This is a genomic window from Streptomyces sp. NPDC045967 (genome assembly GCF_056430495.1).
On the sequence record NZ_JBWKLE010000003.1, the window covers coordinates 596,582 to 653,769 of the forward strand.

Sequence of the window (57,188 nt, forward strand, 5' to 3'; positions counted from 1 at the left end):
CGCATCAAGCACGTGATGACCTCCCTCGACGGCTGACCGACCGCAGCGGTCAGAGCACGCCGCCCACGGGGCGGGCGGTGGACACCCGTCCACCGCCCGCCCCTTCGCGTTCCGCAGGTGGAACGCGGTCGCCGGGCTCTGACCTAGGTCCTGTCGTCAAAGTGGGGCCAGGCGCGACTTTGACGACAGGGCCTAGGGCGCCGGGGCTCCGGTGGCGGGCGGCCCGGCCGTGCCGCGCGGGCCGGGGTCACATGCCGAGTTCGGCGGTCCGTACGGCGCTCAGTGCGTCGACCCGGTTGGTGGTGACGGAGTCGACCCCGGCGCGCACGAGCGCCCGCATCGTCCGCTTCGTGTCCGCGGTCCAGGCCGACACCAGCAGGCCGTCCCGGTGCAGGGCGTCCGTCAGCTCGCGGCTGACCAGGCCGAAGCGGTAGTTGAGCCAGCGCGGGACGACCGCGTCGAGGAGCACCCGGCGCGGCGGCGACAGCGTGGTCCAGGTCAGCGCGATCTCCGCCCCCGGATCGGCGGCGCGGACGGCCAGCATCGTCCGCGGCCCGGCGCAGTAGTAGGTGCGCTCGCGCGCCCCGCACTCGCGGATCTGGCCCACGACCGTCCGCACGGTCTCGTAGGAGGCACCCGGCAGGTCGAGCATCAGCCGTCCCGCCCCCGCCGCCAGCACCGCCTCGCGCAGCGTCGGAACCCCACCCTGCGTCAGTTCCTCGAGCTGGGGGGCGGTGACGGCGTCGAGCCGCACGTCATGGCCCCACAACCGCCGCAGCGTCTCGTCGTGGAGCAGGACCGGCACCCCGTCCCGGGTCAGCCGTACGTCGATCTCGACGGCGTCCGCCCCGCGCGCGAAGGCGGAGCGGATCGAGGGCAGGGTGTTCTCACGGACACGGTAGGGATCGCCGCGGTGGCCGACGGCAGTCAGGGTGCGCATGGCCCCATTCTCGGGGCCGGCGCCGCGGGTGGCCGTGTCAGCGCGCGAGCCATTGCGCCGTGTACGCGTCGATCTCCGCGCCGAGCCGCGCCTTGCCGGCCTCGTCCAGGAAGGAGGCCGCCACGGCGTTCTTCGCGAGCCCGGCCAGGCCGCGCTCGTCGAGGTCGAGCAGGCGCGCCGCCACCGCGTACTCGTTGTTCAGGTCGGAGCCGAACATCGGCGGGTCGTCGCTGTTGATGGTGACGAGCACGCCCGCGGCCACCATCTCCCTGACGGGGTGCAGCTCGAGGTCGCTCACCGCGCGGGTGGCGATGTTGGAGGTGGGGCAGACCTCCAGCGCGATCCGGTGCTCGGCCAGGTAGGCGAGCAGCTCGGGGTCCCGGGTGGAGCTGGTGCCGTGGCCGATGCGCTCGGCGCCCAGCTCGCGGATGGCGTCCCACACGGTCTCGGGGCCGGTGGTCTCGCCCGCGTGCGGCACGCTGTGCAGGCCGGCGGCGCGGGCCCGGTCGAAGTACGGCTTGAACTGCGGGCGCGGGACGCCGACTTCGGGGCCGCCCAGACCGAAGGAGACCAGGCCCTCGGGGCGCAGGTCGACGGCGAGGCGGGCGGTTTCGGCCGCGGCCTCCAGGCCGGCCTCGCCCGGGATGTCGAAGCACCAGCGCAGGATGACGCCGAGCTCGGTCTCGGCGGCCTTGCGGGCGTCTTCGATGGCCTCCATGAAGGCCTTCTCCTCGATGCCGCGGCGGGTGGAGGAATAGGGGGTGATGGTCAGCTCGGCGTAGCGGATGTTCTGCCGGGCCATGTCGCGGGCCACCTCGAAGGTGAGGTGGCGTACGTCGTCGGGGGTGCGCACGAGGTCCACGACCGACAGGTAGACCTCGATGAAGTGCGCGAAGTCGGTGAAGGTGAAGTAGTCCGCGAGCGCCTCGGGATCGGTCGGGACCTTGGAGTCGGGGTGCCGGGCGGCGAGTTCCGCCACGATCCGCGGGGACGCCGAACCGACGTGGTGGACGTGGAGTTCCGCCTTGGGCAGCCCCGCGATGAAGGGATGCAGGTCGGTCATGAGGTGCCTCCGGGAGGACGCGCGCGCGGTCAGGTCGGCCCTCATCGTAGGCACGCCGGTGACCGTCGGTGGCAGCGCATAGCATGGCTGTACGAGAGGGGGGTGCCGCATGAACGACCAGAGCGCTCAGCCGGGGGATCCGTGGGCGCCGCCGGAGCGGCCGGCGGGGGAATTCGGCAGGCAGCAGGCCGCGCCGGGTGCCGGGGGAGCACCGGGCGTGCACGACCAGCCGACCATCGCCGGAATGCCGGGAGCCGATGCCCCGCAGCCCTTTCCCCAGCCTTTCCCGCAGCCCCCCGTCCCGCAACCCGGTCCGGTGCGGACGCCGGCGCCGGGGCCCGCCGCGCCGCCCGCCTACGGATATCCCGCCCAGCCCGACCCGGCGGGTTACGGCTATCCCGCCCCGCCGGTGTACGGGTACCCGGGCGACATGGGCTACCAGGCAGCGCCGCCCGCCTACCCCGGCCCTTCCGGCTATCCGGCCCCGTCGGGCTACCCGCCGTACGCGACGCCGCCGAGCAACGGCTTCGGCGTCACCGCCCTCGTCCTCGGCATCCTCTCCGTCGTGGGCTGCATCACCAGCTTCCTGGCCGTCGGAATCGGGATCGGGGCGGTCGTCTTCGGGGCCCTGGGCAAGGGCAAGGCGAATCGCGGCGAGGCCGACAACGGCGGGATGGCGCTGGCCGGCATCATCCTCGGTGCGGTCGGCATCGTGCTGGGCGCGCTGATGCTGCTCGCCCTGTTCGTGCCGTTCCTGGAGGGGGACTGGGGCGACGGACCGCCCTATGACAGCCCGTACTCCGACTCCCAGGAGCGCGAGAGGATATGAGCCCCGGTCCGACCGTTCCCCTTCCGCGTATCCGGCCCTTCCTGTTCTTCGTGGCCGCGCCGGTGAGCCCGCGGAAGGTGCGCCGGTGCGCGGAACCGGACGGCGCCCGGCCCGCCCGCTAGCCCGCAGCCCCCTGCCCGCCGCCCGCTCAGTCCTGCCGCAGCCGTGCGCGGGCTTCCATCAGGGCGAAGCCCAGCAGGTTCAGGCCCTGCCAGCTGGCCGGGTCCAGGGCGCGCCGGTCGTCGGCCGGCAGGCCGATGCCCCAGACGCGGTCCAGGGGGCTCGCCTCCACCAGCACCCGGTCGCCGGTGGCCAGCAGGTAGGACCGCAGCGCGGGGTCGGAGCCGAACTTGTGCACACTGCCCTCGACGACCAGGGCGAACCGCTCCCGCTCCCACACGGCGTCGTCGAAGCCGCGCACCAGCCGGCCGGCCTTCTTCGCCTCGGCCGGGGTCCGCGCCGACAGGGCCGCGCGCTCCGCCTCGGCGTCGTGGAACAGCCGGGCCTTCCCGGCCATCATCCAGTGCTCCGCCGTCGCGTACCGGACATCACCCACGGTGAACTCGGACGGCCACCACTGGCTCAGGCAGCTCGGCCCCAGGCGGCCGTCGGACCTCGGACGGTGTCCCCAGAACGGCAGGAACTTCACCCGCTCACCACGGCTGACCTGCTCGATCAGCTCCTCGATCATCTCCATGCACGCGAGTGTGGCAGTCGCCACGGACAACTCGTACGGGATTTCGGGCGTGCCTGGACACTTGGTCGACCGAATCCGTCGCGTAATCAAAAGGCAACAACGGAATCACTTGGACGGGGGAGTCTCCTCTGTCAGGATCGGCACTCAATTCGAGCTGTAGCTCGAACTGTAGCTACGGAGAGCGTGAGAGCGTGATGGGCAACCGCTTCCAGGTCAAGGACCGCTTCGCAGACGGCGCGCAGTACATCGACGGACGGCTGAGGGCCGGCACCTCGGGCCGGTCACACACCGTGGTCGACCCGGCCACGGGGGACGAGGTCCTCACCTACGCACTGGCGAGCACGGCGGACGTGGACGAGGCCGTGGCCGCCGCCAAGAGGGCCTTCCCCGCCTGGGCCGGCGCCACCCCGGGGGAGCGCTCGGACGCCCTGCACCGACTGGCCGCCGTCCTGGCCGAGCAGGCCGAGGACTTCGCCCGCGCCGAGTCCCTCCAGTGCGGCAAGCCGATCAAGCTGACCACGGAGTTCGACGTCCCGGGCACCATCGACAACACGGCCTTCTTCGCGGGGGCCGCCCGCCACCTCCAGGGGCAGGCGGCGGCCGAGTACTCCGGCGACCACACCTCCTACGTGCGCCGCGAGGCCCTCGGCGTGGTCGGCTCCATCGCCCCTTGGAACTACCCGCTCCAGATGGCCGCCTGGAAGATCCTCCCGGCCGTCGCCGCCGGCAACACGATCGTCCTGAAGCCGGCCGAGCTGACCCCGCTGACCTCCCTGATGTTCGCGCAGGCCGCCAAGGAAGCGGGCCTGCCCGACGGCGTGATCAACATCGTCACCGGCGCCGGCCCCGAGGCCGGCGAGCATCTGGTCGGCCACCCCGACGTGGTGATGACCTCCTTCACCGGCTCCACCGCCGTCGGGAAGCGGGTCGCCGAGGTCGCCACCGCCACCGTCAAGCGGCTCCACCTGGAACTCGGCGGCAAGGCGCCGTTCCTCGTCTTCGACGACGCCGACCTGGAGGCCGCCGCGCACGGCGCCGTCGCCGCCTCCCTCATCAACACCGGCCAGGACTGCACCGCCGCCACCCGCGCCTACGTCCAGCGCCCCCTGCACGACGCCTTCGTCGCCCGCGTCGCCGAGCTGATGGAGAGCGTCCGCCTGGGCGACCCCTTCGCGCCCACCACCGACCTCGGCCCGCTCGTCTCGCACGCCCAGCGCGACCGGGTCGCCGGCTTCGTGGAGCGGGCCCGGGGCTACGCCACCGTCGTCACCGGCGGCGAGATCCCGGGCGGCGAGCTCGCGCAGGGCGCCTACTACCGGCCCACCCTCATCACCGGCGCCGCCCAGGACAGCGAGGTGGTCCAGTCCGAGATCTTCGGCCCGGTCCTGGCCGTCCTGCCCTTCGACACCGATGACGAAGGCATCGCACTGGCCAACGACACCCCCTACGGACTGGCCGCGTCCGCCTGGAGCCGTGACCTCTACCGGGCGAACCGCGCCACCCGGGAGATCAAGGCCGGCTGCGTCTGGGTCAACGACCACATCCCGATCATCAGCGAGATGCCCCACGGCGGCTACAAGGCCAGCGGCTACGGCAAGGACATGTCGGCCTATTCCTTCGAGGAGTACACCCAGGTCAAGCACGTGATGTACGACAACACCGCGGTGGCCGCCAAGGACTGGCACCGCACGATCTTCGGGGACCGTCCGTAAACCATTCGCGGCCATCGCCGCGTGGGAACCCACCGCCCGACCAGCGGTACACCTCCGAAAGGGCACAGCGCATGGAGCAGTTCGAGCCCGACCGCCTCTCGGCGGCGCAACTCGCCGCGATGCGGCGCAGCCTCACCAGCGGGCGCGGGGCCCTCACCCGCCGCTCGCTGCTGCGTGGCTCCGGAGTCGGAGCGCTCACCCTCGCCGGCCTGGCCGCCCTCTCCGGGTGCGGCATCCCGCCCGCCCAGCGCGCGGGCGACGCGGCGGCGGCCTCCGACGACCACTCGGCACAGGAGAAGGAGATCAACTTCTCCAACTGGACCGAGTACATGGACACCAGCGACGACGAGAAGACCAGGCCCACCCTGGAGGAGTTCACCCAGCGGACCGGGATCGAGGTCAAGTACACCGAGGACATCAACGACAACGTCGAGTTCTTCGGCAAGATCCGCCCCCAGCTCGCCGCCGGCCAGGACACCGGCCGCGACCTGATCGTCGTCACCGATTGGCTCGCCGCGCGCATCATCCGCCTCGGCTGGGCGCAGAAGCTGGACCCCTCCCACCTGCCCCACGCCTACGCCAACCTGATCCCGCAGTTCCGCACCCCCGACTGGGACCCGGGCCGCGCCTACAGCTACCCGTGGACCGGCATCGACACGGTCATCGCCTACAACACCAAGGCCACCGGCGGCAGGAAGGTCGACTCCGTCACCCAGATGCTGGACGACCCCACCCTCAAGGGCCGGGTCGGCTTCCTCACCGAGATGCGCGACAGCGTGGGCATGACCCTGCTCGACCAGGGCAAGGACCCGGCGCGGTTCACCACCGCCGACTTCGACGGTGCGCTCGGCCGGCTGCAGAAGGGCGTGGACTCCCGGCAGATCCGCCGCTTCACCGGAAACGACTACACCGCCGACCTCGACAAGGGCGACCTCGCCGCCTGTCTGGCCTGGGCGGGCGACGTCATCCAGCTCCAGGCGGGCAACCCCGACATCCAGTACGCCATCCCCGCCCCCGGCTACATCACCTCCAGCGACAACCTGCTGGTCCCGGCGAAGGCCCGGCACAAGGCCAACGCGGAGAAGCTCATCGACTACTACTACGAGCCCCCGGTCGCCGCCCAGCTGGCCGCGTTCATCAGCTACGTCTGCCCGGTCGAGGGCGTCAAGGACGAACTCGCCAAGATCGACCCCGCGCTCGCGGACAACCCGCTGATCGTCCCGGACAAGGCCATGGCCGCCAAGGCCCACGCCTTCCGCTCCCTGACCAGCGAAGAAGAGACGGCGTACGAGGAGAAGTTCGCCAAGCTCATCGGGGCCTGACGCCCCCCGGCCCAGCCCCTCGAACCCTCCCCACCCAACCCCGGGACCCACCCATGACTGAGCAGACCGCGGGCGGCGACGTCCGCCTCGCCGGGATCAGCAAGCACTACGGCACCTTCACCGCCGTGCACCCGCTGGACCTCACCATCCCCCAGGGCTCCTTCTTCGCCCTGCTCGGCGCCTCGGGCTGCGGGAAGACCACCACCCTGCGCATGATCGCCGGCCTGGAGGAGCCCTCCACCGGCACGGTCAGCCTCGGCGACCGGGAGGTCACCGACCTGCCGCCCTACAAGCGCCCGGTCAACACGGTCTTCCAGAGCTACGCCCTCTTCCCGCACCTGAACATCTTCGAGAACGTCGCCTTCGGCCTGCGCCGCCGCGGCGTCAAGTCGGTCAAGAAGCAGGTCGACGAGATGCTGGAGCTGGTCCAGCTCGGCCAGTTCGCCCAGCGCAAGCCCCACCAGCTCTCCGGCGGCCAGCAGCAGCGCGTGGCCGTCGCCCGCGCCCTGATCAACCACCCCCAGGTCCTCCTGCTCGACGAGCCGCTCGGCGCCCTCGACCTCAAGCTGCGCCGCCAGATGCAGCTGGAGCTCAAGCGCATCCAGACCGAGGTCGGCATCACCTTCGTGCACGTCACGCACGACCAGGAGGAGGCCATGACCATGGCCGACACGGTCGCCGTGATGAATGGCGGACGCGTCGAGCAGCTGGGCGCCCCGGCCGAGCTGTACGAGAACCCGGGCACCACCTTCGTCGCCAACTTCCTCGGCACCTCCAACCTCATCGAGGCCGCCGTGGAGTCCGCCGGCCCCGAGGTGGTCGTCTCCGCCGCCGGAACGAAGCTGCGGCTGCCCGCGTCCCGCTGCGCCACCACCCCGCGCAGCGGCGGCACCCTGCTGGTCGGGGTGCGCCCGGAGAAGATCTCCCTGGTCCCCGCGGCCGAGGAGCACACCATCGCGGCCGGCCGCAACAAGGTCTCCGGCCGGATCGCCGACTCCTCCTTCATCGGCGTCTCCACCCAGTACGTCATCGACAGCCCCGTCTGCCCCGAGCTGGAGGTGTACGCGCAGAACATCGAGCGGGACGGCCGGCTCGTACCGGGCGCCGAGGTGATCCTGCACTGGAACCCGGAGCACAGCTTCGGCCTCGACGCCGCCCAGGACATCGACGCGGGCATCGAGACGGTCGAGGAGTCCGCGTGAGCGTGACAGCCGCGCCCCCCGAGGCGCCCGCCCCCGCCGCGCCCCCGGTGCACCGGGCGGCCCTGCGCAAGCGGCTCGTCCCCTACTGGCTGCTGCTCCCGGGCATACTCTGGCTGCTGGTCTTCTTCGTGCTGCCGATGGTCTACCAGGCCTCCACCTCGGTGCAGACCGGCTCCCTCGAAGAGGGCTTCGAGGTCACCTGGCACTTCCGCACCTACTGGGACGCCTTCACCGAGTACTACCCCCAGTTCCTGCGCTCCCTGCTCTACGCGGGCACCGCCACCGCGCTGTGCCTGCTGCTGGGCTACCCGCTGGCCTACCTGATCGCCTTCAAGGCGGGCCGGTGGCGGGGGCTGCTGCTGGTGCTGGTCATCGCGCCGTTCTTCACCAGCTTCCTGATCCGCACCCTCGCCTGGAAGACGATCCTCGCCGACGGCGGCCCGGTCGTCGCGGCCCTGAACGGCATCGGCTTCCTGGACGTCACCAGCTGGCTGGGCCTGACCCAGGGCGACCGGGTGCTCGCCACGCCGCTCGCGGTCGTCTGCGGCCTGACGTACAACTTCCTGCCCTTCATGATCCTGCCGCTGTACTCCTCGCTGGAGCGCATCGACACCCGCCTGCACGAGGCGGCCGGCGACCTCTACGCCCGCCCCGCGACGGTCTTCCGGAAGGTCACCTTCCCGCTGTCCATGCCGGGCGTGGTCTCCGGGACGCTGCTCACCTTCATCCCGGCGAGCGGCGACTACGTGAACGCCGAACTGCTCGGCTCCACGGACACCCGCATGATCGGCAACGTGATCCAGTCGCAGTACCTGCGGATCCTGGACTATCCGACGGCGGCCGCGCTGTCCTTCATCCTCATGGCCATTGTGCTGATCATGGTCACCATCTACATCCGCCGAGCGGGGACGGAGGACCTGGTCTGATGCGTTGGCTTCGCCGCAACCTCGTAGTGATCGCCGGTCTCGGCACGCTCGCCTACATGATCCTGCCGAACGTGGTCGTGACCGTCTTCTCCTTCAACAACCCCACCGGGCGGTTCAACTACGCCTGGCAGGAGTTCTCCCTCGACGCGTGGAAGGACCCCTGCGGGGTCGCCGACCTCTGCGGCTCCCTCTCGCTCTCCCTCCAGATCGCCCTGTGGGCCACCTTGGGCGCGACCGCCCTGGGCACCGCGATCGCCTTCGCGCTCGTCCGCTACCGCTTCCGGGCGCGCGGCGCGGTCAACTCGCTGATCTTCCTGCCCATGGCCATGCCCGAGATCGTGATGGCGGCCTCGCTGCTCGCGCTCTTCCTCAACATGGGCATCCAGCTGGGCTTCTGGACGATCCTGATAGCCCACGTCATGTTCTGCCTCAGCTTCGTCGTCGCCGCCGTCAAGGCGCGGGTCCTGTCCATGGACCCCAGGCTGGAGGAGGCCGCCCGCGACCTCTACGCGGGCCCGGTGCAGACCTTCGTACGGGTCACCCTGCCGATCGCCGCGCCCGGCATCGCGGCGGGGGCGCTGCTGTCCTTCGCCCTCTCCTTCGACGACTTCATCATCACCAACTTCAACTCGGGCAACACCGTCACCTTCCCCATGTTCGTGTGGGGATCGGCCCAGCGCGGAACGCCCGTGCAGATCAACGTCATCGGCACGGCGATGTTCGTCATCGCCGTCCTGGTGGTCCTCGCCGGCCAGCTGGTCGGCAACCGCCGCAAGAAGGCACAACCGAAGTAGACCCCTGTAGGGAGTTGGAAGCCATGGCCCCAGTCGCCATGCGTAGTGTTGCGAAATCCCTTTCGGAAGCGAAGCCGGTCTCGTACTGGCTGGACGACCCCGGCAAGCCCGCCGCGCAGCCGGCGCTCACCACCGACGAGCGCTGCGACCTGCTGGTCGTCGGAGCCGGCTACAGCGGGCTGTGGACCGCGCTGCTCGCCAAGGAGCGCGACCCCGGCCGGGACGTGGTCGTGATCGAGAGCAAGGAGGCGGGCTGGGCCGCCTCCGGCCGCAACGGCGGCTTCTGCGCCGCCTCGCTCACCCACGGACTCGCCAACGGGCTGGCCCGCTGGCCCGGCGAGCTGGCCACGCTGGAGGAGCTGGGCGCCCGCAACCTCGACGCCATCGAGGAGGCCGTCGCCCGCTACGGCATCGACTGCGACTTCGAGCGCACCGGCGAGATCGACGTCGCCACCGAACCCCACCAGGTCGAGGAGCTGCGGGAACTCCACGCCGAGGCGCGGCGGCTCGGCCTCGCGGGCCGCTCCGAATGGCTCGAGGGCGACGCCCTGCGCGCCGAGGTCGACTCCCCGACCTTCCTCGCGGGCCTCTGGGACCGAGACGGCGTCGCCATGCTCAACCCGGCGAAGCTGGCGTGGGGCCTGAAGCGGGCGTGCCTCGATCTCGGGGTGCGGATCTACGAGAACACCCGCGGCCTGAAGATGGCCTCCGCGGGCCGGGGGATGACCGTCCAGACCCCCTACGGCACGATCCTGGCACGCCGGGTCGCCCTCGGCACCAACATCTTCCCGTCCCTGGTCCGCCGCGTCCGCCCGTTCACCGTGCCGGTGTACGACTACGCGCTGATGAGCGAGCCGCTGGACGAGGCGCAGCGCGCCGCCGTCGGCTGGAAGAACCGGCAGGGCCTGGGCGACAGCGCGAACCAGTTCCACTACTTCCGGATCACCAAGGACCACCGGATCCTGTGGGGCGGCTACGACGCGATCTACCCCTACCGCGGGAAGCTCGACTCCGAGTACGACCACCGCCCCGAGACCTACCTCACGCTCGCGGAGCACTTCTTCACCGCCTTCCCGCAGCTGGAGGGCCTGAAGTTCAGCCACGCCTGGGGCGGGGCGATCGACACCTGCTCGCGCTTCTCGGCCTTCTTCGGCACCGCGCACGCCGGGAAGGTCGCCTACGCGGCCGGCTACACGGGGCTGGGGGTGGGCGCCACCCGCTTCGGCGCGGACGTGATGCTGGACCTGCTCGACGGGGCCTCCACCGAGCGCACCCGGCTGGAGATGGTGAAGTCCAAGCCGATGCCGTTCCCGCCCGAGCCCTTCGCCTGGACCGGGATCACCCTCACCAAGTGGTCGCTGGCCCGCGCCGACCGCCACGGCGGGCACCGCAACCTCTGGCTGCGCACCCTCGACCGCCTCGGCCTCGGCTTCGACAGCTGACCCGCGGCGCCCACGCCCGCCTCCCGGGCGCGCCCCCCGGTGCGCACCGCCGGTTCGGCCCGTGACCCGCTTCACCCCCACGGGTCGGCCGAACCCGCGTCATGGCCGCGCCCGGCCCCGCTCTCTCCCGGTGAGGACTTTCACCGACCGAGACGAACGGAGGCCGGGCGATGACGACCCCGGTGGACAAGGCGGCAGTCGAGTGGCTCGTATCCGCGGCGCCGGATCCGGACGCCGGCCGGCGGCAGTGGGAGCGCGATCCCCTCCGGGTGCTCCTGCTGCCCGCCGGCATCCGCTGGGACGTGCTGATCCTGCCCGGGGCGCTGGGGCGGGCCACCCTGGGCGTACTGGACCTCCTCCTCGAACGGCCCGGCCCGGTGCTCGCCGACCTCGGCGGCGCGGGGCCGGGCCGCCGCCCGGTCCACCGGCTGGGCTTCTTCGTGCCTCCGGGCACGGCGTCCCGCTGGATCGGCACGGGGGTACGGGGAGCGGGGCGCGGGAGCTGGATCGTGGTCCCGCGTCCCGGCCGGGCGGCCGGCGGGATGCGCTGGCTCGTGCTCCCCGACGGGGAGGGGACCCTCACCGACCCGGCCGTGCTGGAGCTCGCCATGCACGAGGCGGCCGCGCGCGGGGTGGCGCAGGAGGGCGGGAAGCCTTGACAAGGCCATTGGTCTGGACCATGTTGGGCGCCGCTGAGATCCTCCATCCCCCCATGTCCCGGAGGCAGTTGTGCGCAGAGCCTGGTCCCTCCTCACGGCCGCCGCCCTGGCGGCGGCCGGCTTCCTCGCCGCGGGCCCGCCGGCCGCCGCGGCCGACGCCGACCTCGTACGCAACGGCGGCTTCGAAGCCGGCCTCGACGGCTGGAACTGCTCGGCGGGCAGCGGAGCGGTCGTCACCGGCCCCACCCACAGCGGGAGTTCGGCCCTCAAGGCCACCCCGGCCGGTCAGGACAACGCCCGCTGCGCCCAGAGCGTCACCGTCAAGCCCGACGCGACCTACACCCTGTCCGCCTGGGTGCAGGGCGCGTACGCGTACCTCGGCGCGAGCGGGACCGGCACCACCGACGTGTCCGCCTGGACGCAGAGCCCCGGCGCCTGGAAGCAGCTGACCACGAGCTTCCGCACCGGCCCGTCGACCACCTCCGTGACGGTGTACACCCACGGCTGGTACGGCCAACCCGCCCACTACACCGACAACCTCACCCTGATCGGCCCCGACCCCGGCGGCCCGGGCCAGCCCCTGCCCCCGGCCGCCCCCACCGGCCTGACCGCCGCCGCCTCCTCCTCGACCTCGGTCTCCCTGTCCTGGACCCCGGTGCCCGGTGCCACCTCGTACACGGTCCACCGCGACGGCGCCGCACCCCTGCCCGCCACCTCCGCCCAGGCGACCGTGACCGGCCTCACCGCCTCCACGACCTACACCTTCCGGGTCGGCGCGGTGAACGCGGCGGGCGAGTCGCCGAGGAGCGCGCCCGTCTCCGTCACCACGCCGAGCGGTGGCGGCGGCGGGGGCGGCGGCCTGCCCGCACACGCGCTCGTCGGCTATCTGCACGCCGGCTTCGCCAACGGCTCCGGCTATGTACGGATGGCGGACGTGCCCGCCTCCTGGGACGTCATCAACCTCGCCTTCGGCGAACCGACGTCCGTGACCTCCGGCGACATCCGCTTCCGGCTGTGCCCCGTCGCCGAGTGCCCGAACGTCGAGACCCCGGCGGAGTTCAAGGCGGCCGTGAAGGCCAAGCAGGCCGCGGGCAAGAAGGTGCTCATCTCGATCGGCGGCCAGAACGGCCAGGTCCAGCTCGCGACCACCGCCGCCCGCGACACCTTCGTCTCCTCCGTCGGCAGGATCATCGACGAGTACGGGCTCGACGGCCTCGACATCGACTTCGAGGGGCACTCCCTGTCCCTCGCCGCCGGGGACACCGACTTCCGGGCGCCCACCACCCCGGGAATCGTCAACCTGATCTCGGCCCTGAAGACCCTGAAGGCCAGGTACGGGCCCGACTTCGTGCTGACCATGGCCCCCGAGACCTTCTTCGTCCAGCTCGGCTACCAGTTCTACGGCTCCGGCCCCTGGGGCGGCCAGGACCCGCGCGCCGGCGCCTACCTGCCGGTCATCCACGCCCTGCGCGACGACCTCACCCTGCTCCACGTCCAGGACTACAACTCGGGGCCGATCATGGGCCTCGACAACCAGTACCACTCCATGGGCGGCGCGGACTTCCACATCGCCATGACCGACATGCTGCTCACCGGCTTCCCCGTCGCCGGGAACACCGCCCGCGTCTTCCCGCCGCTGCGCCCCGAGCAGGTCGCCATCGGCCTGCCGGCCACGCCGAACGCGGGCAACGGCCACACGCCGCCCGCCGAGGTGGCCAAGGCGTTGGACTGCCTGACGAAGAAGGTCTCCTGCGGCGGCTACCAGACGCACGGCACCTGGCCCGCCCTGCGCGGTCTGATGACGTGGTCCGTCAACTGGGACCGGTTCGGCGGCTGGGAGTTCAGCCGGAACTTCGACGCGTACTACGGGGGCGCCGGCTGACCCACCGCACGCCCAGCAGCAGGGGCGTGCACATCAGCAGGCTGGCCAGCACGTCCAGCGGCCAGTGCCAGCCCCGCAGGACCAGCCCGACGGCCGTCGCCCCCGTGAGCACGAGGGCGGCGGCCGTCGGCCACGCCCGGCGGGTGTACGGGCGCACGAGCAGGGCCGCGCCGAGGTAGGCGACGGCCGCGGTGGCCGTGTGGCCGGAGGGGAAGTAGCCGGCGGCCCAGGGCTCCAGGGGGCCCGGCCGGGCGGTCCACAGCTTGAGGGGGACGACCAGGGCCGGTACCAGGGCCATCGCCAGCCCGGCCGCCCCGGCCGCCGGGGCCCGGCCGCGCCGGGCGGCGTACGCCATGGCCAGGACGAGTACGGGCACGGCGACGAAGATGCCGCCCAGGTCCGAGAGGCGCTCGGTGACGGGATCGGGGACCGTGCGCACCAGCGTGCGGCTCAGTGCGTGGTCCGGGACCAGCAGGGGGCCGGAGGCCAGCACCTGCCAGGTGACCAGGAGGAAGAGCAGACCGCAGACGGCGGCGGCCAGGAGGGGGATGGCCGGCCGTCCCGGAACAGGGGGGATGGTTCCGGGACGGCCGCCCGGATCGGGTTGCCGCTCGCCCCGGGGGGTTTGGGGCGGTCGGCTGTCCGATCGGTGAGGAGTGTGCGCGAACGCATGTCCGGCACGGTGCTGGGGAAGCCCGGTGCCGAAATCGCCCCCGGTCACCCGGGAACGGGGTGTCTCACTCATCTGCAGAAACCGTACGCCAGCCAGAAGGGGGCCGACAGCGGGAACGCGCACCCGCCATCGGCCCCCCACTCTTTCTTCACAGCGTCCGACCGTTACCGGCGGTAGGGGCCGGCCGCCGCGCGTACGTGTTCGCGCCGCTCGATCAGATGGTCGCGAACGCGGCCTCGAGGATGTCCAGGCCCTCGTTCAGCAGGTCCTCGCCGATGACGATCGGCGGCAGGAAGCGGAGCACGTTGCCGTAGGTGCCGCAGGTGAGGACGAGCAGGCCCTCCGCGTGGCAGGCCTTGGCCAGCGCACCGGCGGCCTCCGGGAACGGGGTCTTGGACGCGGGGTCCTTGACCAGCTCGATCGCGATCATGGCACCGCGGCCGCGGATGTCGCCGATGATCTCGTACTTCTCCTGCATGGCCGACAGGCGGGCCTTCATGACCGACTCGATCCGCTGCGCCGCGGCGTTGAGGTCGAGCTCCTTCATCGTCTCGATGGACCCGAGCGCACCGGCGCAGGCCACCGGGTTGCCGCCGTACGTGCCGCCCAGGCCGCCCGCGTGGGCGGAGTCCATGATCTCGGCGCGGCCGGTCACGGCGGCGAGCGGCAGACCGCCCGCGATGCCCTTGGCGGTGGTGATCAGGTCCGGGACGATGCCCTCGTCCTCGCACGCGAACCACTGGCCGGTGCGGCAGAAGCCGGACTGGATCTCGTCGGCGACGAAGACGATGCCGTTGTCGTTGGCGAACTTCACGATCGCGGGCAGGAAGCCCTTCGCCGGCTCGATGAAGCCGCCCTCGCCGAGCACCGGCTCGATGATGATCGCGGCGACGTTGTCGGCGCCGATCTGCTTGGTGATCTGGTCGATCGCCTGGGCGGCGGCCTCGGGGCCGCAGTTCTCGGCGCCGGTGGGCCAGCGGTAGCCGTAGGCGACCGGGACGCGGTAGACCTCGGGGGCGAACGGGCCGAAGCCCTGCTTGTACGGCATGTTCTTCGCGGTCAGCGCCATCGTGAGGTTCGTACGGCCGTGGTAGCCGTGGTCGAAGACGACGACGGCCTGGCGCTTGGTGTACGAGCGGGCGATCTTGACGGCGTTCTCGACGGCCTCGGCACCGGAGTTGAACAGCGCCGACTTCTTGGCGTGGTCACCCGGGGTCAGCTCGGCGAGGGCCTCGCAGACCTCCACGTAGCCCTCGTAGGGGGTGACCATGAAACAGGTGTGGGTGAAGTCCGCGAGCTGCGCGGAGGCGCGGCGCACGACGGCCTCGGCGGAGGCGCCGACCGAGGTCACGGCGATGCCCGAGCCGAAGTCGATCAGGCGGTTGCCGTCGACGTCCTCGATGATGCCGCCGCCCGCGCGGGCCGTGAAGACCGGGAGCACGGAGCCCACGCCGCCGGCCACCGTCTCGAGGCGGCGGGCCTGCAGCTCCTGCGACTTGGGGCCGGGGATCGCGGTGACGATGCGGCGCTCCTGCGGGACAGCGGTCATGGAGGGCTCCTGGGGGGTGTTTTCGGACGCACTTGTCTCTTTGTCCGCAGGCTAGGCCCGGCGGCGGGTGTCCTGCATGCTCCGTTCGGGAGTGGTGCCCGCGTGTCCTTGTCCGCGACGGCCATAGGGCGGCCCGTCCGGGCTTGCGCGGACCGCGCGGCGAAACCCGGTGCGGGTACGGCCCGCGGCCGCCGCCGGGCCACTACATTGAGCGGCGCAGCGCAGGAACGGCAGGGGGCAGGGGTTTCATGGACACCGACGGCACGCACGAGACGCGCCCGCCCGGTACCGGGCGGATCCCCCGGCCGGCCGGCCCGCCGCCGGGCCTTCCGCCGCGGCCCTCCCACGCGCCCGCCACCGGGCCGACGCTGGGGGAGTGGCTGCGCGTCCCGCGCGTCCAGGACGGGCCGGGGGTCTGGTCGTACGGGCACGTGCCGCGGGCCGCCGAGGAGCCCGAGGAGACCCCGACCCGCCAGCTGGTCAGCGGCGCCCTGATCGCCCTGCTGGCCGGGCTCCTGCTGTGGTCCCTGCTCTGGAACATGTACCTCGGCGGCTTCTGGCTCTGGCCCCTCTACATGTTCACGCCCGACTCCTGGGCGCACACCGACGCGGCGGTCGCGGCCTCCTACGTCTGGTACGCCCTCGTCATCGGCGCCCTGGCCGTCGGCTTCGGCCGTCTGGGCCGCTGGCCCGAGCTGGCCCGCCGGGTCTTCGCGGGGCGGGCCGCCAGGACGCCCGGCCCGGCCGGCCCGGCCCGGCCGGAGGCGGGCGGCGCGCAGGACCCCGAGCGCTGGCCGCAGCTGCGGGCGGCCGGGCTGGACGAGGCCGCCGACCGGCTCCAGGGGGAGGCCGGGGCCGGGCGGATGAACGACGTGGACTACACCCGGATCCGGCGGGCCTGGGACTCCGTGCGCGCCGACCCCGCGCGCCTGCGGGCCTTCGCCGACGCCGTGCGGGACAAGGGCGCCGGAGCGTGCGCGCACCCCTCCGGGGCACGGGACCTGCCCGTCCGCGCCGCCCGCCACGACCTCCTGGCCCGGCAGGTCATGCTCGGCGCCGTCGAGGACGGCCCGCGCAACCCCTACGTCCGGCGCGGCACCGCGCTCGCCCTGGACCCCGGGGTGCTGGGCACCTCGCTGCTCGCCGTCGGCCCCTCGGGATCGGGCAAGACCCGGAGCCTGGTCCGGCCCGTCGTGGAATCCCTCGCCCTCCAGGCGCTCGCGGGACAGGCCGCCGTCGTCGCCGTGGGCGCGGCGGGGAGCCGACTGGGCCCGGACAGCGCCTACGACGTGGTGGTCCGCGTCGGCGACCCGCAATCCGTCTACGACCTCGATCTCTACGGCGGCGCCACCGACCCCGACGAGGCCGCCACCCTCCTGGCCGAGGCCTTCGTGGGAGACGTCCCCGGCATCGAGGTCCGCCGGGCCGCGACCGCGCTCGCCCAGCTCCTCGGCCCCTTCCGCACCGCCTACGGCCGCTTCCCGTCCGTGCCCGAGCTGCGCGAACTGCTCGACCCGCCGCCGGACGCCTTCGGCGCCCTGCGCCGGGAACTGGCCGCGTCCGGACAACAGGCCATGCTCCGCGAGCTCGACGCCCGGGAGCGGCAGCACCGGGCCCCGGGCGACCCCGGCCCGGCCCTCGCCGACCGGGTGGCGCTGCTCGACCGGCCCGCCTTCGCCGCGTTCTTCGACACCACCGGCCAGAACCGGCCGTTCTCCCTGCGCACCCTGGAGCACCCCATCCGCGTCCGCGTCGACCTGCCCGAACGCGGCCACGCGGACGCCTCCCGGATGCTGGCCCGGCTGCTGCTCGCCCAGTTCAACGCCGCCGCTGCCGCCCGCGCCGACCGCTCCCTCTTCGCCTTCCTCGCCCTCGACGACGCCGCGCACACCCTGACCCCGCAGACCGTCCGGGGCGTGCAGCGGCTGCGTTCGGCGAACGCGGGAGTCCTGCTCACGCTGCGCACGCTGGACGACGTACCGGAGGAACTGCGCACGCCGCTGCTCGGCTCGGTCGGCTGCCGGATGGCCTTCTCCGGGGTCACCACCTGGGACGGCAAGCGCTTTGCCGAGGCCTGGGGCACCGAGTGGGTCGAGGCGCGCGACGTCACCCACCGCACCGTCTTCGCCGACCAGCCGCTGACCCGGCTGATCCACGCCTTCCGCAAGCTCGTCACCGGCAAGGCCGTCACCACCGACGCGGTCACCGTCCGGCAGGTGGAGCGCGAGCGGTGGTCCGCCTCCGACCTGGCGCACGCCGTGCCGCCCGGCCACGCGGTGCTGTCGCTGACCTCGGTCCAGGGGGAGCGGGCGGCTCCGCTGCTGGTGCGGCTCGGCACAACGGCCTGAGCCGACCCGTACGAGGTGGCAGAATCGAGAGGAGCCGTTCATACCTCGCGGCGAAAACGGGTGCGGCCCCTCTGATGCGCTTCGGCCGAACCCCTTCCGCCGTCCCCTCCCGCTAAGGCCCCTGGTACCCGATGCCGCTCACCCTCGCCTCGCTTGTCCAGCACTCGGCCCTGAAACTCGGCGTCCGGGCCGGCGAGAGCCGCCTCGACACCCCCGTGCGCTGGGCCCACGTCAGCGAGCTCACCGACCCCGTGCCCTACATGGAGGGCGGGGAGCTGCTCCTGATCACCGCGATGAAACTGGACGCCGAGAACCCGGCCGAGACGGGCCCCTACGTACGCCGCCTGGCCGCTGCCGGGGTCGTCGGCATCGGCTTCGCGGTCGGCGTCAACTACGAGGCGGTCCCCGACGCGCTGGTCGAGGCCGCCCGCGCGGAGGACATGCCGCTGCTGGAGGTACCGCGGCGGACCCCCTTCCTCGCCATCAGCAAGGCCGTCTCCGCCGCGCTCGCGGCCGACCAGTACCGGGCCGTCACCGCCGGTTTCGAGGCGCAGCGCGAGCTGACCCGGGCCGCCCTCTCCGCCGACGGGCCCGCCGAGCTGCTGGCGAAGCTCGCCGCGCACGTGCACGGCTGGGCCGCGCTGTACGACGCCTCCGGCTCGGTCGTGGCGGCCGCCCCCGAGTGGGCGGCCCGGCGCGCCGCCCGGCTGACCGCTGACGTGGAGCGGCTGCGGGAGCGGCCGGCGCCCGCGAGCGCCGTCGTCGGCGGCTCGGAGGACCGGGTCGAACTGCAGTCGCTGGGCACGGGCCGGCGGGCCCGGGGCGCCCTGGCCGTCGGCACCGGGGCCCCGCTGGGCACGGCCGAGCGGTACGCCGTGCACTCCGCGGTCGCGCTGCTCACCCTCACCACCGAGCGCTCCCGCTCGCTGCACGACGCCGAGTCCCGGCTGGGCGCGGCCGTGCTGCGGATGCTGCTGGCCGGGGAGGCGGAGCACGCGCGGGCCGTCGCCGGGGACCTGTACGGGGCCCTGCTCGAGGCGCCGTTCCGGATGATCACGGCCGAGGCCGCGCTGCCGGCCACGGCCCAGCCGGAGGGGCTGGCCTCGCTGGCCGACACGGTGGAGTCGGCCGCGTCCCGCGCCGGCGAACCGCTGCTGGTGGTCCCCGAGCCGGGCCGGCTCGTGGTCCTGGCCGCCGACGGGGGAGCGGCCGTCCAGGCGTGCCTGGACCACGCGGAGGCGCTGGAGGCGCGCCGCGGCCGGGACGCCGCCGGCCCCGAGCCCGACGAACTCGTGGTCGGCCTGTCCGCGCCGGCCGGCCCCGCCACCGTCGCCGCCGCCCTGAAACAGGCCGACCAGGCCCTGGCCGTGGCCCGGCGCCGGGGCCGTCCCATGGTGGAGCACGAGGAGATGGCGGCGGGCTCCGTCCTGCCGCTGCTCGCCGACGACGCCGTACGAGCCTTCGCGGACGGCACCCTGCGCGCCCTGCGGGAGCACGACGCGACCGGGCGCGGCGACCTGGTGGCCTCCTTGCACGCCTGGCTCTCCCGGCACGGCCAGTGGGACGCGGCCGCGGCCGACCTCGGCGTGCACCGGCACACCCTGCGCTACCGGATGAAGCGGGTCGAGGAGATCCTCGGCCGCTCCCTGGACGACCCGGACGTCCGGATGGAGCTGTGGCTCGCCCTCAAGGCGTCCCCGAGCCCCGCCTGAGCCGGCCGACACTGACAAACCGGCGAAGCGGGGACGGCGGGCGCTCCACCCCGGACAAACGCCGAAAGCGCCGCCGAGTCCTACGGTGGAGGGGACAGCCGCCACCGCACACTCGAAGGGCCGGGATTCGCATGACTTCCACCCACGCCTTCTGGCTCGCCGGCCGCCTGGCCACCGGCGAGGACAGCTTCGACGTCCACTCCCCGTGGGACGGACGCCTGGTCGGCACGGTCAGCGTGCCCACCGACGCCCAGGTCGAAGAGGCCGTGGCCGCGGCGCACGCCGTGACGGCGGAGTTCTCCGCGACCCCCGCCCACGTGCGCGCCGCCGCCCTGGACCACGTCTCCAAGCGGCTGGCCGAGCGCACCGAGGAGATCGCCCAGCTGATCTCCGCCGAGAACGGCAAGCCGATCAAGTGGGCGCGCGGCGAGGTCGGCCGCGCGGTGTCCGTGTTCCGCTTCGCCGCGGAAGAGGCCCGCCGCTTCAACGGCGGAGACGCCCAGCGCCTCGACACCGACGCCGGCGGCGTGGGCCGTCTCGCGCTGACCCGCCGCTTCGTCAAGGGCCCGGTCCTCGGCATCGCGCCCTTCAACTTCCCGCTGAACCTGTGCGCCCACAAGGTGGCCCCGGCCATCGCGGTCGGCGCGCCGATCATCCTCAAGCCGGCCCCCGCCACGCCGCTGTCCGGCCTGATCCTCGGTGAGCTGCTGGCCGAGACCGACCTGCCGGCCGGCTCCTGGTCGGTGCTGCCGGTCGCCAACGAGAAGATGCCCGCCCTGGTCAAGGACGAGCGCCTGCCCGTCATCTCCTTCACCGGCTCCGACACCGTCGGCTACGCCATCCAGCAGTCGGTGCCCCACAAGCACTGCACGCTGGAGCTCGGCGGCAACGCCGCGGCCGTGGTCCTCGCCGACTGGTCCTCCGAGGCCGACCTCGACTGGGCCGCGACCCGCATCGCGACCTTCTCGAACTACCAGGCCGGCCAGTCCTGCATCTCCGTCCAGCGCGTGATCGCCGACGCCTCGGTCTACGACCGGCTCGTGGAGAAGGTCGTCGCGAAGGTGCGGGACCAGGTCACCGGCGACCCCTCCGACTCCGCCACCGACGTCGGCCCCCTGGTCTCCGAGGACGCCGCCCGGCGCGTCGAGGCCTGGGTCGATGAGGCGGTGTCCGCCGGGGCCAAGCTGCTCACCGGCGGCGAGCGCGAGGGTGCCTCCTACGAGCCGACCGTGCTCGCGGAGGTCCCGGCGGGCGTCAAGCTCGCCACCGAGGAGGTCTTCGGCCCGGTCCTGACCCTCCAGCGCGTCGAGAACACCGACGAGGCCTTCGCCGCGGTGAACGACTCCAAGTTCGGTCTGCAGACCGGCGTCTTCACCCGCGACATCCAGGTCGCCTTCCGCGCCCACCGCGAGCTCGAGGTCGGCGGCGTGGTCGTCGGCGACGCGCCGTCCTACCGCGCCGACCAGATGCCCTACGGCGGCGTCAAGCAGTCCGGCGTGGGCCGCGAGGGCGTCCGCTACGCGATGGACGACTACACGTACGAGCGGGTCCTGGTCCTGACCGGCCTCGACATCTGATCCCGTACGCCTCACGAACCGACGGCCGGAGCCCACTGTGCGGGGGCTCCGGCCGTCCCCCTTCGCGCGACTGGCCGAGCAGGACCGCGAGCAGGATGACGGCCATGCCGACGATCTGCGGGCCGGACAGCGTCTGGCCCTTCACCAGGTACCCCAGCAGGGCGGCCACGACCGGGCTGCCCAGTGCGAGGAACGAGACGGCCACGGCCGGCAGGCGTTCGATGCCCCGGAACCACACGACGTAGCTCAGGACCGCGCCCAGGGTGACGAGGTGGGCGAACCCGAGGACGTGGGAGCCGGTGAGGCCGTCGGGGAGGTCCTCCAGCGCCGGCCAGAGCGGCAGCAGGAGCAGTCCGCCCGCCGTGAGCTGCCATCCGGTGAACGTGAGCAGGCCGACGCCCTCCGGCCGGCCCCACCGCTTGGTCAGGGTGATGCCCGCGGCCATGCACAGGGCTCCGCCGACCGCGGCGAGGACTCCGACGGTGTCGAGGCATGCCGTGCCCTTGAAGACGAGCAACATCACGCCCCCGGCGCCCATCGCGCAGGCCAGGGCGTGGACTCCTCTGGCCCTTTCGCCGAGGAAGAGGGCGGCGAGGATCACGACGAACATGGGCTGTGCCGACATGATCATGGCGGCGATGCCGCCCGGAAGCCGGTAGGCCGCGACGAAGAGCAGGAAGTTGAAGGCTCCGATGTTGAGGGCGCCGAGGACCAGAGCGCGCCACCACCAGACGCCCACGGGAAGCCTTCGGCCCAGGGCCAGCAGGACGAGGCCGCCCGGCAGGGCCCGCACGGTGGTCGCCAGGAGCGGCCGGTCCGGTGGCAGCAGCTCGGTGGTCACCAGGTAGGTGCTGCCCCAGATGGCCGGGGCCAGAGCGGTCAGGGCCGCGACGGGTCCGTGCCGGCTGCTCTGCATCGTGCCTCACATCCCGTGGGAGCCGTCGTTCGCTCGGCGTCGCGCTCGCGTCAGGGCCGAGGACGTTCCCGCCTGTGCGGGGTCATCAGTCTCGGCGCCGCCCGATCGATGAGTCCAACACATGGTTGTCATGCGATCGATCTGCTCTCACGATGGATCCATGGAGCTCCAGCAGATGCGGTACGTGATCGCCGTGGCCGAGACGAACAGCTTCACCAGGGCTGCCCAACGCTGCCTGGTGGTCCAGTCCGCGCTCAGCCACCAGATCGCGCGCCTGGAGAAGGAACTGGGTGCGAGGCTCTTCGAACGGACCAGCCGCCGGGTCCGGTTGACCCCGGCGGGCGCTGCCTTCCTGCCCGCCGCCCGCCAGTGCCTGGACGCCGCGGAGCGGGCCGCCGCCGAAGTCGCGGCGGCCGTCGGGGAGGTGCGGGGACGCCTCGCGGTGGGGCTGATCCCGACCGTCGCCGCCGTGGACCTTCCCAACGTCCTCAAGGACTTCCACCAGCGTCATCCGAAGGCCCGGATCAGTCTCAGCGTGGGAGCGAGCGACGAGCTCGTCGAGCGGGTCAGGGAGGGCGAGCTCGAGGTGGCCTTCCTCGGCATTCCGGTCACGGCCCGCCCCCGGGGCGTCAAGGCCCGGGAGCTGGCCCGGGAGCGGCTGGTCGCCGTGGTCTCCCCGGACCACCCGCTCGCCGGCGAGCCCTCGGTCGACCTCCGTCGGCTGTCCCGCGAGGTGTTCGTGGAACTCCCGGCGAAGACCGCCGGCCGCGCCCAGTCCGATCTGGCCTTCGCCGCCGCCGGCCTCACCCGCGAGGTCGTCTTCGAGGTGACGAACGCGGACTACCTGGCCCGTCTGGTCGGTGCGGGCCTGGGCGTGGCCCTCCTCCCGCCCGCCTATGTCGCGGGCCTGGCCGGGCTGGTCGTGATCGAGGTCACGGACGCGCCGGCCCGCGCCGAGTACCTGATCTGGGGCCGGGAGGGCCTCACCCCGGCGGCCGCGGCCTTCCTGGAGCTGTTGGGCGTCGGGGCGGAGTGAACCCGGGCCGACGCGGGCGGCGGTTGCGGCCGGACGCGTGAAGATGCGGGGCGGGAAGCCCGGCATCTCGGCGGCCTGCCCTTTCCCGCCGTTCCTTCCCGGCGACATTGGGTACGACTCACTGGTACCACCGGTCGGCAGGCCGGTGGGCCATCCGACTCGGCGGCGAGGTGAGCCCCCTCATGTCCGCAACACAGCCCGTACGGCCCAAGGTGACCGAGCGCGAGGCACGGCAGGTCGCGGAAGCGGCCCGGGAGCAGGACTGGCGCAAGCCCAGCTTCGCCAAGGAGCTCTTCCTCGGCAGGCTGCGCCTGGACCTGATCCACCCGCACCCGCTCCCCCCGGACGAGGACGTCCGGCGCGGCGAGGCCTTCCTCGCCCGGCTGCGGACCTTCTGCGAGAACGAGCTCGCGGCCGGCACGCCGGCCCGCATCGAGCGCGAGGCGAAGATCCCCGACGAGACCGTGCGCGGACTCAAGGAGCTCGGCGCCCTCGGCATGAAGATCGACGTCAAGTACGGCGGCCTCGGCCTCACCCAGGTCTACTACAACAAGGCGCTGGCCCTGGTCGGCTCGATCAGCCCCGCCATCGGCGCCCTGCTCTCCGCCCACCAGTCCATCGGCGTCCCGCAGCCGCTGAAGACCTTCGGCACGCAGGAGCAGAAGGACACCTACCTGCCGCGCTGCGCCACCAGCGCCATCAGCGCCTTCCTGCTGACCGAGCCGGACGTGGGCTCGGACCCGGCGCGGCTGGCGACCACGGCCGTCCCGGACGGCGAGGACGGCTACGTCCTGGACGGGGTCAAGCTGTGGACCACCAACGGGGTGGTCGCCGACCTGCTCGTGGTGATGGCCCGGGTGCCCCGGAGCGAGAACCACCGGGGCGGGATCACCGCCTTCGTCGTCGAGGCCGACTCGCCGGGGATCACCGTCGAGCACCGCAACGCCTTCATGGGCCTGCGCGGGTTGGAGAACGGCGTCACCCGCTTCCACGGGGTACGGGTCCCCGCCGACCAGCGCATCGGCGCCGAGGGCGCCGGCCTCAAGATCGCCCTGACCACGCTGAACACCGGACGGCTGTCGCTGCCCGCGATGTGCGTCGGCGCCGGCAAGTGGTGCCTGAAGATCGCCCGCGAGTGGTCCGGTGTACGCGAGCAGTGGGGCCGGCCGGTCGCCGGTCACGAGGCGGTCGGCGCGAAGATCTCCTTCATCGCCGCGACCACCTTCGCCCTCGAGGCCGTCGTCGACCTCGCCTCCCAGATGGCGGACGAGGACTGCAACGACATCCGCATCGAGGCCGCCCTCGCCAAGCTGTACGGCTCGGAGGTGGCCTGGCTGATGGCCGACGAGCTGGTCCAGATCCGCGGCGGCCGCGGCTTCGAGACCGCCGAGTCCCTCGCCGCCCGCGGCGAGCGCGCCGTCCCCGCCGAGCAGATGCTCCGCGACCTGCGCATCAACCGGATCTTCGAGGGCTCGACCGAGATCATGCACCTGCTGATCGCCCGCGAGGCCGTCGACGCCCACCTGTCGGTGGCGGGCGACCTCATCGACCCCGACAAGGACCTCGGCGACAAGGCCAGGGCGGGCGCCCGCGCCGCCGGGTTCTACGCCCGCTGGCTGCCGAAGCTCGCCGCCGGGGCGGGCCAGGTCCCCGGGACGTACCGCGCCTTCCACCCCGCGGGCCATCCGGACCTCGCCACCCACCTGCGCTATGTCGAGCGCGCCGCCCGCAAACTCGCCCGGTCCACCTTCTACGCCATGTCCCGCTGGCAGGGCCGGATGGAGACCAAGCAGGGATTCCTCGGCCGGATCGTCGACATCGGCGCCGAACTGTTCGCCATGAGCGCGGCCTGCGTCCGCGCCGAGCACCTGCGCGCCACCGGCGACCACGGCCGCGAGGCGTACCAGCTGGCCGACGCCTTCTGCCGGCAGTCCCGGATCAGGACCGAGGAGCTCTTCGGCCGGCTGTGGAGCAACACCGACGCCCTCGACCGCAAGGTCGTCGAAGGGGTCCTGGGCGGCACGTACACCTGGCTGGAGGACGGCGTCATCGACCCCTCGGGCGACGGCCCCTGGATCGCGGACGCCGCCCCCGGCCCCTCGGCCCGGGACAACGTGCACCGCCCCCTGCGCTGACCTGCGATCATCGCCGTACGCCGGACGGGCGTACGAGGATGGGTGCGCGGGCGGGGACACCCGTACGCGCACCGGCACGGGCAGGGCGGAGAGAACGATGCCGACGGCCGAGGAAGACCGCGCCAGTCGACGGCTGGCCTGGTGCGCGGCGCATCTGCTGCGCCACGCACCGGACCACGTCGTCACCGACCTGATAGGCCGGCTCGACGCGCCGACCCGCAAGTACCTGTGCCGCGACGAGTGGCTGTCGGCCTCCACCGTCAGCCTGCTGCTGCGCCACGGCAGCGGAGAGGACCGGACGTACGTCGCCCGCAATCCGCACGTCGTCGGACGCCCCCTGCCCGGGCTGCCGGGCCCGGCCCGGTACGCGGCCCGCCCCGGGCCCTCGCCCGAGCTGCTGCGGCTGACCGGCCCCGGCCCGTTCACCACCGGCGAGCTCGTCGCCCTGCTGCGCCGGCACGGCCGCAGGCCCCGCGTCCCGCTCACCCTGCTGCGGATGCCGCACGAGCCCCTCGACCCGGCCGCCCTGCTGCACGAGCACGCCCGCGAACCCCTGCCGCCCGGCGCGGTGGAGGCGCTGCTGCTGGCCGGCGCACTGCCCGGGGCGGCCGGCCGGGCGCTGCTCGACGCCGGGACCCAGGACACCGCGGGGCACCGGTGGTACCGGCCCGCCGTCCGCGCCGTCCGGATGGGGATGCTCACCTGCGACGAGCTCGTCGCCCACGTCGCCCCCGCGCACCGCACGCTGCTGCTCACCGACCTGCCGGCGGCCGGCGGCCTGCGCTGGTCCCTGCCCGAGCGGGCCGGCATGCGGACCGCCGTCGCCCGGGCCCTGCGACCGCTGCGGGACGACCCGCGGCTGTGGGCGGAGCTGCTGCGGCACGCCCCCGGCTTCCGCGGCACCCTGCCGGTGCTCGTGGCCCGGCTCGTGCGCGGCACCCTGCCGGAGCCCGTCGCCGGACCGGACGTACCGGGGCTGACCGAGGCGGTGCGCTCGCTGGCCCCGGGGACCGCCCCGCCCGCCGGGGGCGTCGACCGCGAACTGGCCCTGGCCAGCCTCGCGGTGCCCATGCCCTCCGTCGAGGAGGACATCCGCTGGGTGCGCGACTGCCTGGCCCGCGGGCTGCTCACCGGCGAGGACGTGATCCGGCACAAGGCGCCCGCCTGCTGGGCGCTGGACGAGGGGCACTGGCTGGGCGACGTGAGCCACCCCGACCGCCACGACTGGGCCGCGCCGGTGCTCGCCGCCCGGGCCGAGGCCGACCGGCTGTTCGCGCTGGCCCTCGGCGCCGACCCCGACGCCTGGTGGCGCGTCGCCGTCACCCTGCCCGACTTCGCCGGAACGCTGCCGCACCTCCTCCTGCGGGTCACGGACGGGGGCTCCGTGTCGGAGCGCCCCTGAGTTGCGGCAACAATGGGGGGCATGAGCGACCGCCCAGTCCCCCTCGCCGATCCGCACCTCCTCTTCGACCCCGCGGCCGGCCGCCGGGACATCGTCATCCTCGGGTCCACCGGTTCCATCGGCACCCAGGCCATCGACCTCGCCCTGCGCAACCCGGACCGCTTCCGGGTGACCGCGCTGTCCGCCGCCGGCGGCCGGGTCGAGCTGCTGGCCGACCAGGCCAGGCGGCTCGGGGTGCGGACGGTGGCCGTCGCCCGCGAGGACGCCGTACCGGCCCTGAAAGAGGCGCTGAGCGCCCGGTACGGCGCCTGCGAGCCGCTGCCCGAGATCCTGGCCGGGCCGGACGCGGCAGCCGACCTCGCGGCCTCCGAGTGCCACACCGTCCTCAACGGCATCACCGGCTCCATCGGCCTCGCGCCGACCCTCGCCGCGCTGCGGGCGGGCCGGACCCTGGCGCTGGCGAACAAGGAGTCGCTGATCGTCGGCGGTCCCCTGGTGAAGGCCCTCGCCCGGCCCGGCCAGATCATCCCCGTCGACTCCGAGCACGCCGCGCTCTTCCAGGCGCTGGCCGCCGGGACCAGGGCCGACGTGCGCAAGCTCGTCGTCACGGCCTCCGGCGGGCCCTTCCGCGGACGCACCCGCGCGCAGCTGGCCGAGGTCACCGTCGAGGACGCCCTCGCGCACCCGACCTGGGCCATGGGCCCGGTGATCACCGTCAACAGCGCGACGCTGGTCAACAAGGGGCTGGAGGTCATCGAGGCGCACCTGCTCTACGACATCCCCTTCGACCGGATCGAGGTCGTGGTCCACCCCCAGTCCTACGTGCACTCGATGGTCGAGTTCACCGACGGCTCCACGCTCGCCCAGGCCACCCCGCCGGACATGCGCGGGCCCATCGCGATCGGGCTGGGCTGGCCCCACCGGATCCCGGACGCCGCCCCCGCCTTCGACTGGACCACAGCCTCCAGCTGGGAGTTCTTCCCGCTCGACACCGAGGCCTTCCCCGCGGTGGGGCTCGCCCGGCACGTGGGCACGCTCGGCGGCACCGCCCCGGCCGTGTTCAACGCGGCCAACGAGGAGTGCGTGGAGGCGTTCCTGGCAGGTCGGCTGCCTTTCACGGCCATCATGGATACCGTCTCTGCCGTGGTCGACGAGCACGGGACGCCGGAGTCGGGAACCTCCCTGACCGTCCGGGACGTCCTTGAAGCAGAGGCCTGGGCCCGGGCCCGGGCCCGGGAGACGGCGGCGCGTGCCGCCCTGGAGGCGAGCGCATGACCCTGCTGATGACGGTGCTCGGAGTGGTGATCTTCGCCGTCGGCCTACTGGTCTCGATCGCCTGGCACGAGCTCGGGCACCTCTCCACGGCCAAGCTCTTCGGCATCCGGGTGCCGCAGTACATGGTGGGCTTCGGCCCGACCCTCTGGTCGCGGAGGAAGGGCGAGACGGAGTACGGGATCAAGGCCATCCCGATGGGCGGCTACATCCGGATGATCGGGATGTTCCCGCCCGGTGAGGACGGCCGGGTCACCGCCCGCTCGACCTCGCCGTTCCGGTCGATGATCGAGGACGCGCGCTCGGCCGCGTACGAGGAGCTCCGGCCCGGGGACGAGACCCGGCTCTTCTACACGCGCAAGCCGTGGAAGCGCGTGATCGTGATGTTCGCCGGCCCCTTCATGAACCTGGTCCTGGCCGTGGCGATCTTCCTCACCACGCTCATGGCCTTCGGCCTGAACACGCAGACCACCACCGTCGCCACCGTCTCCGACTGCGTCATCCAGCAGAGCGAGAAGCGCACCACGTGCGCCCCCGGCGACCCGGCCGCCCCCGCCAAGGCGGCGGGCCTCAAGGCCGGCGACAAGATCGTCGCCTTCAACGGCCGGCCGGTCCGGGACTGGTCCGCCCTCCAGAAGGACATCCGCGCCACCGTCGGCCCCGCCACGATCACCGTCGAACGGGCCGGCGAGAAGGTCGGCCTCACGGCGAACCTCATCGAGAACAAGGTCGCCAGGACCGACGCCGACGGCAAGTACGTCAAGGACCAGTACGTCACCGCCGGCTTCCTCGGCTTCGCCCCGGCCTCCGGCTACGTCCCGCAGTCCTTCGGCCAGTCCGTCGACCGCATGGGCGAGATGATGGCGGCCGGCGTGCAGTCGCTGATCGACCTGCCCTCCAAGGTCCCCGACCTGTGGAACGCGGCCTTCAACGGGGCCGAGCGCGCCCAGGACAGCCCCATGGGCGTGGTCGGAGCGGCGCGGGTCAGCGGTGAGATCTTCACCCTCGACATCCCCGCCCAGCACCAGCTGGTGTTCTTCCTCAACCTGCTGGCCGGTTTCAACCTCTCGCTGTTCCTGTTCAACATGCTGCCGCTGCTCCCGCTCGACGGCGGGCACATCGCGGGCGCCCTGTGGGAGTCGGTGCGGCGGGGCGTGGCCCGGGTCTTCCGGCGCCCCGACCCGGGCCCGTTCGACGTGGCCAAGCTGATGCCGGTGGCGTACGTGGTGGCCGGGCTGTTCATCTGCTTCACGCTGCTGGTGATGGTGGCGGACGTGGTGAACCCCATCAAGATCACCTGAGCGCGGCAGGTCCTGCCCGACGCGGGGGAGAGCCGGGCACGCATCGTGCCCGGCTCCCTACGTTCGAGTGGCACGGGCCCTCGGATGCGAGGGCCGCACCGTGATTGGCGTAATCTCGAAGCCTGGAGCCCGCCGATCTCGGGCCTTGATCCACACCTTGGGGTTGCACAGCAGATGACTGCCATCTCTCTCGGAATGCCGTCCGTGCCGACGAAGCTTGCCGACCGCCGGGTCAGCCGCAAGATCCAGGTCGGCTCCGTGGCCGTCGGCGGCGACGCGCCCATTTCCGTCCAGTCGATGACCACGACCCGGACCTCCGACATCGGCGCCACGCTCCAGCAGATCGCGGAACTGACCGCCTCCGGCTGCAACATCGTCCGCGTCGCCTGCCCGACCCAGGACGACGCCGACGCGCTCGCCGTGATCGCCAAGAAGTCGCAGATCCCGGTCATCGCCGACATCCACTTCCAGCCGAAGTACGTGTTCGCCGCGATCGACGCCGGCTGCGCGGCGGTCCGCGTCAACCCGGGCAACATCAAGCAGTTCGACGACAAGGTCAAGGAGATCGCGAAGGCCGCCAACGACGCGGGCACCCCGATCCGCATCGGCGTCAACGCCGGCTCCCTCGACGCCCGGCTGCTGAAGAAGTACGGCAAGGCCACCCCCGAGGCGCTGGTCGAGTCCGCGCTGTGGGAGGCGTCCCTCTTCGAGGAGCACGGCTTCAGCGACATCAAGATCTCGGTCAAGCACAACGACCCGGTCGTCATGGTCAACGCCTACCGCCAGCTGGCCGCCGCCTGCGACTACCCGCTGCACCTCGGCGTCACCGAGGCCGGCCCCGCCTTCCAGGGCACCATCAAGTCCGCCGTCGCCTTCGGCGCCCTGCTCTCCGAGGGCATCGGCGACACCATCCGCGTCTCCCTCTCCGCGCCGCCCGCCGAAGAGGTCAAGGTCGGCATCCAGATCCTGGAGTCCCTCAACCTCAAGCCGCGCCGCCTGGAGATCGTCTCCTGCCCGTCCTGCGGGCGCGCCCAGGTCGACGTCTACAAGCTGGCCGAGGAGGTCACGGCGGGCCTGGAGGGCATGGAGGTCCCGCTGCGCGTCGCGGTCATGGGCTGCGTCGTCAACGGCCCCGGCGAGGCCCGCGAGGCCGACCTGGGCGTGGCCTCCGGCAACGGCAAGGGCCAGATCTTCGTGAAGGGCGAGGTCATCAAGACCGTCCCCGAGTCGAAGATCGTGGAGACCCTCATCGAAGAGGCGATGAAGATCGCCGAGCAGATGGAGAAGGACGGCGTGATGTCGGGCGAGCCGACGGTCGCCATCGGCGTCTGATCCGCCGCGGGCCCCGCCCGCCTTCCGCACGGCCCCGGTCCCGGCCCCGTACCCGCAGTTCGCGGGCGGGGCCGGGGCTTTTTCGTGACCCCGGCGACCGGGCATCAGCCCGTCGCGGCGGGTACAGTGCGGAGATCAGCAGACTTGCACGGTGAGGCCCCAGTGTTGACGCAGACCACCACCCGGGTCCTTGAGCCCGGTGATCTCGACGCGGCGCTCGACGTCCTCGGACGCCGGCCCGTCGAGAACGCGTTCGTCACCTCCCGGGTCCAGGTCGCCGGGCTCGACCCCTGGCGCCTGGGCGGCGAGATGTGGGGGTGGTACGCCGACGGCGAGCTCCGCTCCCTGTGCTACGCGGGCGCGAACCTGGTCCCCGTCTGCGCCGAGCCCGACGCCGTACGCGCCTTCGCCGACCGCGCCCGCCGCACGGGCCGCCGCTGCTCCTCCATCGTGGGCCCCGCCGAGACCACCCGGCTGCTGTGGCAGCTGCTGGAGCCCAGCTGGGGCCCCGCCCGCGACGTGCGCTCCCACCAGCCGCTCATGGTCATGGAGCGCCCGTCCACCACGGTCGACGCCGACCCGCTGGTCCGCCGCGTCCGCAAGGACGAGATGGACCTGATCATGCCGGCCTGCGTGGCCATGTTCACCGAGGAGGTCGGCATCTCGCCGATGGCCGGTGACGGAGGGCTGCTCTACCAGGCCAGGGTCGCCGAACTCGTCGGCAGCGGCCGCTCCTTCGCCCGCATCGAGGACGGGAAGGTCGTCTTCAAGGCGGAGATCGGCGCCGCCACCGCCGGCGCCTGCCAGATCCAGGGCGTGTGGGTGGCCCCCGAGTTCCGCGGGCGCGGCTACTCGGAGACCGGGATGGCCGCCGTCGTCGCCTACGCCCTGCGCGACGTGGCGCCCGTGGTCAGCCTCTACGTCAACGACTTCAACACCGCGGCCCGGGCCGCCTACCGGCGGGTGGGCTTCCGTGAGGTCGGCGCTTTCATGAGCGTCCTGTTCTGAACCCGCCCGACCCGTTCCGGCCCCTCCCTACCGCGAAGTAAGGTCGCCGCATGCTGCCTTCCGGAGTCCGCATCGGCCCCTTCGACCTCGCCGCCCGGGTGGACGAGGCCCTGCGCGTGCAGGCCGTCGCCTTCGGGCTCAGCGAGGAGGAGGTCGGCATCCGGCGCTACATCGTGCAGCGCCACATGACCTGCCGCGGCGCCCGCGCGCTCGGCGCCTTCACCGACGACGGCGCGCTCACCGGGTTCGTGTACGGGATGCCCAACGACCGCACCCACTGGTGGTCCACGATCGTCGAGCCCTACCTGCGGGCGGGTGGCCACGAGCACTGGCTCGACGGCTCCTTCGTGATCACGGAACTGCACGTCCACCCGGGGTTCCAGGGGCACGGCGTCGGCCGGGCGCTGATCACCGAGATCACCGACAGCGCCGCCGAGCCGCGCTCGATCCTCTCCGCCATCGACACCGACAGCCCGGCCCGCGGCCTCTACCGGGCCCTCGGCTACGCGGACCTCGCCCGCCAGGTCCACTTCCCGAGCGCGAGCCTCCCGTACGCCGTCATGGGCGCCCCGCTGCCCCTGCCGAGGCGCTGAAGGCCCGCGGCTCGGGCGCAGCCCCGGGGGCCGGGCCGCCTCGGCGGGTCCGGAGCCCAGGGCGTGCCTCTCGGATCAGGCCGGGCCCTGGGCGCGGGGGTCCCGGTCCTCGAAGGGCGGCGGCGCGCCGTCCAGGGACAGGTCGAGGTCAGCGGCCGCCGGGGCGGGGGCCCGGACCTCGCGCGGTACCTCGCCCGGGGCCGGGCCCTGCGCCCCGGGTTCGGACAGGGGCGCGGCCGCAGCGGAGGGCGCGGGCGCGGCCGCCGCGGCCGCGGCGCCCGGAGCCGCGGGCGCCGCACGCTCCAGGAACCGCAGGAGTTCCACCGGAAACGGCAGGACCAGCGTCGAGTTCTTCTCCGCGGCCACCGCCACCACGGTCTGCAGCAACCGCAGCTGCAGCGCGGCCGGCTGCTCCGACATCACCCCCGCCGCCTCGGCCAGCTTGTGCGACGCCTGCAGCTCGGCATCGGCGTTGATGACGCGCGCCCGCCGCTCGCGGTCCGCCTCCGCCTGCCGGGCCATCGACCGCTTCATCGTCTCCGGCAGGGACACGTCCTTGATCTCGACCCGGTCGATCTGCACGCCCCACCCCACCGCCGGGCTGTCGATCATCAGCTCCAGCCCCTGGTTGAGCATCTCGCGGTTGGACAGCAGGTCGTCCAGGTCCGACTTGCCGATGATCGACCGCAGGGAGGTCTGCGCCATCTGCGAGACGGCGAACCGGTAGTCCTCCACCGCCACGACCGCGCTCGCCGGATCGACGACCTTGAAGTACACGACGGCGTCCACCCGGACCGTGACGTTGTCCCGCGTGATGCCCTCCTGCGCCGGCACCGGCAGCGTCACGATCTGCATGTTGACCTTCCGCAGCCGGTCGATCACCGGGACGACCACGGTGAAACCGGGCCCCCTGATCTCGTCCCGCAGCCGGCCGAGGCGGAACACCAGGCCCCGCTCGTACTGCTTCACCACGCGCGCGGCGGCCCCCAGGTACACCGCGGCGGCCGTCGCTGCGGCGATCCCCGCCGTCAGCAGTTCTTCGACCATGAGGGCGACCTCCTGCCGGACAGAGCAGGACATGCGTTCTTTCCCACGGTATGCCCTACAGCCAGGCGGCGAACTCCAGCAGCAGCTCCGCCTCCCGGCGCCGCCCCGCGGCCAGCGCCCTGGCGCCGGACTCCACCGCCCGGAACACCGTCCAGCCCCGCAGCCGGTCCCGGTCCACCTCCAGGGCGTCGGCCAGCCGGTTCACCCGGCGCCGGGCACCCGCGGCCCCCGCCGAGGTGGCCACCTGGTCCTCCAGCCGGTCCCGGGCCAGCCGCGCCAGGTCGTACGCCCGCTCGCCGACGACCGGCTCCGGACCCACCGTCAGCCACGGCGCCCGCTCACCGGCGAGGACCTTGCCCTGCCGGAAGTTCCCGTGCAGCAGCAGTTCCTCCGGCGGGAGCACGACGAGCTCCTCGCGGATCGACAGGGCGGCGTCGGCCAGCGCCCGGACCTCCGCCGGGGCCGCCCGCAGGGCCACCGCCTGGCGCTCCGTCCGCTGCGCCACCGTCTCCCAGACGTGCCCGTCCGGCGGCGCCACCCACAGCCTGCGCAGGGTCCCGCCGGCCTCCAGCAGCGCCTTGGCGTCCGGCAGCGACCGCAGCGAGACCTCCGGGTGCAACCGCTCCAGCAGCAGCGCCCCGTCCTCCTCGTGGTAGCGGGAGTCCAGGACCCGTACGGCCCCGAAACCGCCCCAGTGCGCCAGGGCCGCCAGCTCCCGGTCGGGCCGGGCGTGCGGAGGCGCCAGTTTCAGCGCGGCGGGGGTCCCGTCGGGGTACTGGACGAGGACGAGCACGCTGCTGCGGCCGCCCGGGGCCTGCACCCGCTGGGCGCGCACCCCGCGCCGGGACAGCGCCGCCTCGGTGAGCTCGGGCAGCTGCTCCAGCCACTGCTCGTCCTGCGCCGATTGCGGCGTCTCGCCGAGCGCCCGTACGAGCCGCTGCGGCGGTTCGAAAACCATGCGTGCGTGGTCCCTTTCAGCTGCGACGGGCCCGTTTCGCCACTTCAGCGCTTCTCGTTGAGCCCAGGGAAGGCTACGCCGACACCGCGCCAGCGCGCCGCGCGCACGGCCGCCGCGCTCAGCGCGTCGGCCGCCTCCCGGCGCAGCGGACCCTCCGCCGCCCGCACCAGGTCGGAGTACGCGCCCGCCACCCGGTCCTCGATGTCGGCGGCCAGCCGCTCCGCGTCGGCGGGACCGCGCACCTCGAAGGGCAGGGCGTACGCCGCCTCCGCGGGCCGCGGCGCGCCGCCCAGCTCCCGCACGGTCCGGGCCAGCGAGTCCCGCCGCGCGAGGTGGCCGCCGTAGGCCTCCCGGGCCTCGGCCGCGCGGGCCGCCGCGGTCCGGGCGCCGATCACCCCGTAGCCGTACGCGGCCGCGTGCTCGGCGGCGAGTGCGGCCTGGGCGGCCTCCAGGGCTCTTCCGGCGGGCGCGGGCTCGGGCTTCACGGCGTGGCTCCGGGGGTCGAGGTCAGCAGGTAGGCGTGCACGGCTCCGCAGGCGGCCACCGAGGCCAGCATGCGGGCCAGCTCGCCCGGCGCCGCGGCCAGGTCGATGGTCCGGGCCTCCGACAGGCTGCGCTCGGCGTCCGCGAGGGCGGTCAGGGCGTCGGCGGGCGACGCGGCGACGGGCTCCCCGCCCGGCGGCACCGCGGCGGCCGCCCCCGTTCCGCCGGGCGGGGCGGCGGAAGGCGCGGGGGAGGCCGCGTCCGCGGGGTTGAGGGAGAGGGCCTGCGCGTGCGAGGCGACGGCGGCGCGCAGCGGCGCGAGCCGCGCCGCCAGGGCGGGATGGGCCGCGGCCGTGGCGTCGTAACGTTCCAGCAGCCGCGCACTGTCACGGACGGCCGTTTCGCGCATCCGCCGTTCGAGTGGAATCCCGGTGTCCACGGCGGGCGAACCGGCGGCGGAGCACCCCGCGAGCAGCGCGGTTCCGGCCGCTCCGGCGGTACCGGCGAGCAGGCTCCTGCGCGAGGGCCTCGATGGCAGGGTCCAGGGCACGGGCGACGTCCTCGGGGGTGATGGCGGGGCAGGTGTGATCACCGTACCCGGGGCCCCGTCCCGAGGGCGGACGGCAACACCCTCCGCGACCGGATACCCTTTGACCTGACGCACGACGGAAACCACAACAGCACACGCGGCCGAGGAGTCACCCGGATGAGCACCACCCAGAGCGACAGGCTGCGCGGACTGCTGGAGCCGCTCGTCGCCGCCAAGGGCCTGGACCTCGAGGAGATCGAGCTGTCCAAGGCGGGCAAGCGCCGGATGCTGCGGATCATCGTGGACTCCGACGAGGGTGTGGAACTGGACGCGTGCGCAGAGCTGAGCCGTGAGGTCTCCGACCAGCTCGACGCCTCCGACGTGATGGGCGAGGACGAGTACGTCCTCGAGGTCAGCTCCCCGGGCGCGGACCGCCCCCTCAGCGAGCACCGCCACTACGTGCGTGCGACGGGCCGCCTGGTGAAGTTCCAGCTGGCCGAGGGCGGGGAACTGGTCGCCCGCATCCTCGGCGTCGACGACGAGGGACTGGACGTCGAGGTCCCGGGCGTGAAGGGCCGCAAGGCGACCGCCCGCCGCATTGCTTTCACCGACATCGCCAAGGCGCGTGTCGAGATCGAGTTCAGCCGCAAGGACAAGAAGGAAGAGGAGGCGTAGCCGTGGACATCGACATGAGTGCCCTGCGGGGTCTGGTCCGCGAGAAGGAGATCTCCTTCGACCTGCTCGTCGAGGCGATCGAGTCGGCCCTCCTCATCGCGTACCACCGGACCGAAGGGAGCTTCCGCCGCGCCCGCGTCGTGCTGGACCGCACCAACGGTCACGTGGTCGTGTGGGCGACGGAGGACCCGAGGGACCTCGAAGAGGGCCAGGAGCCCAAGGAGTTCGACGACACGCCGTCGGACTTCGGGCGCATCGCCGCGACGACCGCCAAGCAGGTGATCCTGCAGCGTCTGCGCGACGCCGAGGACGACCTGACCTTCGGCGAGTTCGCCGGCCGGGAGGGCGACGTCATCACCGGCGTCGTCCAGCAGGGCAAGGACCCCAAGAACGTCCTCGTCGACATCGGCAAGCTCGAGGCCATCCTGCCGGTGCAGGAGCAGGTGCCCGGCGAGGAGTACACGCACGGGCTGCGCCTGAAGGCGTACGTCGTGCGGGTGGCGAAGGGTGTCCGCGGTCCGTCCGTGACGCTGTCGCGCACCCACCCCAACCTGGTGAAGAAGCTCTTCGCGCTGGAGGTCCCGGAGATCGCGGACGGCAGCGTCGAGATCTCGGCGATCGCCCGCGAGGCCGGCCACCGCACCAAGATCGCCGTCCGATCGACGCGCTCGGGCCTCAACCCCAAGGGCGCCTGCATCGGCCCGATGGGCAGCCGTGTGCGCAACGTCATGGCCGAGCTGCACGGTGAGAAGATCGACATCGTCGACTGGTCGGACGACCCGGCGGAGATGGTCGCGAACGCGCTGTCACCCGCCCGGGTGAGCAAGGTCGAGGTCGTGGACTGGGACACCCGCTCCGCGCGGGTGACCGTCCCCGACTACCAGTTGTCGCTGGCCATCGGCAAGGAGGGCCAGAACGCCCGCCTCGCCGCGCGGCTCACCGGCTGGCGCATCGACATCCGTCCCGACACGGAGACGTCCGAGGACGCCGACGCGGACGGCAACGGGAATAACCGCGGCCGTCCGCGGGAATAAACCGCTATCGCCCGGGGTTGCCCGGGCGGTAGACAGGGTTCTGAGTGAGCGCCGCGCGGCCATACACCGGCCGGGCGGATCACCACAACACAACAGCCGTTCGATTTTCGCCCGGAACATGTCGGGAGAGGGTCGGTGCGGGGAGGTAGACTTAGGCGTGTCTGGCCGGACGCAAGCCCGCGCACGCCCCGAACGCACCTGTGTGGGGTGTCGGGAGCGAGCGGCCAAGAGCGATCTGCTGCGCATCGTGGCGGTCGAGGACGAATGCGTCCCCGATCCACGCGGTACGCTGCCCGGCCGGGGTGCCTACGTGCACCCCGCCGTGGTCTGCCTCGACCAGGCGGTCCGCCGCCGGGCGTTCCCCCGGGCCCTCCGGTCCGCCGGAGCGCTCGACACGGCGGAACTGCGCAAGGCCCTGGCCCCAGAGGCCGAGGCGACACCGTAAGACGTAGAACGGCACGGATACCCCGTGCGGTCAGGTACCTCGCGAGTTGGAAGTAGGTCGAGATTGCGATGAGCACTCGATGAGTACGCGATGAGTACGCCCATGAAGTAGCAACGGTCCGGCGTAACCCGGACCTAAAAGGAGCGAAGTGGCTAAGGTCCGGGTATACGAACTCGCCAAGGAGTTCGGAGTTGAGAGCAAGGTCGTCATGGCCAAGCTCCAGGAACTCGGTGAGTTCGTCCGTTCGGCGTCCTCGACGATCGAGGCGCCGGTTGTACGCAAGTTGACTGACGCACTGCAGGGGCCCGGCGGCAACGCCGGCAAGTCCGCTGCGAAGCCCGGCGCGCCCCGCAAGGCCGCGCCGGCAAAGCCCGCGGCGCCCTCCCCGGCCGCCGCGGCACGTCCCGCCGCCCCGAAGCCCGGCGCACCGGCCCCCAAGCCGGCCGCCGCAGAGGCTCCGGCCGCAGGCGCTCCGGTGACGCCGGCCGCACCCGGCCCGCGTCCCGGCCCGAAGGCCCCGGCCGCCCCGAAGCCCGCTCCGGCGGCTCCCGTGGCGACCGAGTTCTCCGCGCCTCCGGCGGCTCCCGCCGCCCCGGCGCGCACCGAGCGCACCGAGCGCCCCTCGGCCCCCGGTCCCCGTCCGGCGCAGCAGCGTCCGGCCGCCCAGGGCGGTCAGCCCGGCGCCCGTCCCGGCGCCCCGCGTCCGGCCGGCGCCACCCCCGGTGCCCAGGCACCGCGTCCCGGCGGCCAGGCCCCGCGTCCGCAGGGCGCACGTCCGGCCGGTCCCCGTCCGGGCAACAACCCCTTCACCTCCGGCGGCTCCACCGGCATGGCGCGCCCGCAGGCGCCCCGTCCGGCCGGCGCCCCGCGTCCCGGTGCCCCCGGCGCCGGCGGCGGTCAGGGTGCTCCCCGTCCGCAGGGCGGCCCCGGCGGCGCTCCGCGTCCGCAGGGCGCCGGTGCGGGCCGTCCCACCCCGGGCGGCATGCCCCGTCCGCAGGGCGGCGCCCCGCGTCCGGGCGGTGCTCCCGGCGGTAACCGTCCCAACCCGGGCATGATGCCGCAGCGTCCCGCTGCCGGCGGTCCCGGTCCCCGTCCCGGCGGCGGCCCCGGTGGCCGTGGTCCCGGTGCGGGCGGTCCGCGTCCCGGCGGCGCCGGTCGTCCCGCGGGCGGCGGCTTCGCCGGCCGTCCGGCCGGTCCCGGCTCGCGTCCCGGCGGCGGTGGCGGCTTCGGCGGCCCGCGTCCCGGTGGCGGCGGCTTCGGCGGCGGTCCGGCCGGTGCCGGTGGCGGCGGTCGTCCCGGCTTCGGCGGGCGTCCCGGCGGTCCCGGTGCCCGTGGTGGCACGCAGGGTGCGTTCGGCCGTCCCGGCGGTCCGGCCCGTCGTGGCCGCAAGTCCAAGCGTCAGAGGCGCCAGGAGTACGAGGCCATGCAGGCCCCGTCCGTGGGTGGCGTGATGCTGCCCCGCGGCAACGGCGAGACCGTTCGCCTGTCGCGCGGTGCGTCCCTCACCGACTTCGCGGAGAAGATCAACGCCAACCCGGCGTCGCTGGTCGCGGTCATGATGAACCTCGGCGAGATGGTCACTGCCACGCAGTCCGTCTCCGACGAGACGCTCGAGATGCTGGCCGGCGAGATGAACTACACGGTTCAGATCGTCAGCCCGGAGGAAGAGGACCGCGAGCTCCTCGAGGGCTTCGACATCGAGTTCGGCGAGGACGAGGGCGGCGAGGAATACCTCATGCCGCGTCCGCCGGTCGTCACCGTCATGGGTCACGTCGACCACGGTAAGACCCGCCTGCTCGACGCCATCCGCAAGACGAACGTCGTCGCGGGCGAGGCCGGTGGCATCACCCAGCACATCGGTGCCTACCAGGTCTCCACCGAGGTGAACGACGAAGAGCGTCGCATCACCTTCATCGACACCCCCGGTCACGAGGCGTTCACCGCCATGCGTGCCCGCGGTGCCAAGTCGACCGACATCGCGATCCTCGTGGTCGCGGCCAACGACGGCGTCATGCCGCAGACGATCGAGGCGCTCAACCACGCCAAGGCCGCCGGCGTCCCGATCGTCGTCGCGGTCAACAAGATCGACGTCGAGGGTGCCGACCCGGTCAAGGTGCGCGGTCAGCTCACCGAGTTCGGTCTGGTCGCCGAGGAGTACGGCGGCGACACGATGTTCGTCGACATCTCCGCCAAGCAGGGTCTGCACATCGACTCGCTGCTCGAGGCCGTCGTCCTCACCGCCGACGCCTCGCTCGACCTGCGCGCCAACCCGGAGCAGGACGCTCAGGGTATTGCGATCGAGTCCCACCTCGACCGCGGCCGCGGTGCCGTCGCCACCGTCCTCGTCCAGCGCGGTACCCTCCGCGTCGGCGACACGATGGTCGTGGGCGACGCCTACGGCCGTGTGCGCGCCATGCTCGACGACAAGGGCAACAACGTCGAGGAAGCGGGTCCGTCGACCCCCGTCCTGGTCCTGGGTCTCACCAACGTCCCCGGCGCCGGCGACAACTTCCTCGTCGTCGACGAGGACCGCACGGCCCGTCAGATCGCCGAGAAGCGTGCTGCGCGTGAGCGCAACGCCAACTTCGCCAAGCGCGTCCGTCGCGTGTCCCTCGAGGACCTCGACTCCGTGCTCAAGGCCGGTCTGGTCCAGGAACTCAACCTCATCATCAAGGGCGACGCGTCCGGTGCGGTCGAGGCTCTCGAGTCCTCGCTGCTCCAGCTCGACGTCGGTGAAGAGGTCGACATCCGGGTCCTGCACCGCGGTGTGGGTGCGGTCACCGAGTCCGACATCTCGCTGGCGATGGGCTCCGACGCCATCGTCATCGGTTACAACGTCCGTGCGGCCGGCCGTGCCGCGCAGATGGCGGACCGCGAGGGTGTCGACGTCCGCTACTACTCGGTGATCTACCAGGCCATCGAGGAGATCGAGGCGGCGCTCAAGGGCCTCCTCAAGCCGGAGTACGAAGAGGTCGAGCTCGGTACGGCGGAGGTCCGCGAGATCTTCCGCTCGTCCAAGCTGGGCAACATCGCCGGTGTCCTCATCCGGTCCGGCGAGGTCAAGCGCAACACCAAGGCGCGGCTCCTGCGTGACGGCAAGGTCGTCGCCGAGAACCTCACCATCTCCGGTCTGCGCCGCTTCAAGGACGACGTCACCGAGATCCGCGAAGGCTTCGAGGGCGGTATCAACCTCGGCTCCTTCAACGACATCAAGATCGACGACGTCATCGCGACGTACGAGATGCGCGAGAAGCCCCGCGCGTAAGCGCGAGGCGGTTCGCACCGTGTCGTAACCCCGGGGCCGGTCGGCGGAATATCCGTCGATCGGCCCCGGCCGTTGCGTGTACGGTTCTGGTGACCCTGCCGTGCGACGGCCGGCAGGCCACCTAACCCGAACCGGCGGGACATCCGGAACTGCATGTACGTGGGGACTCTGTCCTTCGACCTGCTCCTCGGCGACGTCCACTCGCTGAAGGAGAAACGCTCCGTCGTCCGGCCCATCGTCGCCGAGCTCCAACGCAAGTTCTCGGTGAGCGCGGCCGAAGTGGGCGACCAGGATCTGCACCGCAGGGCCCGCCTGGGGGTCGCGCTGGTGAGTGGGGACGCCGGGTTCCTCTCGGACGTACTGGACCGCTGTGAGCGGCTGGTCGCTGCGCGTCCGGAAGTGGAGCTGCTGTCCGTACGACGGCGCTTCCACGGTGATGAAGACTGAACTTTAGCTTTTCTGCACGACAGAAGAAGGAGACGGACCAGTGGCCGACAATGCGCGGGCGAAGAAGCTGGCGGACCTCATCCGGGAGGTGGTGGCGGAGAAGCTGCAGCGCGGTGTCAAGGACCCCCGCCTGGGTACGCACGTGACCATCACCGACACCCGGGTCACCGGCGACCTGCGGGAGGCCACGGTCTTCTACACGGTCTACGGCGACGACGAGGACCGGGCCAGCGCGGCAGCGGGCCTGGAGAGCGCCAAGGGCGTACTGCGCTCCGCGGTCGGCCGGGCCGCGGGCACCAAGTTCACGCCCACCCTGACCTTCATCGCGGACGCCCTCCCGGAGAACGCGAAGACCATCGAGGACCTCCTCAACAAGGCGCGGGCCTCCGACGCCCAGGTGCGGGAGGTCTCCTCCGGCGCCCAGTACGCCGGCGACGCCGACCCGTACAAGAAGCCCGATGAGGACGACGACTCCGACGAGGACGCAGCCGCGGAATGAGCAGCAACGCAGGAACGCCGGACGGCCTTGTCATCGTCGACAAGCCGTCCGGCTTCACGTCGCACGACGTGGTCGCCAAGATGCGCGGGATCGCCAGGACCCGCCGCGTCGGCCACGCCGGCACGCTCGACCCGATGGCGACGGGCGTGCTGGTCCTGGGCGTCGAGAAGGCCACCAAGCTCCTCGGCCACCTCGCGCTCACGGAGAAGGAGTACCTCGGCACGGTCCGCCTGGGCCAGGTCACCCTGACCGACGACGCCGAGGGCGAGATCACCGCCTCCACGGACGCCACCGGGGTCACCCGGCAGGCCGTGGACGCGGGCATCGCCAAGCTGACCGGCGAGATCATGCAGGTCCCGTCCAAGGTCAGCGCCATCAAGATCAAGGGCGTGCGCTCCTACAAGCGCGCGCGGGACGGCGAGGACTTCGAGATCCCGGCCCGGCCGGTCACCGTCTCCTCCTTCCAGGTGTACGACATGCGCGAGGCGGAGGCCGAGGACGGCACCAAGGTCGTCGACCTCGTCGTCTCGGTCGTCTGCTCCAGCGGCACCTACATCCGCGCGCTCGCCCGTGACCTGGGCGCCGACCTCGGCGTCGGCGGGCACCTGACCGCGCTGCGGCGCACCCGGGTGGGCCCCTACAAGCTCGACCGGGCGCGGACGCTGGACCAGCTCCAGGAAGAGCTGACCGTCATGCCGATCGGCGAGGCGGCGGCCGCGGCCTTCCCGCGCTGGGACCTGGACGCCCGGCGCGCCTCGCTCCTCGCCAACGGCGTGCGGATCGAGATGCCCGACGCATACGAGCCCGGCCGGACCGTGGCGGTCTTCGGACCCCAGGGCACGCTGCTGGGATTGGTGGAGAACAAGGGCGGCAAGGCCAAGTCCCTCGCGGTCTTCGTCTGACCCGCCGGGGCCGCCGTGCCCGATCGGGGGCGGCGGTCGCCGACGTGGAGCGGTGAGCGCACGATGACCGGCGCTCACCGTTCCACGACCCCCCTCGGGTAGGTCTTTATCCATCCCGGCCCTGAAATTCACCCGTCCGAGCAGGCGCTCGGAGTGAATGGAGGGAGCATTGGGGGGCGCGTTCGCCCCGCGAGTCGCTCCGGGCACGGTGGCCCGCTCGTCGGACGGCGGCAGGGGCGGCTGCTCGGCGGCACCGGGACCGCCTCCGCGTCGGACGTGCCGCGAGGCGGGGCCGGGAGGCGCGGGCGGCGGTGCGAGCCGGACGCCGATGCGGGGCCCCGGGCACCGGCATGGCAGTCTTAGACCTGCAATCGGCAATCGGTACAAGGCCTACACGGGTTCGGGCGAGGAGCGGTCACAGTGCAGCGCTGGCGTGGCTTGGAGGACATCCCCCAGGACTGGGGACGCAGCGTCGTCACCATCGGCTCCTACGACGGTGTGCACCGGGGTCATCAGCTGATCATCGGACGGGCCGTGGCCGCGGCGCGCGAGCTCGGCGTGCCGTCGGTCGTCGTCACCTTCAGCCCGCACCCGAGCGAGGTCGTCCGCCCCGGCAGCCACCCGCCGATCCTGGCCCCCTACGACCGGCGCGCGGAGCTGATGGCCGGGCTGGGCGTGGACGCCCTGCTGATCCTGCCGTTCACCGCGGAGTTCTCGAAGCTGTCCCCGGCCGACTTCATCGTGAAGGTGCTCGTCGACAAGCTGCACGCGCGGGCCGTCATCGAGGGCCCCAACTTCCGTTTCGGTCACCGGGCCGCCGGGAACGTGGACTTCCTGCGCGAGCTGGGCGCCACCTACGACTACGAGGTCGAGGTCGTGGACCTGGTCGAGCGCGGCGAGGCCGGGGGCGGCGTGCCCTTCTCCTCGACGCTGGCCCGCCGGCTGGTGGCGGAGGGCGACATGGAGGGCGCGGCCGAGATCCTCGGGCGCCCGCACCGGGTCGAGGGCGTGGTGGTGCGCGGTGCGCAGCGCGGTCGTGAGCTCGGATACCCGACCGCGAACGTCGACACGGCGCCGCACACCGCGATCCCGGCGGACGGGGTGTACGCGGGCTGGCTGACGGCCGACGGCGAGCGGATGCCCGCGGCGATCTCGGTGGGCACCAACGTGCAGTTCGACGCGACCGAGCGGACCGTGGAGGCGTACGCGATCGACCGGATCGGGCTGGACCTGTACGGCAAGCACGTCGCCGTCGACTTCCTCGCCTATGTGCGGGGGATGGCCAGGTTCGAGTCGCTGGACGGGCTGCTGGAGGCGATCGCAGACGACGTGAAGCGTGCCCGGGTGCTGACGGACGCGTACGACACGGCGCGCTGACGAACTGACGCCGGCTCACACCGACAGACGGGAAAGGGCCCGTACCGCACCGGAATTCCGGGGCGGTACGGGCCCTTTCCCGCTGGTGCCGGCCGGTCAGCCGAGGCGCGGGTCCCGCGGCGGCTGCTGGGGCGCCTGCGGCGGCGGCTGCTGCTGCGGGGCCGGGGGCTGCCAGGGCTGGCCGGGCTGCGGGTAGGGCTGGGCGTACGGCTGCGGCTGCTGCGGCGGCTGCTGGTACGGGGGCTGGCCCTGGGGATAGCCGTACTGCGGGTGCTGCTGGGGCTGGGGCTGGGGCTGGTGCTGTGGGTGCTGCTGGTGCGGGGCTCCCCAGTGGCCCTGCGGCGCCTGCTGCTGCGCCCGCAGGAAGTCCTCCGCCACGAGGGCGGACAGGTTGAAGTAGGCCTCGCGGGTCTTGGGGCGCATCATGTCGAGATCGACCTCGGCGCCAGCCGCGAGGTGCTCGTCGAACGGCACCACGACGACACCGCGGCAGCGGGTCTCGAAGTGCTGCACGATGTCCTCGATTTTGATCATCTTGGCGGTCTCGCGGACCCCCGAGATGACGGTCAGGGAGCGCGAGACGAGGTCGGCGTACCCGTGGGCGGAGAGCCAGTCGAGGGTGGTGCTGGCGCTGCTGGCGCCGTCCACGGACGGGGTCGAGATGATGATGAGCTGGTCGGCGAGGTCCAGCACCCCGCGCATGGCGGAGTAGAGAAGGCCGGTGCCCGAGTCGGTGAGGATGATCGGATACTGGCGGCCCAGCGTCTCGATGACGCGGCGGTAGTCCTCGTCGTTGAACGTCGTCGAGACGGCCGGGTCCACGTCGTTGGCGATGATCTCCAGGCCGGAGGGCGCCTGCGAGGTGAACCGGCGGATGTCCATGTACGAGTTGAGGTACGGGATCGCCTGGACCAGGTCGCGGATGGTGGCCCCGGTCTCGCGGCGCACGCGGCGGCCGAGGGTTCCGGCGTCCGGGTTCGCGTCGATGGCCAGGATCTTGTCCTGGCGCTCGGTGGCGAGGGTGGCGCCGAGCGCGGTGGTGGTCGTGGTCTTGCCGACGCCGCCCTTGAGGCTGATGACGGCGATGCGGTAGCAGGACATGACCGGGGTGCGGATCAGCTCCAGCTTGCGCTGGCGCTCCGCCTCCGCCGCCTTGCCGCCGAAGCGGAACCGGCTGCCGCCGGCGGCGCCGTTGTTGCTCTTCGGCTTCTGCTTGTTGCGCAGCAGGCGGTCCGAGGACAGCTCGACGGCGGCCGTGTAGCCGAGCGGCGCCCCGCCGCCCCCGCCGGCGGAGGGCTGGCCGGAGTAGCGCGGGTCGTGCGGCTGCGGCTGGGGCTGGGCGTGCTGCGGTCCGTGGGGCCACTGGGCGCCGGAACGGGGGTCGTGCTGCGGAACGGGCGCGGGCGCCGGCGCCGGCGCTTGGAACGCGTAGTCGCTCGGGGCCGGGAAGACGGGCGGCGGGGACTGCGGTTGGCCTGCGGGTCCCCCGTACGGGTTCTCGGCGGCGGCGTGCGGTACGTCCGTGGGGCTGACCGGTCGGGGGGGCTCGCCAGGGGCGGAAGCCTCGGCCGGGGGCGGCACGGGGGCTGGGTACGACGGCGCCTCGGGCTCGGCCGGCGGGTGCGCCGGGGCGGGGTACGACGGCGCGTCGATCCGAACGGGGGCCTCCGCGGGGGCCGGAGGGGCGGGGGGCGCCGGCGCCTCGGCATGGTGGGCGGGCGCCTCGATGCGGGCCGGGCTCTCCGGGGTCTCGGGGGTCTGCGCGGGAGCCGTGGGTACGTCGGCCTGGTAGGCCGGTGTTTGGACCCGGTCCGGGGCGGCCGCGGGTGCCGGGGGCGCAGGGGCTTCGGCCCGGTAGGCGGGCGCCTCGATCCGCGCCGGGGCCTCGGGGTTCTCCGCGGCTGCCGGGGGAGCGGCCGGCGCGGGGGCCTCGGGCGCGCTGGACGGGAACACCGGAGCCCGGAAGGCCGGAACCTCGACCGGGGCGGGGGCGGGGGTCGGTGCCGGAGCCGGGGTTTCGACCTGCGCCGGGAACGCCGGAGCCGGAGCCGGAGTCTCGACCGGTGCCGGGAACGCCGGAGCCTCGACCGGGGCGGGGTTGGGGGCGGGTGCCGGAGCCGGAGTCTCGACCTGCGCCGGGAACGCCGGAGCCGGAGCCTCGACCGGAGCCGGGAATGGCGGACCCGCCGGAGCCGGAGCCGGAGCCGCGTCCGTGGGAGCCGGGGGCTCGGCCGGAGTCCGGGTCTGCGGGGTCGACGGGGCTGCGGCCGGCCGGTCCGGGTCGTCCGTCGGGGGCCGCGGCGCCGGCGGCGCCATCCGCATCGTCGGGGGCGAGGCCACGTCCGACGGCTGGTGGGGCTCGAAACCGCTGCCCTCGGGCAGCCCCGGCACCCGGGCGGCCGGAGCCGCACCCTGCGTGTACCAGGCCGGCGGGGTGTAGTCGATGGTGAACTCGCCCGTCAGCTCGGGCTCCGCGTCGGACTGATCGTCCGTCGGGACGTCCCACGTCCCGCCGCGGCTCTCGTTCCGATCGCCGTTCACTGGTCCTCCTGGTCTGTCGAACACCGGTCCGGCGCCCACCTCCACGCCGCGCCCACGCCCAGCCTAATCGCGGCCCGGTGCCGGTGTCCGCCCCGTCCGTCCCACCCGCGCTCAGTCGATGCGCCGGGCCGCGCCCAGCAGGCCCGTCTCGGTTTCCGTCCCCTGCGTCATCACGAACTGCCGGTCCCGCGCCGTGCACCACAGCGTCACCCCGTCGCCCAGCGTCGGCAGGGAGTCCACCGCGGGTCCCGGCAGGCCCATCAGCCGGCCGATCTGCTCCGCCTCGTCCGGTGACACCCGCTGCACGCCCACCAGCGACGCCTGCCGCAGCAACCGCGGCGCCGTCGGGCTGAGATACGGCAGCAGCGTCAGGACCGACTGCCAGGGGCCGGCCACCACGCGCCCGCGCGGCGGCCGCATCCCGCAGTCGCGGATCACCAGCACCGGACTGCCCGCCGACGCGCCCTGCGGCGGCACCCGGCCCACATCGTGCAGCGTCACGCACTGCTGCCCGCCGCCCGCCGCCCGGGCCAGAGCGGCCCATACGGGCCCGCGCCCGGTCTCCACCGCCACCCGGGCCCCCGTGGCCGCCGCGCGCAGCGCCAGCACCTGCGCCGTCCACAGTCCGCCGATCAGCGTCACCTCGTACGGCGTCGGCCGGTTGACGCCGAGGACCGCCGGCCGCCCGCCGGCGTCCACGCCGATGACGACCCCGTCGTCCCCGACGGGCAGCGAGAGCAGGTCGAGGTCCACGGCGGGCACCACGTGGCGCTCCCGACGCGGGCCGACCAGCCCGAAACCGCCCTTCATCGCGTCCCTCCCAGCGGCAGCGAGGCCAGCAGCCCCGGCACCTGTTCCCGGTCCAGGCGGACCAAACCGGCCTTCACGCCCCGTGCTGTCCGCTCCAACTCCCGTCGCGCGGCGACCAGTTCCTCATCGCTGCGCCCGGTCACCCGGACATGCCCGGTCAGCGTCACGCCCTGGCGCTCCGCCGGGGCCATCGTCAGGCTGAAGGTCGTCGCGAGGGCGGGCAGCGAGGTCAGCAGCGCCACGAACTGCGGCAGCGGCGCCGCCCCCGCGCCGCCCAGCCGGGGCCAGCGGCCTATCCAGTACGTGGTGTGGCGCCGGTCGTCGCACCGCCAGGCCCGCGGGGTCTCCTCCGTGCGCCGGCCCGTGGTGGCCGACCGCCCGGCCTGGGTGATGGCCATCGGGTTCGCGCACGACGAGGTGGCCAGGGCGGCCGTGAGCCCCTGCTCGGTCAGCACGGCGGCCGTGAAGCCGGCGCCGGTCAGCCGGCTCACCAGCTGGTCGGCCGCCCGTACCAGGCACCGCTGGGCACCGGCCAGGCCGCCACCGCGTGCGGTGACCGCCTCCGGGCACAGCTCCGGGTCCAGCTTGAGCGCGATCCACGTGAGCCGCACCGCCGGGGTGCCCGTGCGGGCCTGCAGCGGCGCGTAGTTGAGCGCCGCCATCGACCGGGCGGGCAGGTGCGGGGCCGGTGCGGGCTGGGTGTGCTGCACCAGTTGCGCGGATTCCAGGCGGATGCCGTCCACTTCGAGGACGTCCCGTACGACGGCCAGCGGTAGCGGCCGTGCCCCCCGGTCGGGCCGCAGTGCGGTGGCGTCGGTGTCCACCTGGACCACGGCCGTCAGGAAGGTCCCGTCGCCGATCATGCCGACCGGCCGCCGGTCGCGGTCGCTGAACGTCAGGGTGCGCAGCGCCGGATCCGCCTCGACCAGCGGGGCCAGCCCGGGCTCGGTGCCCGCCGGCACGGTGAGGGACGCGGCCCGCCGCCGCCGGGCGCGCAGGGCGAGCGCGCCGCCGATCCACTCGGGCAGGGAGCGCCGGCGCCGGCGTACGACCGCGAGCGTCACCAACACGAGTGCGGCCGCGCCGGCGGGCACCAGCAGCACCGGTTCGACCACCCAGGCCACCAGCAGGACGGCCGCGGCCACTTGGAGAAGGACGAGCTGCTGCAATCGGAACGGGCCGAACCGGCCGGGGCTCGACTTCGGATGCGGCGTCACCCCGCCGTGTGCGGGTGCGCTTGCGCCACCGGTCTGCGGCTGCGTCGCCGTGGCCCTCACTCGCGCACTTCCCCTCTTGCCGACCGGACCCGGTGGGCTCCGGCCCGCCGCCGCGACGGCGGCCGCGCGGCCGCGGTACCTCCCCGCTCCGCCCCGACGGGCCCGGATCGCCCGGTGCGGGAGACGCTGAGCGGCACCAGCACCCTACCCGGCCCCTGCATACCGTCGGTCAAGAGGCATAGTAGGTGCCCGGTCCGACGAACGAGGCCCGGGGACCGTACCCACCGGCCGGGCCGTGCGGGGAGAACCAGGCGGTCATGGCATCACGACGCGATGAGCTCAACGCGTACACCTTCGCGAAACGGCGCACGGTGGCCGCTTTCTTGCAACCCTCCGCGACGGGCACCGAGGAGGGCGCGCCGCGCCCGCTGCGCGCGGTCGTCCCGAGCGTGATCGTCGGCGCGCTCGTCCTCGCCGCCTTCGGCGCCTGGGGCATGTTCAAGCCCACCGCCCCCAAGGGCTGGGCGGAGCCCGGTGCCCGGGTGATCGTCGGCAAGCAGTCGACGACCCGGTACGTGGTCCTGACGACGAAGGTGAACGGCAAGGACCAGACCCGCCTGCACCCCGTGTTGAACCTGTCCTCGGCCCGACTGCTGCTGGATCCCTCGAAGGTCAAGGTGATCCAGGTCGACGACAAGGTGCTGGACGCGGGCAAGCCGCCGCGGGGCCCCATCATCGGCATCCCCTACGCCCCCGACCGGCTCCCCGCCAAGCAGGACGCGGGCAAGGCGAAGCGCTGGGCCGTCTGCCAGCAGCCCGGCGGCAACGGCCGCGGGGTGCAGACCGCAGCCTTCGTCCTCGCGGACCGCGAGGCGCACCTGACGGACGACGGGCGCCGGCTCACCGACACCCAGGCGCTGTACGTGCAGAGCACCGGCGCGGGCAAGGAGCGCTACCTGGTCGACGCGAGCGGGACGAAGTACGCCTTCCCCGAGGGTTCCCCGGCCGCGGGCACGATGACCAACGCCCTGGTCGGTACGGGCGCGACCCCGCAGCCGGTCACCGAGCAGTGGCTGGCGACCCTCAACTCCGGTGACGCGCTGTCCTTCCCGCAGCTGCCCGGCAGGGCCGGGGCCGACGCCGACGTCAAGGGCCTTGGGACGGCCGACAACAAGGTCGGCATGGTGCTGGAGGCGCAGACGGGCTCGGGCACCCAGCACTACGTGGTCCTGCCCGGGAAGGTCGCGCCGGTCTCCGAGTTCGTCGCGTGGCTGCTGATCTCCGCGCCCGCGACCGACGGCCTCGACATGCACGGCAAGGCCCGCGAGGTGGACCTCCAGGCGCTCAGCCCGGACCCCGCACCGTTCGGTGGCGACTTCAGGTGGCCGCAGAAGAAGACCGAGCGCGTCAACCAGGGCGCACCGGCGGCCGGCGCCGCGTCATCCGGTGCCCCGGGCGCCCGCGACACCGTCTGCAACGTCCTGCGCTCGGTCGACGGCCAGGGCAACCAGACCCTGAGCACCTGGGCCGGCACCGGATTCCCCGTCGACATCACCGCCAGCGGCACCAGCGCGTACGTCACGCCCGGCTCGGGACTGCTCTACACACAGGTCCAGGGCAGGCAGAGCACGGCCGGCGGCTCGCTCTTCCTCGTCACCGACACCGGCCTGCGCTACGCCGTGCAGGCCAACGGCGACAGCGACGCGGCGCAGTCGGGGATCGGCGCCCCCGCGACGCAGCCGCCGCAGGGCGGCGCCGCGGGCGCCCCCGGCGCCCCCGAGCCCAGCCAGGCGCAGGTCCGGCTCGGCTACGCGGGCGTCACCCCGGCCCCGGTGCCCATCGCCTGGTCGGAGTTCCTCTCCAAGGGGCCGCGGCTGGACACCAACGCCGCGCGCCAGCCGCAGGGTTCGTGAGGCGTCCGCCGATGACCCCGCCGCGCCGCCGCGCCCCGCTCACCGCCGCGCTCGCTGTCGCCGGACTCTGCGCCGCCGCGCCCGCGGCCACCGCCTGGCCCGCGCCCGCAGCCGCGCCCGCAGCCGCGCCCGCCGTCCGCGAGAGCCCGTACGCCCTGCGCCCCGACGGCGCCGGGGAGTGCACCTTCCCCATGAAGAAGCAGATCGCGGACCGGCCCTGGGCGCTCCAGCGGCTGCTCCTCGACGAGCTGTGGGCCCACACCAGGGGCAAGGACAGGAACGGCGCCAGTGTCCGCGTCGCCGTCATCGACACCGGCGTGGACCGGGCCAACCCGCAGCTGAGCGGCGCCCTCGACGTCGGCGCCGGCAAGGACCTGATCGACCCCAAGGGCGGCGACGGCACCCAGGACACCGTCGGCCACGGAACGAAGGTCGCCGGACTGATCGCGGCCCGCCCGCAGGAGGGCACCGGTTTCGTGGGCCTGGCGCCGGAGGCCACGATCATCCCGATCCGGCAGAACGACGGCCGGGGCGAGGGCAACGCCCTGACCTTGAGCCGTGCGATCGACCACGCGGTGGCCAAGGGGGCCCAGGTCGTCAACATCTCCCAGGACACCGACGCGCCGCTGACCGCGGACTCCGAACTCAGCAAGTCGGTGCAGAAGGCCATCGACGCCAAGGTCGTGGTGATCGCCTCGGCGGGCAACGACGGCCTGAGCGGGGAGAAGCGCAAGACGTACCCCGCGGCCTTTCCCGGCGTGCTCGCGGTGGCCGCCTCGGACCGCAACAACGAGCGGGCCGCCTTCTCCCAGCCCGGCGACTTCATCGGAGTGGCGGCGCCCGGGGTCGACATGGTCTCCACCGTCCCCGGCTTCGGCCAGTGCATCGACAACGGCACCAGCTTCTCCGCCCCGTACGTCGCCGGTGTCGCCGCGCTGCTGCGCGCGAAGCACCCGGACTGGTCGCCCCAGCAGATCGTCTGGCAGATCCAGAACACGGCCGAACGCTCGGTCAACGGCCGCGACGACTACGTCGGATGGGGTGTCGTCGATCCGGTGCGGGCGCTCAGCCAGGACCGCGAGGCCCCGAAGGCGCCCGTCCCCGACCCCGGTCCGCCACCGGCCGCCGCCCCGGAGGCCGCCGCGCTCCAGCTGACGGAGACGGCCCGGGAGCGCGACGAGCGGCTCGGCACGTACGCTCTCGGCATCGGTGCCGTCGTCATCGCGGTCATCGCGGGGACGGCGACCGTCGTCCGGGACGCCCGCAAGCGCCGGCGCCGTTTGCAGTGAACGGCCACGGTCCGGCCGGGGAAGCGACCCCGTGGTGTTGGGCCGTGAGGCCCAACTGACTAGAGTGACGGCAGGCTTCACGAATGTGATCGGGGGATCGCGTGAAGCGGAGGGGGATGTCCGGGGCGCGTGACCCACGACCGCGCCGGGACCGTCCGCTCCGCCACGCAATCCGTCGGTTCTGCCGGCGAATTGAGAAGTGAGGAGCTTCGGATGAGCACGAACACCTTCGGGCTGGCGGACGATCCGGTCGTCAAGGCGGCCAACAGGATCTCCGAGACGGCCAACGCCGTCACCACGCAGGCCCGGGAGCTGGCCGACATCATCGCCACCGTGAGCGCCGGCTGGACCGGTGTCGGCGCCGCCGGGTTCGCCAAGGCCCAGTCGGACCTCAACGTGGAGCACGACGAGATCCGCCGGCTGCTCGGGGTCCTGCACAACGCCGTCTCGCAGACCAAGAACCTGAGCAACGCCCAGGACGAGGACGTCCGCGCGGCGTTCCGCGCCGTGGCCCCCTCCGCCGGCGGCGCCCGCTCCGGCCTCGACAGCATCTGACCGGCGTCGTCCCCGGTCATCACCAGAGCGAAGGAGAAGAGCATGTCGGGCAACGACGGCAACACCCGGGTACGGTACGAGACCGTCCAGCAGATGGCGGACCGCATCCGCGTCGTGTCGAACAACATCATCAAGGACCTGGCCGAGATGGAGCAGGCCGTCAAGGTCGTCACCGACACCTGGGACGGTGAGGCGCACCGCGAGTACGTGGTCCTCCAGACCAAGTACAAGCGCATCGCCGACGAGATGCAGAAGAAGCTCGAGATGGTCGCCAAGCTCATCGAGCAGGGCAAGGGCGACTACCGCGCCACCGACGTGAAGGCCTCGCGCCTGTTCACCGAGGCCTACTGAGCCACTCCGGTGCGGCGGGCAGGCACCGGCACACACCGGCGGACGCCGATGCGCCCGTGTGCGGTGTGCCGTGCACCGGATCGCCGGCAGGAGCCGAAGGGGCGCGCCCGCACCGGGCGCGCCCCTTCGCCGTCGGCGGCCGCCGCTTCCGCCCGCTCAGGGCCGGTGGCGGTCCAGGTCGAACTCCCCGTCGCGGGCGCCGAGCACGAAGGCCTCCCATTCGGCCGCCGTGTACCGCAGGACCGTGTCCCGGTCGAGCGAGGAGCGCATGGCCACGGCGCCCTCGGGCAGCCGGGCGATCTCGACCCGCTCCTCGTCGGGGCTGGTCCCGGGCGGGCCCTCCCACTCCACGCCGCTGATGTCGAGCGCGTACAGCTCGTCCTTCTCCTGCTGGGTGCCCATGTGCGGCCTTTCCCCTCGGTGGCGCGGTCTTCACCGCCGATTATCGGTCCTGCGCCGACCGGCCGGACGGGTTTGCTCACATCCCCGGCATCCGCCCGAGCTGGACCAGCGAGGTTCCCCGCCTGCGCGAGACGAAGTACCCCCGGCCCGGCGGCATCGGACGCGGCCGCACCGTGCCGATCAGGTCGCCCTCGGACGGGTCACCGGACAGGACCACGCCCTGCGCGCCCAGCTCCTTGATCCGCTGCATGAACGGCTCGTACAGCGACCGCGAGGCCCCCGCGGAGCTGCGCGCGATGACGAAGCGCACGCCCGTGTCCCGGGCGAAGGGCAGGAACTCCACCAGCGGCGCCAGCGGATTGCCCTGGCTCGTGGCCACCAGGTCGAAGTCGTCGATGAGGATGAACACGTCCGGCCCCGTCCACCAGCTGCGGTCGCGCAACTGCTGCGGAGTGACGTCGGTCGGCGGCTGCCGCCGGGAGAACACCCCGCCCAGCGCCTCCATGTGCATCTGCAGCGAGCTCGCCATCGGCGCGTACTCCAGCAGGTGGGCCTCCGGCAGGGCCCCGAGCAGGCCCCGCCGGTAGTCGCCCACCACCAGGCGCGCCTGCTCCGGGGTGTAGCGCTCCGCGATCTGCCGGGCGATCAGCCGCAGCAGGTTCGTCTTGCCCGACTCGCTCTCCCCGAAGACCAGGAGGAAGGGGTCGGACTCGAAGTCGACGAAGACCGGCTCCAGGTCCGTCTCGTCGATGCCGATCGCGATCCCGCGGCCCGGGTGCTCCCCGCCCCGGGGCAGCTGGTCCGCGTGCAGCAGCCGGGGCAGCAGACGCACCCCCGGGGCCGCGGGCCCCGCCCAGTGCCGCTTCACCTCGGCCACGAAGGCGGCCGTCGCCTCCGAGAGGTCCGCCGTCTCGTGCGAGCCGTCGACCCGCGGCAGCGCGCCCAGGAAGTGCAGCTTCTCCGGCACCTGGCCGCGGCCGGGCATTCCGGCGGGGACGTTCGCCGCGACCTTCCGGTCGAACTCCGAGTCCATGACGTCGCCGAGCCGCAGCTCCAGCCGGCTCAGCATCTGGTCCTTCAGCGCCGAGCGCACCTCCATGTACCGCGCCGCGGTGACCACCACGTGGATGCCGTAGCCGAGGCCGCGGGCCGCGATGTCGGTGACCACCTGCTCCAGGCCCTCGTACTCGCCGCGGAAACCGCCCCAGCCGTCGACGAGCAGGAACACGTCGCCCCACGGCTCACCGGGCAGCTCGCCCGCCGCCCGCCGGCGCCGGTAGGTGCCGATCGAGTCGATGCCGTTCGAGCGGAAGAACTCCTCGCGGCGGCCCAGGATGCCCGCCACCTCCGCGACGGTGCGCCGCACCCGCTCCGGGTCCAGCCGTGAGGCGATCCCGCCGACGTGCGGCAGCTCCGCCACCGCCGACAGGCTGCCGCCGCCGAAGTCCAGCCCGTAGAACTGCACTTCGCGCGGGGTGTGCGTGAGCGCGAAGGAGGAGACCAGCGTCCGCATCAGCGTGGACTTGCCCGACTGCGGGCCGCCCACCACCATCATGTGGCCCGCCGCACCCGAGAAGTCCCGGTAGAGCACCTCGCGGCGCTGCTCGAAGGGCTTGTCGATGAGGCCGAGCGGTACGACGAGCCCGCCGGGCCGCGTGTACCCGTCCGCGTGCAGCCCGCGCTCCGCGCTCGGCGCCAGCGCCGGCAGCAACTGGTCCAGCGGCGGAGCCTGGTCCAGCGGCGGCAGCCACACCTGGTGCGCCGGCACGCCCTGCCCCTCCAGCCGGCCCACGATCACGTCCAGCACCGTGTCGGCGAGCGCGTCGTCCTCCCGCTGCGACCGCGCCGCCAGGTGGGCCGGGTCCGGCGCCGCGTACACCACCGGCACCGGGGCCGCCGTGAACAGCGCGGGCCGCCGCTCCACCGGGAACGGGCCCACCGACAGCTCCGGCCCGCCCGAGCGGTAGGTCCCCGAGACGTACGCCGCCTTGAAGCGGGTCATCTCGTCCGTACCGAACTTCAGGTAGCCCGAACCCGGCACCGACGGCAGGTGGTAGGCGTCGGGCACACCGATCGCCGTCCGGGACTCCGCCGCCGAGAAGGTCCGCAGACCGATCCGGTACGACAGGTACGTGTCCAGCCCGCGCAGCTTGCCCTCCTCCAGCCGCTGCGAGGCCAGCAGCAGGTGCACGCCCAGCGAACGGCCGATCCGGCCGATCTGGATGAACATGTCGATGAAGTCGGGCTTCGCCGTCAGGAGCTCGCTGAACTCGTCGATCACCAGCACCAGCGAGGCCAGCGGCTCCAGCGGGGCGCCCGCAGCGCGCGCCTTCTCGTAGTCGTGGATGTTCGCGTAGTTGCCCGCAGCCCGCAGCAGCTCCTGGCGGCGCTGGAGCTCACCGCGGATCGAGTCGCCCATCCGGTCCACGAGCGTCAGGTCGTCCGCCAGGTTGGTGATGACCGCCGCCACGTGCGGCATCTGCCCCATGCCGGTGAAGGTCGCGCCGCCCTTGAAGTCGGCCAGGACGAAGTTCAGCGTCTCCGAGGTGTGCGTGACCGCGAGACCCAGCACCAGCGTGCGCAGCAGCTCCGACTTGCCCGAACCCGTCGCGCCCACGCACAGCCCGTGCGGACCCATCCCCTCCTGCGCGGCCTCCTTCAGGTCCAGCATCACCGGGGCGCCGTCCTCGCCGACGCCGATCGGCACGCGCAGCCGCTCACCGGCCGACCGCGGTCGCCAGGTGCGGGCCACGTCGACCGCGGCCGCGTCGCCCAGGTTCAGCAGGTCCGTGAAGTCCAGATTGGCCAGCAGCGGCTCGTCGTCGTCCCCGCCGCCGGTGCGCAGCGGGGCCAACTGGCGGGCCAGCGCCTCCGCCGCGGGCAGCGACAGAGTGTCCGGCACGCCCTCGTACGCGACGCCCGCACCGGACTCCAGGCGCAGCCGGCCCGGGCGCACCACGACCGACAGCCCACCGCGCGGCTCGTCCAGCTCGCCCGCGACCACCTCGACGATCGTGACGCCCTGCAGCCCCTCGGCCGCCGCGAACACCGAATCCGGCGGCACCGACCCGCCGTCCAGCACCACCACCAGGTGCGGCTGGTCCAGGACCGGCGACACGTCGCGGCTGAACCGCGGCCGCCCCTCCAACCGGGGCGCCAGCAGCCCCTCCAGCTCCCCCAGGTCGTCGCCGAACAGCCGCTTCGTACCGGCCCCGTCGACCTGCCCGGGCACCTGCGTGTGCGGCAGCCACTTCGTCCAGTCCCACGCGGGCACCGCGCCCGGCGCGGCCACCACGGCCACCACCAGGTCCTCGGGGGAGTGCAGCGTCGCCAGTTGCGCCACCACCGCCCGCGCCGCACCGCGCGCCGACTCCGGCTCACCTGACACGGTCACGTGGTAGAAGGCGCGGAGCGACACCGCCATCGGCAGCCCGTCCAGCGAGGAGTGCACCCGCAGGAAGCGCTGCATCGCGCCCGCCGTCAGCGGCTCCAGCTCGTCCACCGGCGCCGTGTCCGGCGCCACCAGCGGGGTCGACAGGCGCTGCGGGCCCAGCCCGAGCCGGGCCTGGCCGAAGTCCGGGTCCCCCACCCGCCGCTCCCACAACCGCGAACCCTCGGCCACCACCGACCACAACTGGTCCGGGGACGGGTGCAGGTACAACTGCGCGTCGCGCTGCGCCCGCGCCGTCCGCCGTACCTGACGGCGCGTCTGCGCAAGGTATTTGAGGTAGTCCCGGCGCACATCGGCCATTTGCCCCTGCGTACCGCGGCGGTGGCGCACCAGCTGCGCCACGACCATGGCCACCGTGGACGACAGCATCAGCACGCCCATGATGCGCATGAACGGCGCCGCACCCGGCATGAAGAAGAACACCGCGGAGGAGCCCATGCCGAGCATCGGCAGGAGCTGCATCAGCATGCCCTCCTGCTGCCCCCGGGGAAGCTCCGGCGGTGCCTCGAGCCGCAGTTCGTCCGAAGGCACTTCGGGCGGCAGGGACCGCGGCGGCCGCTTGACGACGATCTGACTCACCGGAGCATCAATCCCTTGAAAACGGACGGGACGCCGCATCCGGCGCCGCCAAGTCCCGGGCGGGGAGGGAGGTCTCCTCCACGCGTCGGCGATCCTA

The 57,188-nt window shown here is 73.2% G+C and carries 48 protein-coding genes (1 of these 48 cut by a window edge); 33 read left to right on the forward strand and 15 right to left on the reverse strand.

Annotated features, from left to right (window positions below):
• Positions 1–36, forward strand: partial view of a gamma-aminobutyraldehyde dehydrogenase gene (locus tag AC07FY_RS09675; RefSeq protein ID WP_479002979.1) — the final stretch only. It extends 1,404 nt beyond the left edge of the window; 36 of the gene's 1,440 nt are visible here — the last part of the coding sequence; the start codon falls outside the window, past its left edge; its stop codon occupies positions 34–36.
• Positions 37–247: 211 nt separating this feature from the next.
• Here the strand turns inward: AC07FY_RS09675 and AC07FY_RS09680 are convergent, their stop codons facing one another.
• Both AC07FY_RS09680 and AC07FY_RS09685 read right to left on the reverse strand, forming a co-directional pair.
• Complete coding sequence (locus AC07FY_RS09680) at positions 248–940, reverse strand: glycerophosphodiester phosphodiesterase (protein WP_479002981.1); 693 nt, start codon at positions 938–940, stop codon at positions 248–250.
• Positions 941–977: 37 nt separating this feature from the next.
• On the reverse strand, positions 978–2,003 hold the full coding sequence (locus tag AC07FY_RS09685) for an adenosine deaminase (RefSeq protein ID WP_479002984.1): 1,026 nt from the start codon (positions 2,001–2,003) through the stop codon (positions 978–980).
• A 109-nt stretch (positions 2,004–2,112) separates the two neighbouring features.
• Here AC07FY_RS09685 and AC07FY_RS09690 point away from each other — a divergent pair, with 109 nt between their 5' ends.
• Entirely contained in the window at positions 2,113–2,832 is a 720-nt protein-coding gene (locus tag AC07FY_RS09690) for a DUF4190 domain-containing protein (protein ID WP_479002987.1), read from the forward strand.
• Positions 2,833–2,980: 148 nt separating this feature from the next.
• On the opposite strand, the gene AC07FY_RS09695 is transcribed toward AC07FY_RS09690, so the two are convergent.
• Positions 2,981–3,529 carry an NADAR family protein gene (locus AC07FY_RS09695; protein ID WP_479002990.1) on the reverse strand — a complete coding sequence of 183 codons (549 nt, stop codon included), beginning with the start codon at positions 3,527–3,529 and terminating at the stop codon, positions 2,981–2,983.
• A 194-nt stretch (positions 3,530–3,723) separates the two neighbouring features.
• On the opposite strand from AC07FY_RS09695, the gene AC07FY_RS09700 reads away from it, so the two are divergent.
• The 8 genes from AC07FY_RS09700 (at position 3,724) to AC07FY_RS09735 (ending at position 13,468) form a co-directional block, all read left to right on the forward strand.
• On the forward strand, positions 3,724–5,241 hold the full coding sequence (locus tag AC07FY_RS09700) for a gamma-aminobutyraldehyde dehydrogenase (RefSeq protein WP_479003211.1): 1,518 nt from the start codon (positions 3,724–3,726) through the stop codon (positions 5,239–5,241).
• A 71-nt stretch (positions 5,242–5,312) separates the two neighbouring features.
• Positions 5,313–6,563 (forward strand): polyamine ABC transporter substrate-binding protein, encoded by a 1,251-nt coding sequence (locus AC07FY_RS09705; RefSeq protein WP_479002993.1) that lies wholly within the window; start codon positions 5,313–5,315, stop codon positions 6,561–6,563.
• A 53-nt stretch (positions 6,564–6,616) separates the two neighbouring features.
• Complete coding sequence (locus tag AC07FY_RS09710; RefSeq protein WP_479002996.1) at positions 6,617–7,765, forward strand: ABC transporter ATP-binding protein; 1,149 nt, start codon at positions 6,617–6,619, stop codon at positions 7,763–7,765.
• Positions 7,762–8,691, forward strand: coding sequence for an ABC transporter permease (locus AC07FY_RS09715; protein WP_479002999.1), 930 nt, complete (start codon positions 7,762–7,764; stop codon positions 8,689–8,691). The genes AC07FY_RS09710 and AC07FY_RS09715 overlap by 4 nt, the downstream gene beginning before the upstream one ends.
• Complete coding sequence (locus tag AC07FY_RS09720; RefSeq protein ID WP_479003002.1) at positions 8,691–9,485, forward strand: ABC transporter permease; 795 nt, start codon at positions 8,691–8,693, stop codon at positions 9,483–9,485. The genes AC07FY_RS09715 and AC07FY_RS09720 overlap by 1 nt, the downstream gene beginning before the upstream one ends.
• A gap of 23 nt (positions 9,486–9,508) precedes the next feature.
• Entirely contained in the window at positions 9,509–10,927 is a 1,419-nt protein-coding gene (locus AC07FY_RS09725; protein WP_479003005.1) for an NAD(P)/FAD-dependent oxidoreductase, read from the forward strand.
• Positions 10,928–11,097: 170 nt separating this feature from the next.
• Positions 11,098–11,586, forward strand: a complete 489-nt coding sequence (locus tag AC07FY_RS09730) for a hypothetical protein (protein WP_479003008.1) — start codon at positions 11,098–11,100, stop codon at positions 11,584–11,586.
• Between the two features lie 70 nt (positions 11,587–11,656).
• Positions 11,657–13,468 (forward strand): chitinase, encoded by a 1,812-nt coding sequence (locus AC07FY_RS09735; protein ID WP_479003010.1) that lies wholly within the window; start codon positions 11,657–11,659, stop codon positions 13,466–13,468.
• On the opposite strand, the gene AC07FY_RS09740 is transcribed toward AC07FY_RS09735, so the two are convergent.
• A complete protein-coding gene (locus tag AC07FY_RS09740; protein ID WP_479003013.1) occupies positions 13,428–14,213 on the reverse strand; it encodes a phosphatase PAP2 family protein in 786 nt (261 codons plus the stop codon). The genes AC07FY_RS09735 and AC07FY_RS09740 overlap by 41 nt on opposite strands.
• A 142-nt stretch (positions 14,214–14,355) precedes the next feature.
• Complete coding sequence (gene gabT / locus AC07FY_RS09745; RefSeq protein WP_479003016.1) at positions 14,356–15,690, reverse strand: 4-aminobutyrate--2-oxoglutarate transaminase; 1,335 nt, start codon at positions 15,688–15,690, stop codon at positions 14,356–14,358.
• A 248-nt stretch (positions 15,691–15,938) separates the two neighbouring features.
• On the opposite strand from gabT, the gene AC07FY_RS09750 reads away from it, so the two are divergent.
• The 3 genes from AC07FY_RS09750 to AC07FY_RS09760 all read left to right on the forward strand — a co-directional run bounded on the left by AC07FY_RS09750 (position 15,939) and on the right by AC07FY_RS09760 (position 21,327).
• The gene (locus AC07FY_RS09750; RefSeq protein ID WP_479003019.1) at positions 15,939–18,038 is read left to right on the forward strand and encodes an ATP-binding protein; all 2,100 of its coding nucleotides are present in this window, start codon (positions 15,939–15,941) and stop codon (positions 18,036–18,038) included.
• Positions 18,039–18,169: 131 nt separating this feature from the next.
• Positions 18,170–19,750: a PucR family transcriptional regulator gene (locus AC07FY_RS09755; RefSeq protein WP_479003022.1), complete on the forward strand. Its 1,581-nt coding sequence runs from the start codon at positions 18,170–18,172 to the stop codon at positions 19,748–19,750.
• Positions 19,751–19,881: 131 nt separating this feature from the next.
• Positions 19,882–21,327, forward strand: coding sequence for an aldehyde dehydrogenase family protein (locus AC07FY_RS09760; protein WP_479003024.1), 1,446 nt, complete (start codon positions 19,882–19,884; stop codon positions 21,325–21,327).
• Here AC07FY_RS09760 and AC07FY_RS09765 read toward each other — a convergent pair.
• The gene (locus AC07FY_RS09765; RefSeq protein ID WP_479003026.1) at positions 21,233–22,243 is read right to left on the reverse strand and encodes an EamA family transporter; all 1,011 of its coding nucleotides are present in this window, start codon (positions 22,241–22,243) and stop codon (positions 21,233–21,235) included. The two genes, AC07FY_RS09760 and AC07FY_RS09765, sit on opposite strands and share 95 nt — an antisense overlap.
• A gap of 160 nt (positions 22,244–22,403) precedes the next feature.
• Here AC07FY_RS09765 and AC07FY_RS09770 point away from each other — a divergent pair, with 160 nt between their 5' ends.
• The 8 genes from AC07FY_RS09770 to AC07FY_RS09805 all read left to right on the forward strand — a co-directional run bounded on the left by AC07FY_RS09770 (position 22,404) and on the right by AC07FY_RS09805 (position 32,322).
• The gene (locus tag AC07FY_RS09770) at positions 22,404–23,279 is read left to right on the forward strand and encodes a LysR family transcriptional regulator (protein ID WP_479003029.1); all 876 of its coding nucleotides are present in this window, start codon (positions 22,404–22,406) and stop codon (positions 23,277–23,279) included.
• Positions 23,280–23,461: 182 nt separating this feature from the next.
• A complete protein-coding gene (locus AC07FY_RS09775) occupies positions 23,462–25,414 on the forward strand; it encodes an acyl-CoA dehydrogenase family protein (RefSeq protein ID WP_479003032.1) in 1,953 nt (650 codons plus the stop codon).
• Between the two features lie 97 nt (positions 25,415–25,511).
• The gene (locus AC07FY_RS09780) at positions 25,512–26,816 is read left to right on the forward strand and encodes a hypothetical protein (protein ID WP_479003034.1); all 1,305 of its coding nucleotides are present in this window, start codon (positions 25,512–25,514) and stop codon (positions 26,814–26,816) included.
• Positions 26,817–26,837: 21 nt separating this feature from the next.
• A complete protein-coding gene (gene dxr, locus AC07FY_RS09785) occupies positions 26,838–28,091 on the forward strand; it encodes a 1-deoxy-D-xylulose-5-phosphate reductoisomerase (protein WP_479003037.1) in 1,254 nt (417 codons plus the stop codon).
• Positions 28,088–29,389 carry a M50 family metallopeptidase gene (locus tag AC07FY_RS09790; protein WP_479003039.1) on the forward strand — a complete coding sequence of 434 codons (1,302 nt, stop codon included), beginning with the start codon at positions 28,088–28,090 and terminating at the stop codon, positions 29,387–29,389. The genes dxr and AC07FY_RS09790 overlap by 4 nt, the downstream gene beginning before the upstream one ends.
• 174 nt (positions 29,390–29,563) lie before the next feature.
• On the forward strand, positions 29,564–30,721 hold the full coding sequence (ispG, locus tag AC07FY_RS09795) for a flavodoxin-dependent (E)-4-hydroxy-3-methylbut-2-enyl-diphosphate synthase (protein WP_479003041.1): 1,158 nt from the start codon (positions 29,564–29,566) through the stop codon (positions 30,719–30,721).
• Between the two features lie 162 nt (positions 30,722–30,883).
• Positions 30,884–31,729 (forward strand): GNAT family N-acetyltransferase, encoded by an 846-nt coding sequence (locus AC07FY_RS09800; protein ID WP_479003044.1) that lies wholly within the window; start codon positions 30,884–30,886, stop codon positions 31,727–31,729.
• Positions 31,730–31,779: 50 nt separating this feature from the next.
• Complete coding sequence (locus AC07FY_RS09805) at positions 31,780–32,322, forward strand: GNAT family N-acetyltransferase (RefSeq protein WP_479003047.1); 543 nt, start codon at positions 31,780–31,782, stop codon at positions 32,320–32,322.
• 75 nt (positions 32,323–32,397) lie between these two features.
• Here the strand turns inward: AC07FY_RS09805 and AC07FY_RS09810 are convergent, their stop codons facing one another.
• From AC07FY_RS09810 to AC07FY_RS09825, 4 genes are read right to left on the reverse strand one after another with little or no spacing between them, the layout of a single operon-like run.
• On the reverse strand, positions 32,398–33,369 hold the full coding sequence (locus tag AC07FY_RS09810) for a slipin family protein (protein ID WP_479003214.1): 972 nt from the start codon (positions 33,367–33,369) through the stop codon (positions 32,398–32,400).
• Between the two features lie 55 nt (positions 33,370–33,424).
• Positions 33,425–34,327, reverse strand: a complete 903-nt coding sequence (locus tag AC07FY_RS09815; protein ID WP_479003050.1) for an aminoglycoside phosphotransferase family protein — start codon at positions 34,325–34,327, stop codon at positions 33,425–33,427.
• A 44-nt stretch (positions 34,328–34,371) separates the two neighbouring features.
• On the reverse strand, positions 34,372–34,812 hold the full coding sequence (locus tag AC07FY_RS09820) for a ferritin-like domain-containing protein (protein ID WP_479003053.1): 441 nt from the start codon (positions 34,810–34,812) through the stop codon (positions 34,372–34,374).
• On the reverse strand, positions 34,809–35,360 hold the full coding sequence (locus AC07FY_RS09825) for a hypothetical protein (protein ID WP_479003056.1): 552 nt from the start codon (positions 35,358–35,360) through the stop codon (positions 34,809–34,811). The genes AC07FY_RS09820 and AC07FY_RS09825 overlap by 4 nt, the downstream gene beginning before the upstream one ends.
• A gap of 156 nt (positions 35,361–35,516) precedes the next feature.
• On the opposite strand from AC07FY_RS09825, the gene rimP reads away from it, so the two are divergent.
• The 8 genes from rimP to AC07FY_RS09865 all read left to right on the forward strand — a co-directional run bounded on the left by rimP (position 35,517) and on the right by AC07FY_RS09865 (position 43,983).
• Positions 35,517–36,014: a ribosome maturation factor RimP gene (rimP, locus tag AC07FY_RS09830; RefSeq protein WP_479003058.1), complete on the forward strand. Its 498-nt coding sequence runs from the start codon at positions 35,517–35,519 to the stop codon at positions 36,012–36,014.
• 2 nt (positions 36,015–36,016) lie between these two features.
• Positions 36,017–37,048: a transcription termination factor NusA gene (gene nusA / locus AC07FY_RS09835; protein WP_479003061.1), complete on the forward strand. Its 1,032-nt coding sequence runs from the start codon at positions 36,017–36,019 to the stop codon at positions 37,046–37,048.
• 157 nt (positions 37,049–37,205) lie between these two features.
• Positions 37,206–37,493 (forward strand): YlxR family protein, encoded by a 288-nt coding sequence (locus tag AC07FY_RS09840; RefSeq protein WP_479003064.1) that lies wholly within the window; start codon positions 37,206–37,208, stop codon positions 37,491–37,493.
• A 148-nt stretch (positions 37,494–37,641) separates the two neighbouring features.
• Positions 37,642–40,758 carry a translation initiation factor IF-2 gene (gene infB / locus AC07FY_RS09845; protein ID WP_479003067.1) on the forward strand — a complete coding sequence of 1,039 codons (3,117 nt, stop codon included), beginning with the start codon at positions 37,642–37,644 and terminating at the stop codon, positions 40,756–40,758.
• 153 nt (positions 40,759–40,911) lie between these two features.
• Positions 40,912–41,205: a DUF503 domain-containing protein gene (locus tag AC07FY_RS09850; RefSeq protein WP_267717480.1), complete on the forward strand. Its 294-nt coding sequence runs from the start codon at positions 40,912–40,914 to the stop codon at positions 41,203–41,205.
• 40 nt (positions 41,206–41,245) lie between these two features.
• Complete coding sequence (gene rbfA / locus AC07FY_RS09855) at positions 41,246–41,704, forward strand: 30S ribosome-binding factor RbfA (RefSeq protein ID WP_479003070.1); 459 nt, start codon at positions 41,246–41,248, stop codon at positions 41,702–41,704.
• Positions 41,701–42,606 (forward strand): tRNA pseudouridine(55) synthase TruB, encoded by a 906-nt coding sequence (gene truB / locus AC07FY_RS09860; RefSeq protein ID WP_479003073.1) that lies wholly within the window; start codon positions 41,701–41,703, stop codon positions 42,604–42,606. Before rbfA ends, truB begins: the two co-directional genes overlap by 4 nt.
• Before the next feature lie 420 nt (positions 42,607–43,026).
• The gene (locus tag AC07FY_RS09865; protein ID WP_479003075.1) at positions 43,027–43,983 is read left to right on the forward strand and encodes a bifunctional riboflavin kinase/FAD synthetase; all 957 of its coding nucleotides are present in this window, start codon (positions 43,027–43,029) and stop codon (positions 43,981–43,983) included.
• A gap of 96 nt (positions 43,984–44,079) precedes the next feature.
• Here the strand turns inward: AC07FY_RS09865 and AC07FY_RS09870 are convergent, their stop codons facing one another.
• From AC07FY_RS09870 to eccE, 3 genes are all read right to left on the reverse strand, one after another.
• The gene (locus tag AC07FY_RS09870; RefSeq protein WP_479003078.1) at positions 44,080–46,524 is read right to left on the reverse strand and encodes an SCO5717 family growth-regulating ATPase; all 2,445 of its coding nucleotides are present in this window, start codon (positions 46,522–46,524) and stop codon (positions 44,080–44,082) included.
• Positions 46,525–46,635: 111 nt separating this feature from the next.
• Positions 46,636–47,334: a hypothetical protein gene (locus tag AC07FY_RS09875; RefSeq protein WP_479003081.1), complete on the reverse strand. Its 699-nt coding sequence runs from the start codon at positions 47,332–47,334 to the stop codon at positions 46,636–46,638.
• Complete coding sequence (gene eccE / locus AC07FY_RS09880; RefSeq protein ID WP_479003084.1) at positions 47,331–48,611, reverse strand: type VII secretion protein EccE; 1,281 nt, start codon at positions 48,609–48,611, stop codon at positions 47,331–47,333. Before eccE ends, AC07FY_RS09875 begins: the two co-directional genes overlap by 4 nt.
• Positions 48,612–48,868: 257 nt before the next feature.
• On the opposite strand from eccE, the gene eccB reads away from it, so the two are divergent.
• The 4 genes from eccB (at position 48,869) to AC07FY_RS09900 (ending at position 52,659) form a co-directional block, all read left to right on the forward strand.
• A complete protein-coding gene (gene eccB, locus AC07FY_RS09885; protein WP_479003087.1) occupies positions 48,869–50,464 on the forward strand; it encodes a type VII secretion protein EccB in 1,596 nt (531 codons plus the stop codon).
• An 11-nt stretch (positions 50,465–50,475) separates the two neighbouring features.
• Positions 50,476–51,753: a type VII secretion-associated serine protease mycosin gene (gene mycP, locus AC07FY_RS09890; protein WP_479003090.1), complete on the forward strand. Its 1,278-nt coding sequence runs from the start codon at positions 50,476–50,478 to the stop codon at positions 51,751–51,753.
• Between the two features lie 213 nt (positions 51,754–51,966).
• Positions 51,967–52,308 (forward strand): WXG100 family type VII secretion target, encoded by a 342-nt coding sequence (locus AC07FY_RS09895; RefSeq protein ID WP_479003093.1) that lies wholly within the window; start codon positions 51,967–51,969, stop codon positions 52,306–52,308.
• Between the two features lie 42 nt (positions 52,309–52,350).
• Positions 52,351–52,659, forward strand: coding sequence for a WXG100 family type VII secretion target (locus tag AC07FY_RS09900; protein ID WP_479003096.1), 309 nt, complete (start codon positions 52,351–52,353; stop codon positions 52,657–52,659).
• A 156-nt stretch (positions 52,660–52,815) separates the two neighbouring features.
• On the opposite strand, the gene AC07FY_RS09905 is transcribed toward AC07FY_RS09900, so the two are convergent.
• Complete coding sequence (locus tag AC07FY_RS09905; RefSeq protein WP_030708695.1) at positions 52,816–53,061, reverse strand: DUF397 domain-containing protein; 246 nt, start codon at positions 53,059–53,061, stop codon at positions 52,816–52,818.
• 76 nt (positions 53,062–53,137) lie between these two features.
• Complete coding sequence (eccCa, locus tag AC07FY_RS09910; protein WP_479003099.1) at positions 53,138–57,091, reverse strand: type VII secretion protein EccCa; 3,954 nt, start codon at positions 57,089–57,091, stop codon at positions 53,138–53,140.
• Positions 57,092–57,188 lie beyond the last annotated feature (97 nt).

Excerpts from the sequence above, each read along its gene's own strand:
- AC07FY_RS09680 (WP_479002981.1), bottom strand. The coding sequence starts at position 940 with ATGCGCACCCTGACTGCCGTCGGCCACCGCGGCGATCCCTACCGTGTC.
- AC07FY_RS09685 (WP_479002984.1), bottom strand. The coding sequence starts at position 2,003 with ATGACCGACCTGCATCCCTTCATCGCGGGGCTGCCCAAGGCGGAACTC.
- AC07FY_RS09690 (WP_479002987.1), top strand. The coding sequence starts at position 2,113 with ATGAACGACCAGAGCGCTCAGCCGGGGGATCCGTGGGCGCCGCCGGAG.
- AC07FY_RS09695 (WP_479002990.1), bottom strand. The coding sequence starts at position 3,529 with ATGGAGATGATCGAGGAGCTGATCGAGCAGGTCAGCCGTGGTGAGCGG.
- AC07FY_RS09700 (WP_479003211.1), top strand. The coding sequence starts at position 3,724 with ATGGGCAACCGCTTCCAGGTCAAGGACCGCTTCGCAGACGGCGCGCAG.
- AC07FY_RS09705 (WP_479002993.1), top strand. The coding sequence starts at position 5,313 with ATGGAGCAGTTCGAGCCCGACCGCCTCTCGGCGGCGCAACTCGCCGCG.
- AC07FY_RS09710 (WP_479002996.1), top strand. The coding sequence starts at position 6,617 with ATGACTGAGCAGACCGCGGGCGGCGACGTCCGCCTCGCCGGGATCAGC.
- AC07FY_RS09720 (WP_479003002.1), top strand. The coding sequence starts at position 8,691 with ATGCGTTGGCTTCGCCGCAACCTCGTAGTGATCGCCGGTCTCGGCACG.
- AC07FY_RS09725 (WP_479003005.1), top strand. The coding sequence starts at position 9,509 with ATGGCCCCAGTCGCCATGCGTAGTGTTGCGAAATCCCTTTCGGAAGCG.
- AC07FY_RS09730 (WP_479003008.1), top strand. The coding sequence starts at position 11,098 with ATGACGACCCCGGTGGACAAGGCGGCAGTCGAGTGGCTCGTATCCGCG.
- AC07FY_RS09740 (WP_479003013.1), bottom strand. The coding sequence starts at position 14,213 with ATGAGTGAGACACCCCGTTCCCGGGTGACCGGGGGCGATTTCGGCACC.
- gabT (WP_479003016.1), bottom strand. The coding sequence starts at position 15,690 with ATGACCGCTGTCCCGCAGGAGCGCCGCATCGTCACCGCGATCCCCGGC.
- AC07FY_RS09750 (WP_479003019.1), top strand. The coding sequence starts at position 15,939 with ATGGACACCGACGGCACGCACGAGACGCGCCCGCCCGGTACCGGGCGG.
- AC07FY_RS09755 (WP_479003022.1), top strand. The coding sequence starts at position 18,170 with ATGCCGCTCACCCTCGCCTCGCTTGTCCAGCACTCGGCCCTGAAACTC.
- AC07FY_RS09760 (WP_479003024.1), top strand. The coding sequence starts at position 19,882 with ATGACTTCCACCCACGCCTTCTGGCTCGCCGGCCGCCTGGCCACCGGC.
- AC07FY_RS09765 (WP_479003026.1), bottom strand. The coding sequence starts at position 22,243 with ATGCAGAGCAGCCGGCACGGACCCGTCGCGGCCCTGACCGCTCTGGCC.
- AC07FY_RS09770 (WP_479003029.1), top strand. The coding sequence starts at position 22,404 with ATGGAGCTCCAGCAGATGCGGTACGTGATCGCCGTGGCCGAGACGAAC.
- AC07FY_RS09775 (WP_479003032.1), top strand. The coding sequence starts at position 23,462 with ATGTCCGCAACACAGCCCGTACGGCCCAAGGTGACCGAGCGCGAGGCA.
- AC07FY_RS09780 (WP_479003034.1), top strand. The coding sequence starts at position 25,512 with ATGCCGACGGCCGAGGAAGACCGCGCCAGTCGACGGCTGGCCTGGTGC.
- dxr (WP_479003037.1), top strand. The coding sequence starts at position 26,838 with ATGAGCGACCGCCCAGTCCCCCTCGCCGATCCGCACCTCCTCTTCGAC.
- AC07FY_RS09790 (WP_479003039.1), top strand. The coding sequence starts at position 28,088 with ATGACCCTGCTGATGACGGTGCTCGGAGTGGTGATCTTCGCCGTCGGC.
- ispG (WP_479003041.1), top strand. The coding sequence starts at position 29,564 with ATGACTGCCATCTCTCTCGGAATGCCGTCCGTGCCGACGAAGCTTGCC.
- AC07FY_RS09805 (WP_479003047.1), top strand. The coding sequence starts at position 31,780 with ATGCTGCCTTCCGGAGTCCGCATCGGCCCCTTCGACCTCGCCGCCCGG.
- AC07FY_RS09810 (WP_479003214.1), bottom strand. The coding sequence starts at position 33,369 with ATGGTCGAAGAACTGCTGACGGCGGGGATCGCCGCAGCGACGGCCGCC.
- AC07FY_RS09815 (WP_479003050.1), bottom strand. The coding sequence starts at position 34,327 with ATGGTTTTCGAACCGCCGCAGCGGCTCGTACGGGCGCTCGGCGAGACG.
- rimP (WP_479003058.1), top strand. The coding sequence starts at position 35,517 with ATGAGCACCACCCAGAGCGACAGGCTGCGCGGACTGCTGGAGCCGCTC.
- AC07FY_RS09850 (WP_267717480.1), top strand. The coding sequence starts at position 40,912 with ATGTACGTGGGGACTCTGTCCTTCGACCTGCTCCTCGGCGACGTCCAC.
- truB (WP_479003073.1), top strand. The coding sequence starts at position 41,701 with ATGAGCAGCAACGCAGGAACGCCGGACGGCCTTGTCATCGTCGACAAG.
- AC07FY_RS09875 (WP_479003081.1), bottom strand. The coding sequence starts at position 47,334 with ATGAAGGGCGGTTTCGGGCTGGTCGGCCCGCGTCGGGAGCGCCACGTG.
- eccB (WP_479003087.1), top strand. The coding sequence starts at position 48,869 with ATGGCATCACGACGCGATGAGCTCAACGCGTACACCTTCGCGAAACGG.
- mycP (WP_479003090.1), top strand. The coding sequence starts at position 50,476 with ATGACCCCGCCGCGCCGCCGCGCCCCGCTCACCGCCGCGCTCGCTGTC.
- AC07FY_RS09895 (WP_479003093.1), top strand. The coding sequence starts at position 51,967 with ATGAGCACGAACACCTTCGGGCTGGCGGACGATCCGGTCGTCAAGGCG.
- AC07FY_RS09900 (WP_479003096.1), top strand. The coding sequence starts at position 52,351 with ATGTCGGGCAACGACGGCAACACCCGGGTACGGTACGAGACCGTCCAG.
- AC07FY_RS09905 (WP_030708695.1), bottom strand. The coding sequence starts at position 53,061 with ATGGGCACCCAGCAGGAGAAGGACGAGCTGTACGCGCTCGACATCAGC.